At 66.6% G+C, this 55,794-nt stretch carries 57 protein-coding genes and 1 tRNA gene (2 of these 58 running past the window's edge); 24 read left to right on the top strand and 34 right to left on the bottom strand.

Going from position 1 to position 55,794, the window contains the following annotated elements; all coding sequences use genetic code 11:
• Positions 1-242: the 3' end of an aspartate/glutamate racemase family protein gene (locus tag EPO41_RS11160; protein ID WP_296324738.1), read on the top strand. 421 nt of this gene lie to the left of the window's left edge; only the last 242 of its 663 coding nucleotides appear in the window; its start codon lies beyond the left edge, outside the window; its stop codon occupies positions 240-242.
• A 4-nt stretch (positions 243-246) separates the two neighbouring features.
• Here the strand turns inward: EPO41_RS11160 and EPO41_RS11155 are convergent, their stop codons facing one another.
• The 4 genes from EPO41_RS11155 to EPO41_RS11140 are packed head-to-tail and all read right to left on the bottom strand — an operon-like array spanning position 247 to position 4,277.
• Positions 247-870, bottom strand: a complete 624-nt coding sequence (locus EPO41_RS11155) for a flavin reductase family protein (RefSeq protein WP_296324736.1) — start codon at positions 868-870, stop codon at positions 247-249.
• An 11-nt stretch (positions 871-881) separates the two neighbouring features.
• Entirely contained in the window at positions 882-1,832 is a 951-nt protein-coding gene (locus EPO41_RS11150; RefSeq protein ID WP_296324734.1) for an N-carbamoyl-D-amino-acid hydrolase, read from the bottom strand.
• A gap of 13 nt (positions 1,833-1,845) precedes the next feature.
• Complete coding sequence (gene hydA, locus EPO41_RS11145) at positions 1,846-3,315, bottom strand: dihydropyrimidinase (protein WP_296324732.1); 1,470 nt, start codon at positions 3,313-3,315, stop codon at positions 1,846-1,848.
• A gap of 5 nt (positions 3,316-3,320) precedes the next feature.
• Positions 3,321-4,277 (bottom strand): dihydrodipicolinate synthase family protein, encoded by a 957-nt coding sequence (locus tag EPO41_RS11140; protein WP_296324730.1) that lies wholly within the window; start codon positions 4,275-4,277, stop codon positions 3,321-3,323.
• Positions 4,278-4,412: 135 nt separating this feature from the next.
• Here EPO41_RS11140 and EPO41_RS11135 point away from each other — a divergent pair, with 135 nt between their 5' ends.
• The 6 genes from EPO41_RS11135 to EPO41_RS11110 are packed head-to-tail and all read left to right on the top strand — an operon-like array spanning position 4,413 to position 11,442.
• The gene (locus EPO41_RS11135; RefSeq protein ID WP_296324729.1) at positions 4,413-5,351 is read left to right on the top strand and encodes an ABC transporter permease; all 939 of its coding nucleotides are present in this window, start codon (positions 4,413-4,415) and stop codon (positions 5,349-5,351) included.
• Positions 5,348-6,253, top strand: coding sequence for an ABC transporter permease (locus tag EPO41_RS11130; RefSeq protein WP_296324727.1), 906 nt, complete (start codon positions 5,348-5,350; stop codon positions 6,251-6,253). The genes EPO41_RS11135 and EPO41_RS11130 overlap by 4 nt, the downstream gene beginning before the upstream one ends.
• A gap of 25 nt (positions 6,254-6,278) precedes the next feature.
• Positions 6,279-7,853 carry an ABC transporter substrate-binding protein gene (locus EPO41_RS11125; RefSeq protein WP_296324725.1) on the top strand — a complete coding sequence of 525 codons (1,575 nt, stop codon included), beginning with the start codon at positions 6,279-6,281 and terminating at the stop codon, positions 7,851-7,853.
• Positions 7,854-7,887: 34 nt separating this feature from the next.
• Positions 7,888-9,351 (top strand): amidohydrolase family protein, encoded by a 1,464-nt coding sequence (locus EPO41_RS11120; RefSeq protein ID WP_296324723.1) that lies wholly within the window; start codon positions 7,888-7,890, stop codon positions 9,349-9,351.
• A 10-nt stretch (positions 9,352-9,361) separates the two neighbouring features.
• A complete protein-coding gene (locus EPO41_RS11115; protein ID WP_296324722.1) occupies positions 9,362-10,369 on the top strand; it encodes an ABC transporter ATP-binding protein in 1,008 nt (335 codons plus the stop codon).
• Positions 10,366-11,442, top strand: coding sequence for a dipeptide ABC transporter ATP-binding protein (locus EPO41_RS11110; RefSeq protein WP_296324719.1), 1,077 nt, complete (start codon positions 10,366-10,368; stop codon positions 11,440-11,442). Before EPO41_RS11115 ends, EPO41_RS11110 begins: the two co-directional genes overlap by 4 nt.
• A 7-nt stretch (positions 11,443-11,449) precedes the next feature.
• Here EPO41_RS11110 and EPO41_RS11105 read toward each other — a convergent pair whose 3' ends face one another.
• Entirely contained in the window at positions 11,450-12,118 is a 669-nt protein-coding gene (locus EPO41_RS11105; protein ID WP_296324717.1) for a hypothetical protein, read from the bottom strand.
• 85 nt (positions 12,119-12,203) lie between these two features.
• Entirely contained in the window at positions 12,204-13,226 is a 1,023-nt protein-coding gene (locus EPO41_RS11100; protein ID WP_296324715.1) for an NAD(P)/FAD-dependent oxidoreductase, read from the bottom strand.
• A gap of 294 nt (positions 13,227-13,520) precedes the next feature.
• On the opposite strand from EPO41_RS11100, the gene EPO41_RS11095 reads away from it, so the two are divergent.
• On the top strand, positions 13,521-14,240 hold the full coding sequence (locus tag EPO41_RS11095) for an alpha/beta family hydrolase (protein ID WP_296324713.1): 720 nt from the start codon (positions 13,521-13,523) through the stop codon (positions 14,238-14,240).
• 159 nt (positions 14,241-14,399) lie between these two features.
• Here the strand turns inward: EPO41_RS11095 and EPO41_RS11090 are convergent.
• From EPO41_RS11090 to EPO41_RS11020, 15 genes are all read right to left on the bottom strand, one after another.
• Positions 14,400-14,476: transfer RNA gene (locus EPO41_RS11090), tRNA-Met, on the bottom strand.
• Positions 14,477-14,535: 59 nt separating this feature from the next.
• Entirely contained in the window at positions 14,536-15,801 is a 1,266-nt protein-coding gene (locus EPO41_RS11085) for an alkaline phosphatase family protein (protein ID WP_296324712.1), read from the bottom strand.
• 37 nt (positions 15,802-15,838) lie between these two features.
• Positions 15,839-16,837 (bottom strand): tripartite tricarboxylate transporter substrate binding protein, encoded by a 999-nt coding sequence (locus EPO41_RS11080; RefSeq protein ID WP_296324710.1) that lies wholly within the window; start codon positions 16,835-16,837, stop codon positions 15,839-15,841.
• Between the two features lie 43 nt (positions 16,838-16,880).
• Positions 16,881-18,020, bottom strand: coding sequence for a tRNA 2-thiouridine(34) synthase MnmA (gene mnmA / locus EPO41_RS11075; RefSeq protein WP_296324708.1), 1,140 nt, complete (start codon positions 18,018-18,020; stop codon positions 16,881-16,883).
• Positions 18,021-18,065: 45 nt separating this feature from the next.
• A complete protein-coding gene (locus tag EPO41_RS11070) occupies positions 18,066-18,593 on the bottom strand; it encodes a hypothetical protein (RefSeq protein WP_296324707.1) in 528 nt (175 codons plus the stop codon).
• 36 nt (positions 18,594-18,629) lie between these two features.
• Positions 18,630-19,199, bottom strand: a complete 570-nt coding sequence (locus EPO41_RS11065; protein ID WP_296324704.1) for a hypothetical protein — start codon at positions 19,197-19,199, stop codon at positions 18,630-18,632.
• Positions 19,200-19,270: 71 nt separating this feature from the next.
• Entirely contained in the window at positions 19,271-19,477 is a 207-nt protein-coding gene (gene iscX / locus EPO41_RS11060) for a Fe-S cluster assembly protein IscX (protein WP_295136067.1), read from the bottom strand.
• A 9-nt stretch (positions 19,478-19,486) separates the two neighbouring features.
• Positions 19,487-19,822, bottom strand: a complete 336-nt coding sequence (locus tag EPO41_RS11055; RefSeq protein WP_296324700.1) for a ferredoxin family 2Fe-2S iron-sulfur cluster binding protein — start codon at positions 19,820-19,822, stop codon at positions 19,487-19,489.
• An 18-nt stretch (positions 19,823-19,840) separates the two neighbouring features.
• Positions 19,841-21,736: a Fe-S protein assembly chaperone HscA gene (gene hscA, locus EPO41_RS11050; protein WP_296324691.1), complete on the bottom strand. Its 1,896-nt coding sequence runs from the start codon at positions 21,734-21,736 to the stop codon at positions 19,841-19,843.
• Positions 21,733-22,245, bottom strand: a complete 513-nt coding sequence (gene hscB, locus EPO41_RS11045; RefSeq protein WP_296324688.1) for a Fe-S protein assembly co-chaperone HscB — start codon at positions 22,243-22,245, stop codon at positions 21,733-21,735. Before hscB ends, hscA begins: the two co-directional genes overlap by 4 nt.
• Before the next feature lie 9 nt (positions 22,246-22,254).
• The gene (locus tag EPO41_RS11040; RefSeq protein WP_296324686.1) at positions 22,255-22,656 is read right to left on the bottom strand and encodes an iron-sulfur cluster assembly accessory protein; all 402 of its coding nucleotides are present in this window, start codon (positions 22,654-22,656) and stop codon (positions 22,255-22,257) included.
• A gap of 20 nt (positions 22,657-22,676) precedes the next feature.
• On the bottom strand, positions 22,677-23,078 hold the full coding sequence (iscU, locus tag EPO41_RS11035) for a Fe-S cluster assembly scaffold IscU (RefSeq protein WP_296324683.1): 402 nt from the start codon (positions 23,076-23,078) through the stop codon (positions 22,677-22,679).
• A 36-nt stretch (positions 23,079-23,114) separates the two neighbouring features.
• The gene (locus tag EPO41_RS11030; protein ID WP_296324681.1) at positions 23,115-24,353 is read right to left on the bottom strand and encodes an IscS subfamily cysteine desulfurase; all 1,239 of its coding nucleotides are present in this window, start codon (positions 24,351-24,353) and stop codon (positions 23,115-23,117) included.
• 18 nt (positions 24,354-24,371) lie between these two features.
• Positions 24,372-25,502 (bottom strand): cysteine desulfurase family protein, encoded by a 1,131-nt coding sequence (locus tag EPO41_RS11025; protein ID WP_296324679.1) that lies wholly within the window; start codon positions 25,500-25,502, stop codon positions 24,372-24,374.
• A gap of 13 nt (positions 25,503-25,515) precedes the next feature.
• Positions 25,516-25,992 carry an Rrf2 family transcriptional regulator gene (locus EPO41_RS11020; protein WP_296324675.1) on the bottom strand — a complete coding sequence of 159 codons (477 nt, stop codon included), beginning with the start codon at positions 25,990-25,992 and terminating at the stop codon, positions 25,516-25,518.
• Positions 25,993-26,230: 238 nt separating this feature from the next.
• On the opposite strand from EPO41_RS11020, the gene EPO41_RS11015 reads away from it, so the two are divergent.
• Complete coding sequence (locus EPO41_RS11015) at positions 26,231-26,905, top strand: alpha/beta hydrolase (RefSeq protein WP_068193634.1); 675 nt, start codon at positions 26,231-26,233, stop codon at positions 26,903-26,905.
• Positions 26,906-26,919: 14 nt separating this feature from the next.
• Here EPO41_RS11015 and EPO41_RS11010 read toward each other — a convergent pair whose 3' ends face one another.
• Positions 26,920-28,002 carry an anhydro-N-acetylmuramic acid kinase gene (locus tag EPO41_RS11010; RefSeq protein ID WP_296324673.1) on the bottom strand — a complete coding sequence of 361 codons (1,083 nt, stop codon included), beginning with the start codon at positions 28,000-28,002 and terminating at the stop codon, positions 26,920-26,922.
• A 66-nt stretch (positions 28,003-28,068) separates the two neighbouring features.
• Here EPO41_RS11010 and tyrS point away from each other — a divergent pair, with 66 nt between their 5' ends.
• Complete coding sequence (gene tyrS, locus EPO41_RS11005) at positions 28,069-29,322, top strand: tyrosine--tRNA ligase (protein ID WP_296324669.1); 1,254 nt, start codon at positions 28,069-28,071, stop codon at positions 29,320-29,322.
• A 6-nt stretch (positions 29,323-29,328) separates the two neighbouring features.
• Here the strand turns inward: tyrS and EPO41_RS11000 are convergent, their stop codons facing one another.
• Positions 29,329-32,433 (bottom strand): DUF3971 domain-containing protein, encoded by a 3,105-nt coding sequence (locus tag EPO41_RS11000; protein ID WP_296324667.1) that lies wholly within the window; start codon positions 32,431-32,433, stop codon positions 29,329-29,331.
• Between the two features lie 190 nt (positions 32,434-32,623).
• Here EPO41_RS11000 and EPO41_RS10995 point away from each other — a divergent pair, with 190 nt between their 5' ends.
• Both EPO41_RS10995 and bcp read left to right on the top strand, forming a co-directional pair.
• Complete coding sequence (locus tag EPO41_RS10995; protein WP_296324663.1) at positions 32,624-35,509, top strand: bifunctional [glutamine synthetase] adenylyltransferase/[glutamine synthetase]-adenylyl-L-tyrosine phosphorylase; 2,886 nt, start codon at positions 32,624-32,626, stop codon at positions 35,507-35,509.
• Positions 35,506-35,970, top strand: a complete 465-nt coding sequence (gene bcp, locus EPO41_RS10990) for a thioredoxin-dependent thiol peroxidase (protein ID WP_296324661.1) — start codon at positions 35,506-35,508, stop codon at positions 35,968-35,970. Before EPO41_RS10995 ends, bcp begins: the two co-directional genes overlap by 4 nt.
• Here bcp and EPO41_RS10985 read toward each other — a convergent pair.
• On the bottom strand, positions 35,957-36,850 hold the full coding sequence (locus EPO41_RS10985) for a LysR family transcriptional regulator (protein ID WP_296324658.1): 894 nt from the start codon (positions 36,848-36,850) through the stop codon (positions 35,957-35,959). The two genes, bcp and EPO41_RS10985, sit on opposite strands and share 14 nt — an antisense overlap.
• Before the next feature lie 74 nt (positions 36,851-36,924).
• Between EPO41_RS10985 and EPO41_RS10975 the strand changes: the two genes are divergently transcribed.
• Positions 36,925-37,620: a GNAT family N-acetyltransferase gene (locus EPO41_RS10975; RefSeq protein ID WP_363246964.1), complete on the top strand. Its 696-nt coding sequence runs from the start codon at positions 36,925-36,927 to the stop codon at positions 37,618-37,620.
• A 44-nt stretch (positions 37,621-37,664) separates the two neighbouring features.
• Here the strand turns inward: EPO41_RS10975 and EPO41_RS10970 are convergent, their stop codons facing one another.
• Both EPO41_RS10970 and EPO41_RS10965 read right to left on the bottom strand, forming a co-directional pair.
• Positions 37,665-38,951: a hypothetical protein gene (locus tag EPO41_RS10970; protein WP_296324655.1), complete on the bottom strand. Its 1,287-nt coding sequence runs from the start codon at positions 38,949-38,951 to the stop codon at positions 37,665-37,667.
• 105 nt (positions 38,952-39,056) lie between these two features.
• Positions 39,057-39,899 carry an amidohydrolase family protein gene (locus EPO41_RS10965; protein ID WP_296324652.1) on the bottom strand — a complete coding sequence of 281 codons (843 nt, stop codon included), beginning with the start codon at positions 39,897-39,899 and terminating at the stop codon, positions 39,057-39,059.
• A gap of 165 nt (positions 39,900-40,064) precedes the next feature.
• Between EPO41_RS10965 and EPO41_RS10960 the strand changes: the two genes are divergently transcribed.
• Together EPO41_RS10960 and EPO41_RS10955 are read left to right on the top strand one after the other, a co-directional pair.
• Positions 40,065-40,601 carry a VOC family protein gene (locus EPO41_RS10960; protein ID WP_296324649.1) on the top strand — a complete coding sequence of 179 codons (537 nt, stop codon included), beginning with the start codon at positions 40,065-40,067 and terminating at the stop codon, positions 40,599-40,601.
• Positions 40,598-41,071, top strand: a complete 474-nt coding sequence (locus EPO41_RS10955) for a YbaK/EbsC family protein (protein ID WP_296324646.1) — start codon at positions 40,598-40,600, stop codon at positions 41,069-41,071. Before EPO41_RS10960 ends, EPO41_RS10955 begins: the two co-directional genes overlap by 4 nt.
• A 6-nt stretch (positions 41,072-41,077) precedes the next feature.
• Here EPO41_RS10955 and EPO41_RS10950 read toward each other — a convergent pair whose 3' ends face one another.
• A complete protein-coding gene (locus EPO41_RS10950; protein ID WP_296324644.1) occupies positions 41,078-42,052 on the bottom strand; it encodes an aldo/keto reductase in 975 nt (324 codons plus the stop codon).
• A 100-nt stretch (positions 42,053-42,152) separates the two neighbouring features.
• Here EPO41_RS10950 and EPO41_RS10945 point away from each other — a divergent pair, with 100 nt between their 5' ends.
• Complete coding sequence (locus EPO41_RS10945) at positions 42,153-42,839, top strand: TetR/AcrR family transcriptional regulator (RefSeq protein WP_296324641.1); 687 nt, start codon at positions 42,153-42,155, stop codon at positions 42,837-42,839.
• Positions 42,840-42,936: 97 nt separating this feature from the next.
• Here EPO41_RS10945 and EPO41_RS10940 read toward each other — a convergent pair whose 3' ends face one another.
• Entirely contained in the window at positions 42,937-43,383 is a 447-nt protein-coding gene (locus tag EPO41_RS10940) for a VOC family protein (RefSeq protein WP_296324639.1), read from the bottom strand.
• 156 nt (positions 43,384-43,539) lie between these two features.
• On the opposite strand from EPO41_RS10940, the gene EPO41_RS10935 reads away from it, so the two are divergent.
• The 7 genes from EPO41_RS10935 (at position 43,540) to EPO41_RS10905 (ending at position 51,019) form a co-directional block, all read left to right on the top strand.
• A complete protein-coding gene (locus EPO41_RS10935) occupies positions 43,540-44,784 on the top strand; it encodes an acyl-CoA dehydrogenase family protein (RefSeq protein ID WP_296324637.1) in 1,245 nt (414 codons plus the stop codon).
• 51 nt (positions 44,785-44,835) lie between these two features.
• Entirely contained in the window at positions 44,836-45,972 is a 1,137-nt protein-coding gene (locus tag EPO41_RS10930; protein WP_296324633.1) for an ABC transporter substrate-binding protein, read from the top strand.
• Positions 45,973-46,042: 70 nt separating this feature from the next.
• Positions 46,043-46,930, top strand: a complete 888-nt coding sequence (locus EPO41_RS10925) for a branched-chain amino acid ABC transporter permease (RefSeq protein ID WP_296324630.1) — start codon at positions 46,043-46,045, stop codon at positions 46,928-46,930.
• A gap of 4 nt (positions 46,931-46,934) precedes the next feature.
• Positions 46,935-47,888 carry a branched-chain amino acid ABC transporter permease gene (locus EPO41_RS10920; RefSeq protein ID WP_296324627.1) on the top strand — a complete coding sequence of 318 codons (954 nt, stop codon included), beginning with the start codon at positions 46,935-46,937 and terminating at the stop codon, positions 47,886-47,888.
• Positions 47,881-48,639: an ABC transporter ATP-binding protein gene (locus EPO41_RS10915; RefSeq protein WP_296324624.1), complete on the top strand. Its 759-nt coding sequence runs from the start codon at positions 47,881-47,883 to the stop codon at positions 48,637-48,639. Before EPO41_RS10920 ends, EPO41_RS10915 begins: the two co-directional genes overlap by 8 nt.
• 3 nt (positions 48,640-48,642) lie before the next feature.
• The gene (locus EPO41_RS10910) at positions 48,643-49,359 is read left to right on the top strand and encodes an ABC transporter ATP-binding protein (protein WP_296324620.1); all 717 of its coding nucleotides are present in this window, start codon (positions 48,643-48,645) and stop codon (positions 49,357-49,359) included.
• Between the two features lie 43 nt (positions 49,360-49,402).
• Complete coding sequence (locus EPO41_RS10905; RefSeq protein ID WP_296324618.1) at positions 49,403-51,019, top strand: choline dehydrogenase; 1,617 nt, start codon at positions 49,403-49,405, stop codon at positions 51,017-51,019.
• A gap of 9 nt (positions 51,020-51,028) precedes the next feature.
• Here EPO41_RS10905 and EPO41_RS10900 read toward each other — a convergent pair whose 3' ends face one another.
• The 5 genes from EPO41_RS10900 to EPO41_RS10880 all read right to left on the bottom strand — a co-directional run bounded on the left by EPO41_RS10900 (position 51,029) and on the right by EPO41_RS10880 (position 54,292).
• Complete coding sequence (locus EPO41_RS10900; protein WP_296324616.1) at positions 51,029-51,745, bottom strand: DUF2786 domain-containing protein; 717 nt, start codon at positions 51,743-51,745, stop codon at positions 51,029-51,031.
• Positions 51,742-52,005: a hypothetical protein gene (locus EPO41_RS10895; RefSeq protein WP_296324614.1), complete on the bottom strand. Its 264-nt coding sequence runs from the start codon at positions 52,003-52,005 to the stop codon at positions 51,742-51,744. Before EPO41_RS10895 ends, EPO41_RS10900 begins: the two co-directional genes overlap by 4 nt.
• On the bottom strand, positions 52,005-52,952 hold the full coding sequence (locus EPO41_RS10890) for a hypothetical protein (protein ID WP_296324613.1): 948 nt from the start codon (positions 52,950-52,952) through the stop codon (positions 52,005-52,007). The genes EPO41_RS10895 and EPO41_RS10890 overlap by 1 nt, the downstream gene beginning before the upstream one ends.
• A 71-nt stretch (positions 52,953-53,023) precedes the next feature.
• Positions 53,024-54,019 carry a tripartite tricarboxylate transporter substrate binding protein gene (locus EPO41_RS10885; RefSeq protein WP_296324611.1) on the bottom strand — a complete coding sequence of 332 codons (996 nt, stop codon included), beginning with the start codon at positions 54,017-54,019 and terminating at the stop codon, positions 53,024-53,026.
• 51 nt (positions 54,020-54,070) lie between these two features.
• The gene (locus EPO41_RS10880; protein WP_296324608.1) at positions 54,071-54,292 is read right to left on the bottom strand and encodes a KTSC domain-containing protein; all 222 of its coding nucleotides are present in this window, start codon (positions 54,290-54,292) and stop codon (positions 54,071-54,073) included.
• Positions 54,293-54,357: 65 nt separating this feature from the next.
• On the opposite strand from EPO41_RS10880, the gene EPO41_RS10875 reads away from it, so the two are divergent.
• The gene (locus EPO41_RS10875; protein ID WP_296324605.1) at positions 54,358-55,038 is read left to right on the top strand and encodes a hypothetical protein; all 681 of its coding nucleotides are present in this window, start codon (positions 54,358-54,360) and stop codon (positions 55,036-55,038) included.
• Here EPO41_RS10875 and EPO41_RS10870 read toward each other — a convergent pair.
• Positions 55,022-55,794, bottom strand: the 3' portion of a protein-coding gene (locus EPO41_RS10870) for an MFS transporter (protein ID WP_296324603.1). The gene runs 385 nt beyond the window's last position; the window shows 773 of its 1,158 coding nt (coding positions 386-1,158); the start codon falls outside the window, past its right edge; it ends in the stop codon at positions 55,022-55,024. The two genes, EPO41_RS10875 and EPO41_RS10870, sit on opposite strands and share 17 nt — an antisense overlap.

Raw genomic sequence — 55,794 nt, 5'->3', positions numbered from 1 at the left:
GCGACCGCGCGATCGGCCTGGGCGTCGTCGAACTCGCCGATGAGGCCCGTACCTTCAGCCGCATGGCCGAAGTCGCCGCCGAGCTGCGCGACGAGGACGGCGCCGACGTGCTGGTGATGGGCTGCGCCGGCATGGCGCGCTACCGCGACCGCCTGCAACGCCATGTCGGCCTGCCGGTCGTCGAGCCGAGCCAGGCCGCGGTTTCGATGGCGATCGGTCGCAGCCGGCTCAACTGGTCCTAACCGTCTATTCGGCCGCGGCCTTCACGACAGGCGCTGCCGGGAACTCCATGCGGTCGTTGGTGCGGCAATAGCGGTCGGCGAACATGCGTCCGACCGGCTGATACTTGTCCATGTAGACACGCTTGGCCTTGTCGTCCCACAGCTCGTCGCGGATGTGGAAGCGCAGCCCCTCGCCGATCACGAGCTGGCGGTCGTCCTTCACGTTGATGACCTGCCAGGTCCTGCATTCCATCGCCCACGGCGCATCGGCCAGGCGCGGCGTCTTGATGTCGACCGACGGCGCGAGCTTCAGGCCGAGATAGTCGGGTTCGCCGACGTTCGGCGGAAAGTCGCCGCTCGATTCGTGCATCTTGAGCGCCAGCGGCTCATCGGTCAGATTGACCACGAACTCGCCGGTGCGCTCGATGTTGGTCCAGGTGTCCTTGAGACGCCCGTCCGGCCGCTTGTTGATCGCGAACATGCAGAGCGGCGGGTCTTCAGCGAAGACGTTGAAGAAGCTGAACGGCGCCGCATTGACCACACCGGTCGGCCCGAGCGTCGTCACCCAGGCGATCGGCCGCGGCAGCACGAAGGCCGTCAGGACCTTGTAGCGCTCGTGCGGCGTCAGGTCGTTGGAAGCGTATTGCATTTCTTCGATCCTCAGTTCGACGGTTCGACTTTAACGCCGGTGCGCTCGCTGATCAGCTTGTAGTGCTCCGGGCGGCGGTGCTTGGCGAAGTTGAAGGTGGTATTGCGGATGTATTCGCCGAGGCCGAGGTCGCAATCGTAGGAGATGACCTCGTCGTCCTCGGTCGTGCCCTTGGCGACGATCTCGCCGGTCGGCGCGACGATCACCGAGCCGCCATGCAGCCAGAACCCATCTTCCTTGCCGGCCTTGGCCGTGGCGACGACCCAGATGCCGTTCTGGTAGGCAGCTGCCTGCAGCGAGAGCATGTGGTGGAACACGCGCAGGTACGGCGGCTCGTGCGGCGCATAGACATTGTCGCTCGGCGTGTTGTAACCCAGCACCACCATCTCGGCGCCCTTCAGCGCCATGACGCGGAACGTCTCGGGCCAGCGGCGGTCGTTGCAGATGCACTGGCCGACGATCACCTCGTCCTTGAACATCTTCCAGACGTTGAAGCCGAGATTGCCGACCTCGAAATACTTCTTTTCGAGATGCTGGTACGGCACGGTCGGCCGGTGCTCGTCATGGCCCGGCAGGTGGACCTTGCGGTACTTGCCAATCAGCCTTCCATCGGGTCCCACGAGGATCGACGTGTTGAAGTGATGGGTCGATCCCTCTTCCTCGGTCCGCTCGGCATAACCCAGGTAGAAGCCGATACCCTTCTCGCGCGCCAGCTCGAACAGCGGCAGCGTCTCCGGGCTCGGCATCTGACTCTCGAAGTATTTCTCGACCTCGTTCGGATCCTCCATCCAGTAGCGCGGGAAGAAGGTCGTCAGCGCGAGTTCGGGAAACACGATGAACTTGGAGCCGCGGCTGTCGGCCTCCTTCAGCATCTCGATCATGCGCTTGACCACGCTCGCGCGGCTGTCGGCGAGATGGATCGGACCCAGTTGGGCGGAAGAAACTTTCAGACGGCGGGACACGTGCTTCACTCCTCTAGAACAGCGGCTTCAGCCCGAAGCGTGACATGGCCTGCAGCTCGGGCGTGGACTGGCCGATGGGCTTGGACGAATCAGGCGAGGCGCAGGGCAGGAACCGGCCCGAGCCGCGCTCGGCGTTCAGCTTGCCGTCCTCGACGACCACGCGACCCCGGCTCACGACGGTGATCGGCCAGCCCTTGAGTTGGCGGCCCTCGTAGGGCGTATAGCCGACATTGTCGTGCAGGTCCTTCCAGGTGACCGTCACGTCCTTGTCCGCATCCCAGATGGCGAAGTCGGCATCCGACCCCACGGCGATGGTGCCCTTCTTCGGATAGAGGCCGTAGAGCTTGGCGTGGTTGGCCGAGGTCAGCGCCACGAACTGCTGCAGGGTGATGCGCCCCTTCTGGACGCCTTCCGAGAACAGCATCGGCAGCCGGATCTCGAGGCCCGGGACCCCGTTGGCCATTTCCTTGAAGGTGGTCTTGTCGCCCTTGGGGATCTTGCCGCCGGCATTGAACTGATAGGGCGCGTGGTCGGACGAGAAGGTCTGGAACGTGCCGTCCTTCAGCGCCGCCCAGACGGCTTCCTGTGCCGCCGAATCGCGCGGCGGCGGGCTGCAGCACCACATGGCGCCCTCGACGCCGGGCTTGTCCATGTCGTCGGCGGTCAGCGCGATATACTGCGGGCAGGTCTCGCCGAAGATCTTCAGGCCCCGCTTCTGCGCCTGGCGCAACGTCTCGATCGCCTCGATCTCCGACATGTGCACCAGCAGTAGCGGCGCATCGACCAGCCGCGCCAGCGAGATCGCGCGGTTGGTCGCCTCGGCCTCGGCGATGCGGGCATGGGCGATGGCGTGGAACTTCGGCGCGCCATGGCCCTGGTCGACCAGGTGATGCGCCAGCCACTGGATCATGTCGTGGTTCTCGGCATGCACCATGACCAGCGCGCCGTCGCGCCGCGCCACCGCCAGGATGTCGAGGATCTGGTAGTCGCTGACCTTCATCGCATCGTAGGTCATGTAGATCTTGAACGAGGTGTAGCCATCCTTGATCAGCGCCGGCAGTTCCTGCCCCAGCGCCTGAGGCGTCGGATCGGTCACGATCAGGTGGAAGGCATAATCGATCACCGCCTTCGGCGTCGCCGCCTCGTGATAGTCGTTCACCACCTGCCGCAGCGACATGCCGCGATGCTGGGCGGCAAAGGGAATGACGGTGGTCGTGCCGCCGAAGGCGGCGGAGACGGTGCCCGTATAGAAATCGTCGGCGCACATCACGCCCATGCCCGACTTCTGCTCGATGTGACAGTGGCTGTCGACGCCGCCTGGCAGGACGAACTTGCCGCCGGCATCGATCTCGCGCGTGCCCTGTCCCTTGAGATCGGGGCCGATCTCGACCACCTGCCCGCCGTTGACGGCGATGTCACCCTCGGTCTGCCGCTCGGCCGTGACGATCTTGGCGTTACGGACGATCAAATCATACTCAGCCATTCTTCCTACTCCGCCGCCTTGGCGAGGCGGCCGGTCGCCGCCAGACGCCGCTCGAGGCGCGCAATCATCCCGTCGAGTTCGCTCTTGTCCGCCGCCGTCAGCGAGGAGCCGGGCGCGCGCTGTTTGGGGCTCTTGATGGCGCCACGACGGAACAGGACTTCCTTGCGCAGCGCCAGGCCGATCGCCGGCTGCACCTCGTGGCGCACCAGCGGAAGGTAGATGTCGAACAGGTCCTCTGCCTCTTCCGCCTTGCCCTTGGCGAAGAGCTCGTAGACCTGCACCAGCATCTCGGGCCAGGCGAAACCGGTCATCGCGCCGTCGGCCCCACGGCGCATTTCCTGCGGATAATAAAGACCGCCATTGCCGACCAGGATCGAGACGCGGCGGCGGCCCGGCTTCTTCTCGCCCTCGCGCACCTTTGTCAGCTTGGCGAGCCCCGGCGCGTCCTCATGCTTCAGCATCACGAGTTGCGGGAAGTCGTCGACCAGCCGCTCGAACACACTGACCGGCAGGTAGACGCCGGTGGTCTGCGGGTAGTCCTGATTGACGACCGGAATGTCCGGACCGAGTGCCTGGAAGACCTGCGCATAATAGTTGTAGAGGCCCTCGTCGCCCTTGAGGCCTGAGGGCGGAGCGACCATCACGCCGGAGGCGCCGGCCATCATCGCCTCGTGCGAGAGACGGCGGACGTTCTCCAGTCCGGCATGGCTCACGCCCACGATCACCTGCCGGCCCTGCGCACGTCCGATTACGCGATTGACGACGGAGATGGATTCGTCGGCTGTCAGCTTGTGCGCCTCACCCATCATTCCAAGTAGGGTGAAACCATGTACGCCACAGCCCAAATAAAAGTCGGTCAATGTGTCGACGCTCTGGAGATCGACGGCGCCCTCGTCGGTGAAGGGCGTCGCGGCAATGATGTACACGCCCTTCGCCTGCTCGTTCAGCTTGCCTGATGACATCGTTGACGCTCCTCGGCGCGGTTCTTGCAATGCCCCGTCCTGACGTTGCAGCGATCATGCCACCCACGGTGCGCTTGTCGAGCATCGCGGCGTCGGCCAGTGTTCTTACCCGAAGAGGAACAGGTTTCGAAGTAAATGGCGCGGCATATTGCTCATCGATTGATGATTTCGCTTCCGGTCCTGTTGGGGGTGCTGCTCATCGGTTTTCTGCTGTTGCAGGTCGTGCCCACGGATCCGGCCACCGTCGTCGCGGGTCCGACCGCGACCAAGGCGGAGATCGACGCGATCCGCAACGATCTCGGCCTCAACCAGCCGCTCTGGGTCCAGTTCGGGCGCTATCTCGGCCGCGTCCTCCAGCTCGACCTCGGCCGCTCGATGATCTCCAATCGTGCCGTCGTCGACGAGATCGCGCTCACGCTCTGGCCGACCGTCGAACTGATGCTGGCCTGCCTCGTCTGGGCAGTGCCGCTCGGCATCACGCTGGGCACGCTCGCGGCACGCCGCCGCGGCACGGCCATCGACCGTGCCATCATGGCGCTCTCGGTCATGGGCGTGTCCGTACCGATCTTCTGGGTGGGCCTGCTGCTGATCCAGTATGTCGGCGGGGCGGGCCTGCTTCCCTTCCAGGGGCGCAACGGTCCGATCTGGACGGCCGACGGCTTCATGAGCATCATCCTGCCATCCATAACCCTGGGTGCCGTCTTCGTCGGTCCGGTTGCGCGCATGACGCGCACCTCCCTGCTGGAGACGCTGGGCGCCGATTACGTGCGCACCGCGCGCGCCAAGGGCGCCTCGGACTGGCGCGTCACCATCCGCCATGCGCTGCGCAACGCCATGATCCCGGTGGTGACGCTGGTTGGCTTGCAGATCGGCTTCCTGCTGGGCGGCTCGATCGTTACTGAAACCATGTTTGCATGGCCGGGCGTCGGCCGCATGGCGGTGGGCGCGATCACGTCGAGCGACTTCCCGCTGGCGCAGGGCGCGATCCTGATCCTTGCGGTGGGTTTCATGGCGATCAATCTCTGCGTCGACGTGCTCTACGCCTATCTCGATCCCCGGATCGCCCGCGGATGACCGACGCCGCCCTTCCCCTGCAAAGCCAGGCCGACCAGCGCGCCATCGCCGCGATCCGCCGCAAGAATGCCGTTTGGCGTCGCATCCTGCGCGACCCGCCCGCCGCGATCGCGGCCCTCTTCCTCATCTTGATTGTCGGGGCCGCCCTGCTCGCGCCCTGGATCGCGCCGTTCGATCCCTACGCGTCCAACATGCGGATGCGCCTCTGCCCGATCGGCGGCGCGCGCTGCCCGGATTTCCTGCTGGGCGCCGACAATCAGGGCCGCGACATGCTCAGCCGCATCCTGTTCGGCCTGCGCGCCACCCTGGGAATCGGCATCGTCGCCGTGATGGTCGGCGGCGGCCTCGGTGCGCTGATCGGCTTGAGCGCCGCCTATTTCAGGCGCCTCGATCAGCCGCTGATGCGCCTGGTCGACGTGCTGCTCTCCTTCCCCTCGATCCTGTTCGGCCTCGCCATCGCGGCCGTGATGGGCACCGGTCTTCTGTCTCTGGTCGTTGCGCTCAGCATCGCCTCGGTCCCGTCGATCGCCCGCATCGCCCGCGGGGCCGCGCAATCGATCATGCAGCAGGAATACATGGAGGCCGGCCGCGCGGTGGGCCTCGGCGACGGGGCGCTGATCTGGCGCTATCTCGCGCTCAACTGCTGGCCGACCATCCTGATCTACATGACGCTCCAGCTCGGGCAGGCGATCCTGCTGGGTGCCGCGCTCTCCTTCCTGGGCCTCGGTGCGCAGCCGCCCACCGCGGAGCTGGGCAGCATGGCCGCCGACGGCCGTAAGTTCCTGTCGATCGCACCCCAGGTCTCGACCCTGCCCTGTGCGGCGATCTTCCTCGTGGTTCTCGCGTTCAATGTCCTGGGCGACGCGCTGCGCGACGCCCTCGATCCGAAGTTGAGGCAATAAACTTGATACGACAGGAGGTGTGGGCATGAGAAAACTGACAGTGGCGGCGCTGGCCGCGGTGGCCGTGGCAGGCGTCGCTGCGCCGGCGATGGCGCAGAAGAGCGTGACGATCGTGCGCGAGATCGACACCGATCGCTACGATCCCCACAAGTCGACGGCCCGCTCGGGCGCCGAGGTCATCTACATGATGGGTGACACGATGGTGAACCTCGACTTCGACATGAAGACGTTGAAGCCGGGCCTCGCCAAAAGCTGGACGGTCTCGCCCGACGGCCTCACCTACACGTTCAAGCTGCGCGACGATGTCACCTTCTGCAGCGGCAAGAAGATGACGGCGAAGGACGTGGTCGCCACCTACGAGCGCTGGCTCGATCCCGAGACCAAGGGCCTCGTGAAGTGGCGCATGGGCGACGTCGACAAGATCACGGCGCCCGACGACGTCACGGTGGAGTACAAGCTCAAGAAGCCGTTCTCCGAGCTGCTCTACCAGATGACGCAGTACTTCCACACGATCCTGAACACCGAGCAGACCAAGCAGCTCGGCGCCGATTTCGGCGTGAAGGGCTTCGACGGCACCGGCCCCTACTGCTTCGAGAGCTGGACGCCGCGCGATTCGACGGTGCTGACCAAGCACAAGGGCTACAAGTGGGGCCCGCCGATCTACGACTACACCGAGGCGCAGGTCGACAAGGTGATCTGGAAGGTGGTGCCTGAGGAGAATACCCGTGTCACCGCGCTGCAGGCCGGCCAGGCCGATGCCAGCCAGTACGTGCCCTACTGGTCGATCAAGGAGCTGCAGGCCAACAAGAACCTGTCGGTGACCAAGGCCGAGAACTTCTTCTGGACCTACTTCATCGGCTTCAAGGTCGACAAGGAACTGGTCAACGACGTGCGGGTGCGCCAGGCGATGAACCTCGCGGTCGACCAGAAGGCGATCACCGAGGCCGTGACCTTCGGCTTCGCCGATCCGGCGTCGACGATGCTGATGCCCAACGTCCTCGACTTCAACGGCAAGCTCAACAAGGCAGCCTATGGCGAGAACCTCAAGGAAGCCGAGAAGCTGCTCGACGAGGCCGGCTGGAAGAAGGGCCCGGACGGCTTCCGCTACAAGGACGGCAAGAAGCTGGCGCCGCTGATCTACGGCATCTCGGGTGCCTTCAAGGAGATCGCCGAGGCCGTGCAGGGCGACCTGCGCAAGGTCGGCATCGACCTGCAGATCCAGCTGTTCGACGCGACGGTCGCCTGGGGCAAGCTCGCCACGCAGGAGTTCGACGCCTTCGGCATGAGCTTCCCCTATGTCAGCGCCGGCGACGCGATGAACCTCTACTTCCGGTCGACCAACGCGCCGACCCCGAACCGCATGAACTGGAAGGACAAGGAAACGGACGAGCTGCTCGACAAGGGCTCGACCGCAACCGACGAGGCGACGCGCACGGCCGCCTACCAGGCGGTGCAGCAGAAGGTGCACGATGCCTTCGTCTGGATCCCGCTGTTCCACGAGCCGCTGTTCGTCGTGGCCGGCTCCAAGCTGAAGCCCATCAAGGCGCACGGCAACTACGGGTGCGGCTTCTACAAGGGCCTGGGCATCGCCTACAAATAGCAAGCAGTCAGCAAGCAACCGGAGCGAAGCGCTTATGAAGACGACCAAGATCGCCGGCCTCGACCACGTCGTTGCGTGGGACGAGGCGGAAGGGCGGCACGTCTACCTCGAAAATGCCGATCTCGTGTTCAAGGGCAACGAGATCGCCCATGTCGGACCGGGCTACACGGGCCCGGTCGATACGACCATCGAGGGGAAGGGGATGATGGCCATCCCCGGCCTCGTCAACGTACACAGCCATCCCTTCTCCGAGCCCGCCAACAAGGGCCTCACCGAGGAGTATGGCAGCGACAAGCTCGGCCAGAGCTCGCTCTACGAATACCTGACGGTGTTCGGCCTCAATCCCGAGGATGCCGGTCCCTCCTCCAAGGTCGCGGTCTCGGAGTTGCTGAAGAGCGGCGTGACGACCATCACCGACCTTTCGATGGCACGCCCCGGCTGGGCGGACGACCTGGCCTCGACCGGCATCCGCGCCGTCATCTGCCCGATGATGCGCCAGGGCGTCTGGTACACGAAGAACGGCCACACGGTCGAATATGCCTGGGACGAGAAGGCCGGCGAGAAGGCTTTCGAAGCGTCGATGGCGACGCTCGACGAAGCGGCAAAGCATCCGAGCGGCCGTCTCTCCGGCATGGTCGGTCCAGCTCAGATTGATACTTGCCGCGAAGGCTTCTTCAAGGAGGCCCTGCAGGAAGCCAGGCGTCGCGGCCTGACGATGCAGACCCACGCCTGCCAGGCCGTCGTCGAGTTCCACGAAATGGTTCATCGCCACGGCAAGACGCCCATCGAATGGCTCGACTCGATCGGCGTGCTCGGCCCCGACCTCATCATCGGCCACGGCATCTTCCTCAACGACCATCCGCAGATCCACTACCCGCACGCCAACGACTTCGAGCGGCTGCGCGACTCCGGCGCCTCGGTGGCACACTGCCCGACCGTGTTCGCGCGGCGCGGCATGGTGATGAATTCGATCGGCCGCTACATGGAGGCGGGCATCACGGTCGGCATCGGCACCGATACCTTCCCGCACAACATGCTCGATGAGATCCGGCTGGTCTGTTACCTCGCCCGCGTCTTCACCATGAACTACAAGATGGGCACGACGCGCCATGCCTTCGAGGCGGCCACGATCGGCGGCGCGAAGATGCTGCGCCGGCCCGACCTTGGGCGGCTGGCGCCGGGCTGCAAGGCCGACTTCTCGCTGGTCGACATGAGCCATCCCTACATGCAGCCGGCGCACGAGCCGGTGCGCAGCCTGATCTACTCGGCGAGCGACCGCGCCATCCGTCACGTCTATGTCGACGGCAACCAGGTGGTGAAGGACGGCAAGGTCCTGACGGTCGATGTCGAGGCGGCCACGGCCGGCCTCGTCGAAGGCCAGCGCAAGCGGCTCGAAACGGTCAGCCAGCGCGACTGGGCCGGCCGCACCGCCGACCAGCTCGCGCCTCCCGTCTACGGCACGCGCGATCGCCTGCCGCAGTCGCGGCCAGTGACTTGAGGCGCGCGGCTTGAGCGATACGACGCCCCTCCTCGAAGTGAAAGGCCTGCGCACGGAGTTCCGCTCCGGCGGCAGCTCGTTCCCGGCCGTCGACGGCATCAGCTTCTCGCTTGCACCGGGCGAGACGCTGGGCATCGTGGGCGAATCCGGCTGCGGCAAGTCGGTGACGTCGCTCTCGATCATGCGGCTGGTGCCCAACCCGCCCGGCCGCATCACGGCAGGCGAGATCAAATTGGAAGGTCGCAACCTCCTCGATCTGCCGGAAGGCGACATGCGCGCCGTCCGTGGCGACGACATCGCGATGATCTTCCAGGAGCCGATGACCAGCCTCAACCCGGTTCAGACCGTGGGCGATCAGATCATCGAGGCCGTCCAGCTCCACCGCTCGCTGAGTGCTGCCGACGCCCGCGCCCGCGCGCTCGAGATGCTGCAGCTGGTGAAGATTCCCTCGCCCGAGACCCGGCTCGACGAATATCCGCACCAGCTCTCTGGCGGCATGCGCCAACGCGTCATGATCGCCATGGCGCTCGCCTGCGACCCGAAGCTGCTGATCGCTGACGAGCCGACCACGGCGCTCGACGTCACCATCCAGGCGCAGATCCTCGACCTGTTGCGCGACCTGCGTGAGCGCACCGGTGCCGCCATCATGCTGATCACCCACGATCTCGGCGTGGTGGCCGAACTCGCGCACCGCGTGATCGTCATGTATGCCGGCCGCATCGTCGAGGAAGCGCCGGTCGGCCTGCTGTTCGCCGACCCGCAGCATCCCTATACGCTCGGCCTCCTGGGCTCGATCCCGCGGCTGGGCAGCGACGGCGACGAGCGCCTGACCGCCATCGAGGGCGTGGTGCCCAACCCCTACGCGCTGCCGCCCGGCTGCCGCTTCAGCCCGCGCTGCGCGCTCGCCGACGGGAAATGCCGCGCCGAGCAGCCCGCCCTGCGCGAGATCGCGCCGGGCCATCGCGCCGCCTGCTGGAAGGCCCCGCTCGACCTGGTTCTCGCCGAGGCAGCCGAATGACGACCGAACCCCTCCTCTCCGTCACCGGCCTCGCCAAGCACTTCCCGGTGAAGCGCGGCATCGTCTTCCAGAGCGCGGTCGGCACCGTACGCGCGGTCGACGGCCTCAGCTTCGACGTGGCGCCGGGCGAGACGCTGGCGCTGGTGGGTGAATCGGGCTGCGGCAAGTCGACGACAGGCCGACTCGTACTGCGCCTGATCGAGGCCACCGAGGGCACCATCCGCTTCGCCGGCCGCGACGTGCGCGGCCTCACGCGCAGCGCGCTGCGCGACCTGCGCCGCGACATGCAGATCATCTTCCAGGATCCGTACGCGTCACTGAATCCGCGTCTCACCGTGGGCGAGACGCTGGCCGAGCCGCTGCGCCTGCACGGCCTCGCGTCGGGCGCGGCGCTGCGCAAGCGCATCGACGAGCTGCTCGGCGAGGTCGGACTCTCCGCCTGGCACGCGCTGCGCTATCCGCACGAATTCTCCGGCGGCCAGCGCCAGCGCATCGGCATCGCCCGGGCGCTGGCCTCGCAACCGAAGCTGATCGTCTGCGACGAGCCGGTGTCTGCGCTCGATGTGTCGATCCAGGCGCAGGTTATCAACCTGATGCAGGACCTGAAGCGCAAGTTCGGCCTCTCCTACATCTTCATCGCCCACGACCTCGCCGTGGTACGGCACATCTCCGACCGCGTCGCCGTCATGTATCTCGGCAAGATCGTCGAGCTGGCGCCCAAGCGCAGCCTGTTCGCAAGGCCGCGGCACCCCTACACGCAGGCGCTGCTGTCCGCCGTGCCGGTGCCCGATCCCACCGCCCAGCGCGCCCGCATCCGGCTGGCCGGCGACGTGCCGAGCCCGCTCAACCCGCCCAAGGGCTGCCGCTTCCACACGCGCTGCGCCTACGCCCAGGACCGCTGCCGCCAGGAGGAGCCTGCGTTGCGCCCGCTGCCGGATGGCAGCGGCGTCGAGGGCCAGGTCGTGGCCTGCCACTTCGCCGAAAGCATCGTGCCGCCGGCCCTCGTGCCGGAAAACGATCCGCCCTACGCCCGCCGCCTGGCCGCTCTGCGCAAGCTTTCCGCGGCGGCCTGAAAGCGGCTCATTCCAGCGAAATCACGTCCTCGACCCCTGCGTCCAGGACGAGGTCGTCCGTGGCGCCGAGGAGCCAGAGCGCGGCCACGTCGAGCGTGAGGATGGGACGGTCCCACCACCGCTCGATAAGGTCGCGCAGCGCCCCTGCTTCCACAGGGTCCAGGTGATCCACGAAGTTGAACAGGCCGACGAGGTACAGGTCCGTTTCCGGCCTGCCGAGAGTCCGCTGGATCCGGCGCAGCAGGTTCATGCCGTTCCGACACTCCGGATAGATGCGCAGGTATAGGCGACCGACATTGATGTTGCCGGAGAACAGGCCCCGCACCTCGACGCGCATTCGGCCCAGCTCACTGAGAGCCGCCCTCTCGTCGTCGGAAACGCGATACGGCACATCCTTCGAGAGAGATCCGCAGATCGTTGCATGGAGCCTCTCCCGGCGCTTCGCGAGAAGGTCCCAGGCGATCTTGTGCCCGAAGGGCAAGTGCCTGAGTTCGCGCTCCAATTCCTGATACGCGGCGGACTCCTCCAGCGCATCGGGTGGCACAGGCAGCACGAGCGAGAAGATGCGCTCGTGCCGTCCGCTGCGATAGATCGTACCGGCTCGCGACTGGATGACGTCGGGATGATCCGGCGCCATCAACGGCAGGTGGGCCAGTCGATACGCCTCGTCCAGCATGAGCTTCTCTCCGGGCGCAAACCGCGTCCTGGCTCGGCGGTAGCCGAGCTCTTCATCGGAGCAAACTACGTCCAAGACAGACCAATCAGGCGTCGGGCACGCCCGAGGTCGTCGAATATTCGAAGTGCAGCGGCGCCTCGGGATGGATCAGCGCATAGGCCGAGCGAGCGGCGATCGCCGCCTCCGCGAAGCCCGTCAGGATCAGCTTCAGCTTGCCCGGATAGGTGACGACGTCGCCCACGCCGAAGATGCCGGCCTTGTTCGTGGCGGCCGTCGCGGGATCGACCTCGATCTGGTTGCGCTCGAGCGCCAGCCCCCAGTCGGCGATCGGACCCAGCGACATCGAGAGGCCGAAGAACGGCAGCAGCGCGTCGGCTTCGATGCGCTTCGTTGCCCCTTCGAGGGTGGCGACCGTGACCGCTGTGAGCTGGCCGTCATCGCCTTCCAGACCATGGAGCTGGTACGGCACGACGAGGTCGATCCTGCCCTCCTTCGCAAGCGCCTTCAGTCGCGCCTCGCTGTCGGGCGCTGCGCGGAACCGGTCGCGGCGGTGGATCACCGAGACGCGGCCGGCGATGTCCGCCAGCGAGAGCGCCCAGTCGACCGCCGTGTCGCCGCCGCCCGCGATCACCACCCGCTTGCCGCGGAAGGTCTCGCGCTGTGTGACGTAGTAGAAGACGCTCCTGCCCTCGTAAGCCTCGATGCCCGGCAGCGGCGGACGATTGGGGCCGAAAGCTCCGACGCCCGCGGCGATGATCACCGCCTTGGCCTGCAACACGGAGCCCTTGGACGTCGTCAGCCGCCAGAAGCCGCCGGTCAGCGACTCCAGCGCCTGGACCTGCTCGCCCAGGTGATAGACCGGCCGGAAGGCCGCCGCCTGGGCCTTCAGCCGGACGATCAGCTCGGCCGCCTCGATGCGGGGAAAGCCGGGAATGTCGTAGATCGGCTTCTCCGGATACAGCGCCGTGCACTGACCGCCGGCATCGTCGAGCACGTCGACGACATGGCAGTTGAGGCGGACCATGCCGCACTCGAACACGGCAAAAAGGCCGACCGGCCCCGCCCCTATGATGATGACGTCAGTCTGCTGGGTGTGTCCGTTGGCCATGGTCACAAATTGGCGCAGGTGATGCGCAAATGAAAGGCCCCCGGCCGCACCTCAGAGGCGCAGAACCAGGGCCAGAACTGGTAGTTGGTGGCGGCCTTTGTAGCAAAAGAGGACATCAAGAACCTGGCCGCTCCCACCGGGGAGCCCGGGCATAGCGGCGCAAGGATTTTGCCGCAAGTGGCTCCCACCGCTATGGCGGTTCCAATATTGAGACTCCTGTGCCGGCAAAGGCAAAGGTGGTTCACGCCGCCGTCGTTCGCGCCAGTCTATGAGTTCAGGGGGAGTGTCCGTTTGATGTTTGGTCCTGCCTATTTTCTTTCAGGTGATTCATTTCTCAAAAGATCAGCTGTCGAGGATGCCGCTCGGCGGCGGCTTGCGCCGGTGTTCTCCAAGTGGATTGGCAGAGAGGAGATAAAAGTTCGGAGCGAGGAATCGCCTTCGCGCCTCGATGTATCGGAGCGAGTGGCGCTCTTGGAGAAAATGGCTCCAGCGAATGAGGATGCAGGACAGGAAGTGTTGATTGGGAGATCATCCGGCGGTCGCGTGGCGACTCTGTTTGCCATGCGTCGGCCGGTTAAAGCGGTCATCTGTTTTGCTTACCCGTTCCGACATCCAAATAGTGTGTTGGAGCCGATTCGCTTCAGTCACCTGGCCGAAATCACGGTCCCTACGCTGATCTTCCAGGGGACGCGGGACACTTACGGAGCAATTGAGATCACCGAAAACTACGCTCTTTCGCCAGCTGTAACCGTAGGATTTGTCGACACCGACCACGATTTTGATTTGTCACCATCCCAGTGGGACACGGTTGCTCAGAAAGTAATGAAATTCCTGGAAACCGTTCAGCGACGGTTGCCGGCTAAGGGGGCGCGTTTCGACGAGGCCTTCTACCTGAGGACTCACCCTGATGTGGCCGCGGCGATTGCCGCTGGGGAGTACGTCTCTGGTGAACATCACTTCAAACTGAAGGGACGCAGGAAGGGTCGACGCTTCCGGCTTCTGGCCGACACTTGAAACTCTGGAGTTTGGGTGCGACTCGCCATTTCGCAAAGGCTGCGAAACCGCCACGCAACGCGCATGCTTGGCGTCAAACGCTGAAAAGTTCCCACCGATCGGGGACCTCCCCTCCCACCAACCGATTGTGTAATGTTTTCAATCGGTTGATGAGGGGATTGGTAGCTGGGGGCGGACTTGAACCGCCGACCCCGGCATTATGAGTGCCGTGCTCTAACCAGCTGAGCTACCCAGCCATGGGTGGGCGCTATTAAGCGGCGGGGCGACGTTCTGTCAAGAAATGCAGCGCCGCTGCTCACCCCGTCAGCGGCACGCCGTCCATGTCGTCCACAGGCTCTCCCAGAAAGCCCAGGATGGTGGGGGCGATATCGACGAGGCTCGTCTTGCGACGGGCCTCTCCCTGGCCGACCTCGGGATGGATGAAGGTCAGGAAGGGCCGGGTTTCGCGCGGCCCCAGGCCACCATGGTGACCGCAGCCGATCTCCGGCGTGCCCTCCCCGTCCTCGACCAGCCAACGCGTGCCGGGGACACCATGTTCGTTGCGTTCGTCGTGACGTGCCGTGTCGACGGCAGCCACCAGCGCGTCGCTGGTCAGGCCGGTCGCGGCCAGCGCCTCGCCCGTCAGGATCGACCCCGCCCAGGGCTCCGTGAGCATTGTCGGCAGCAGATATTCGACAGCAGCCCTTGCCTCGCCCATGGCGTAGATCAGCGCCGCGGTGCCTTGCGACGCGACGCCGATGCGGCCTTCCTTCAGCTCGGCCTCCAGGCCGTTTTCAGCCAACCAGTTGCCGATATGGACGGAGCGGCCGATGGTTTCATGGCCGTGGTCCGACCCGACCACGACCAATGTGTCGAACCGGTCCTCATACGCCTCCACGGTCTCGACGACCTGCGCCACCAGCCGGTCGGTGACCTCCAGCGCGTGGATATGCGCGGGCGAGCCCAGCGGGTCGTGGTGCAGGGTGAGATCGGGGTTCGCCAGCCAGAGGATGGCCAGCCTGAAATCGACCGACGGCACGACCTCCTCGCAGAAGCGCCGGGTCATCTCGATGTCGCCGTCGAGATCGTGGCTCACGTCGAGATGGGCGTCGCCGATGAGCGATGTGCCGCCGGGGCCGAACGAACCCGCGCGATGCAGCACCGTGCCGAAATGATCGGGATCGAGGAAATAGGCCGCGCCGGGCGAGACGTTCGAATAGGCGATCTGGCCGCCCGACTTCGCCAGCCGCTCCGCCATCGTGGGAACGCGCAGGGTTCGCCCCGTCACGCGGCGCATCGTCTGCCGGAAGGACGGCGCGCCGACATTGTGCACGGTGATGCGGCCGTCCTCGACCAGCGCCATCTGGTTGCCCTCGAGCCCGTGACGGCCGGGAAAGCAGCCGGTCGCGATCGAGGCGGCCGAGACGCGCGTGACCGAGGGGAAGACCGCGCGATGGTCGCCGGCGCGGCGATGGCCGGCGACCAGCCGCGCCAGGGTCGGCGTACGCGCCTCGCCGATCCATTCGGCGCCGAGGCCGTCGCACACGATCAGGATCGCCCTGCGGCGCCGGGAACCGTTCATGAGACCATGATAGACCATGCCCGGCCCCGGGGAATCGTCATTCCGGCTGAATGCCTGCCTGCGAAACGATCCGGTCGCTCTTTGCGACCTCGTCGAGCACGAACTGGCGGAACTGTTCCGCCGTCGAACCGACCGGCACCGCGCCCTGGTCGCGCAGCGCGCTCTGGACCTCGGCGGCGGCGAGCGCGCCGACCAGGCCGACCCGCAGCCTGTCGACGATCTCCTTCGGGGTGCCCTTCGGCACGGCGACGCCGACCCAAGTGTTGAACTCGTAGCCGGGAAAGCCCAGTTCCGCCATCGTCGGCACGTCGGGCAGCGCCTCAGAGCGGACCGTCGAGGTCACGGCCAGCGCGCGCAGCTTCCCCGAGCGAACCAGCGGCACCGCCGGCGGCACGCTGCTCACGGCCATGTCGATGTGACCGCCCACGGCATCCTGCACCAGCGGGCCCGAGCCTTTGTAGGGAATGTGGAGGAATTTGGCCTTGGCCATGCTCGACAGGAGTTCGGCCGCGAGATGCTGCGGGCTACCGCTGCCGATCGATCCATAGCTGACCGTGTCGGGCTTGGCGCGCGCGGCTTCGATCAGTTCTTGCAGCGATCGCGTCGAGGTCGCTGAAGCGACGAAGACCAGGGGGAAGGTCGCCACCAGGGTCACCGGCTCGAAGTCGGTGCGCGGGTCGTAGGTCATGTTCTTGAACAGGCTGGCGTTGATCGCCATCTCGCTCGCCGCGCCGAACAGGACCGTATAGCCGTCGGCCGGCGCCTTCGCGACGCTGGCAGCACCGATCATGCCGGTGGCTCCGGGCTTGTTCTCGATGACCACGGTTTGGCCGAGCACATCCGACAGACGCGCCGCCATCGCACGCCCGGTGATGTCGGTGCCGCCGCCCGGCGGATAGGGAATGATCAACTTGACCGGCTTGGCGGGATAGGTGTCCGCGCGCACCGCGGACGGCGCCGCCGCCGAAAAGGCCAGGAGGAGTGCCGCGAGGGAATCGCGACGCGAGAAGGGACGCTGGGTGAATTCGCTCGTCATGCCCGGCCTTATCCGGGCAACAGGTGACGCGGCGGTTACAGGATCATGTCGGGCGCCGGATGAAACCGCCGCCCAGCACGCGACTGCCTGTCGCGGCATCGTAGACCACGCAGGCCTGTCCCGGCGAGACGCCGACTTCCGGCTCGGCGAAGCGCACGAAGGCCCCCTCATCCGTCAGCTCGATCTCCGCAGGACGCAAGGACTGGCTGGAGCGCACGCGGACCTGCACCGGCAGATGTCCCACGTGAGGAGCATCCAGCCAGTTCACGTCATACAGCGTGATCTCGTCCCGGCCGAGCGCCGACCTAGGGCCCACGACCACACGGCGCGTCGCGGGCTCCAGCCGCACGACATAGAGGGGATCATTATCGGTTCCGTCACGCCCGCCCAGCGCCAGGCCGCGACGCTGGCCGACCGTGTAGCATACGATGCCCTCGTGGCGGCCGACCACGTTGCCGGCCATGTCGACGACCTCGCCCGGCTCGACGGCCTCGGGCCGCAGCTTCTGGACAACCGATGCATAGTTGCCATTGGGCACGAAGCAGATGTCCTGGCTGTCGGGCTTGTCCGCGACCGCCAGGTCGAAGCGACCGGCCAGTGCACGCGTCTCGCTCTTGGGAAGATCGCCCAGGGGGAAGCGCAGGAAATCGAGTTGCTCGCGCGTCGTGCCGAACAGGAAGTAGCTCTGGTCGCGCGCCGGGTCGGCACCGCGGTGCAGCTCCGGCCCCGCCTCGCCCATCACGCGGCGGACGTAGTGGCCGGTCGCCAGCGCCTCGGCACCGAGCTCGCGTGCCGTCTTCAGCAGATCGCGGAACTTGACGGTCCGATTGCAGGCGATGCACGGCACCGGCGTCTCGCCGCGCGCATAGGCATCGGCGAAGGAGTCCATCACCTCGGCGCGGAAACGGCTCTCATAGTCGAGCACGTAGTGCGGGATCGACAGGCGTTCAGCGACCTGCCGCGCGTCCTGGATGTCCTGGCCGGCGCAGCAGGCGCCTGCCTTCCCCACCGCGACGCCGTGGTCATAGAGCTGCAGGGTGACGCCCACCACGTCATAGCCCTGCTCCTTCAGGAGCGCTGCTGTCACCGACGAATCCACGCCGCCCGACATGGCGACCACCACGCGGGTATCCGCGGGCGCCTTATCGATACCGAGGGAATTGAGGGAGGACGGGCGGGACATGGCGGGGCCTATATAGGCCTCGTCCCCCACCCCCGCCAGCCGCGGCTAATCGCGACGGTAGCCGCTGTCGCGGACGACCTTGGCCACGCCGTTGCGGTCGTAGACGATGGCGACACGGTCGCCCATCTGGATGTCGCCGTCGTCGGGCTGGGCGACCGTCACGCGCTGGCCGTCGTCCCGCTGGACCGTGACTTCGATGCCGCGCCGGGGCGCGTTCTGGTCGATCGCTGTGCCCGCAATGCCGCCCGCCACGGCACCGAGCAGGCCGCCGACCACGGCGCCGCCCGCGGAATTGGTGATCGCGCCACCGGCCACGGCACCGCCGACCGCGCCCAGGCCGCCGCCGATCAGCGTGCCGTCGCTCATCCCCGAGCCGCGGCTTCCACGCACCTGCACCTCGCGGATCGAGACCACCCGGCCCTGCTCGCCGCGGTAACTGGCGCCTTGCGAGGAGGTGTTGACCACGCCGGGCTGTACCGCACCGCTGCTGCCGTTGCAGGCGCTCAGTCCCATTGCGAGCACGGCTGGAACGAGAAGACCGACGCGCCAATTGCCGAACATCTGAAGGGACACCTTTCGCACTCTTCAATCAAAACAAACGTGAGGAATTCAATCCAGGTTGCGCGACGTATCCCGCACCACCCGCGCAACGCCGCGACCATCCTGCACGATCTGTACGCGGTCGCCCAACTGGACGTCCCCGTCATCGCGCTGCGCCACGGTGATGCTCTGCCCATCGTCCCGCTGCACCGTGACCTCGATGCCGCGGCCGCCGCTGCGTTGTCCGTCAGCGATGGTGCCGGCAATCGCGCCGCCCACGGTGCCGAGCAGAAGGCCAACGAGACCGCCACCCACCGTCTGGCTGGTGATCGCGCCGATCGTGGCGCCGACACCGCCGCCGATGATGCCGCCCATCAGGGCCCCGTTGCCGCTGCCGGAACCGCCGCTGCCGGCCAGCCCTACCTCGCGGATAGAGACCACCCGACCGGGACCGCCGACCGGCGTGGCGTAGGCGACCTGCGTCGGCGCGCCCGGCGGCGGAGCCGCGCCCGCCGGTCCGCCATAGACCGGCGCCGTCGAACTCACGATTCCGGGCTGGACGGCGTTGGACGCACAAGCGCCCAGTCCCGCTGCCAGCACCAGCGGCAGCAGCAGAGGACGCACTCTCGTCGCGATCATGGGGACCCCTCCCGGATCATCGTGTGTCGCCCATATTTCCGGCCAAATTGCGGCGCCTGGCAAGCGCCGACCTAGTCGCGCTCGTCGATCCAGGCGGCCTGGATCGCCTCGAGGATCTTCTCGTTCGAGCGCGCGGCATCGTCCGCGAAATCAGGCAGTTCCATCACCCAGCGATGCAGGTCGGTGAAGCGCAGGTTGACGTTGTCGACGTCGGGATGGCGCTCCTCGAGCTCGATCGCGATGTCCTGCACATCGGTCCAGCGCAGCTTGCGGGCCATCGGCCTCTCCTACTTGTCGACCATCATGTTGCGGGTCGCCGCCGGCAGCTTGACCACCAGCCCGTCGAGAGCCTCGGTCATGCGAATCTGGCAGCCCAGGCGGGATGTGTGCGTGAGACCGAACGCAAGGTCGAGCATGTCTTCCTCGTCGTCGCTGGCGGGCGCGAGCTTCTCGAACCAGACGCTCTCGACCACGACATGGCAGGTCGAACAGGCGAGCGAGCCCTCGCAGGCGCCCTCGATGTCGACGTGGTTCCGGTGCGCGATCTCGAGCACCGAAAGACCCAGCGGTGCATCGACTTCCTTGCGCGTCCCGTCCCGCAGGACAAACGTCATCTTCGGCATCTCTCGTTCTCGCTCCGCCTACTCGCCGACCCGGTTTTCCAGCTCGCCCATGGACATGCCCGACAGCGCCTCCCGGATGCCGCGGTCCATGCGCCGCTCCGCGAAGGGCTTGGACAGCGCCTCGAGCGCCTCGGCCGCCGCATTGATCTCGTCCCGGCTTTCGCCTTCCATCGCCGTTTCCAGCCGCGCCCGCGCCTCGTCGATCGCCGCGCGCTCCTCTTCCGACAGCAGTTTGCCATCCTTCGCGAGGGCTGCCTCCAGCGCCAGAATGCCACGCCGGGCCTCGACCCTCGCCTCGGTCAGCAGGCGCAGGTTCATGTCGACCTCGGCATTGTCCATGCCGTCGTAGAGCATGTCGGCCATGTCCTCGTGGCTGAGGCCATAGGACGGCTTCACCTCGACGCGCTGGGCAACGCCGGTCGTGCGCTCCTCCGCCGAAACGGTGAGCAGCCCGTCGGCATCGACCGCGAAGCTCACGCGGATGCGGGCCGCACCGGCCGTCATCGGCGGAATGCCCGAAAGCTCGAAGCGGGCCAGGCTGCGGCAGTCGGCGACCATCTCGCGTTCGCCCTGCACGACATGGATCGCCATGGCGCTCTGGCCGTCCTGGTAGGTCGTGAAATCCTGCGCGAGCTGCGCCGGGATCGGCGTGTTGCGCGGCACGATCTTCTCGACGATGCCGCCCATCGTTTCCAGGCCGAGCGACAGCGGGGTCACGTCGAGCAGCAGCGTGTCGCCGCCGCCGGTCAAGGCCTCGGCCTGCAGGGCGGCGCCCAGCGCCACGACCTCGTCGGGATCGATGTCGGTGAGCGGCGGCTTGCCGATCATTTCAGCGACCTTCTTGCGCACCAGCGGCACGCGCGTCGAGCCGCCGACCAGCACCACACCCTCGATATCGGTCGCCTTCATGCCGGCATCGGCCAGCACGTTGCGCGAGATGTCGAGCGTGCGCGCGACGTAGGCGCCGACCATCGCCTCGAACTCGTCGCGCGTCAGCGTGTGGAAGGACGGGACGCCGGCGATCTCGAGACGGCCCGAGGTCAGGTCGCGGTCGGAAAGCTGTTCCTTCATGTGGCGGGCCAGCGCCAGCGCGGCCTTCACCGCCGTTTCGTCGACCTCGTCGGCGAGACCATCGCGGGTGCGCTCACCCAGCATGCGCTCTGCAATAGCACGATCGAAATCGTCACCTCCCAGCGCCGTATCGCCGCCGGTGGCCAGCACCTGGAACACGCCCTTCTCGAGCCGCAGCAGCGAGAAGTCGAAGGTGCCGCCGCCCAGGTCGTAGACCGCGTAGAGGCCCTCGGAGCCCTTGTCGAGGCCGTAGGCCAGCGCGGCCGCCGTCGGCTCGTTGACCAGCCGCAGCACTTCCAGACCGGCCACGCGGGCGGCATCGCGGGTCGCGGTGCGCGCGGCATCGTCGAAATAGGCCGGCACGGTGATGACGGCGCGCTCGACAGGCTTTTCCAGGGCCGCCTCGGCGCGGGCGCGAAGCGCCTTCAGGATCTCGGCGGAAATTTCGACCGGCGAGCGCGCCCTGCCGCCAATGCGCAGCTTAACCATGTCGGTCTCGCCGGTGCCCGGCTCGACCTCATAGGGCAGCACGCCGGCCACGGCATGAAGGTCGGCGGCGCCTCGTCCCATCAGGCGCTTGATCGAGGCCACGACGTTGCGCGGCTCGCTGGCGATGACGGCGCGCGCATCGTCGCCCACCAGTACGCCGCCCGCCTCGGGATAGGCCACCACAGACGGCACCAGCGCCCTGCCCGTCTCGTCGTGCAACGCCGCCGGTGTCCCGTCGCGCGCTATGGCAACCACGGAGTTGGTCGTGCCGAGATCGATGCCGACCGCCAGCGAGCCCTCGCCGGCATGCGGCAGCGGCGTTTCGCCCGGTTCGTGGATCTCCAGCAAGGTCATGCAGTCGACCGTTCGATATTCATGCGTCGTGCCCGCGCCTCTTCGGCGAATTTGTCGAGATAGCGCAAGCGAAGGAGCGCCTTTCTGATGGCGGCCCTGTCGTTTGCCAAGAACAAACTGGCGAGGCCCGCCAGCGCCTTCTGGACGTCCTGCCGGGCTTCGGCAGCCAACTTGTCGACCGCTTCCGGCGTGCCGGCGTCCTGCAGCGCCTCACGCGCTTCCATGGCTTCCATCAGCAGGTCCGGGTCGTCGATCGTCTTGCCGTCACCCGGCAGTTCCACGCCGGCCCGCTCGGCCATGTAGAAGGCGCGGCTCAGTGGATCCTTCAGCGTGCGATACGCTTCATTGACGGACGCTGCCTCGCCTGAGGCACGTGCCCGCTCCGCGGGAGGCTTGGAGACGAACCGGTCGGGATGCCACTGACGCTGGAGCGCGAAATAGGCCCGGTCGAGCGTCGCGGCGTCGAGGTCGAGCGCCGCCGGCAGTCCCAGCCGCGCGAAATGATCCATGACCGGTCTTCAGACGTGGAAGGATTCGCCGCAGCCGCAGCGGCCCTTCTCGTTCGGGTTCCGGAACACGAAGCCCGCCTTCAGCTTCTCTTCCTCGTAGTCCATCTCGGTGCCGATCAGGAACAGCGAGGCCTTCGGATCGACCAGCAGCTTGATGCCCTCGGCCTCGATGACCTCGTCCATCGGCTCCTGCTTGTCGGCGAACTCCAGCGTATAGCTCAAGCCCGAGCAGCCTTTGGTACGCACGCCGATCCGGACGCCCGCCGTCGGCTTGCCGCGACCGTCGATCAGCGCCTTCACACGCTCGGCCGCGAGCGGCGTCACCGTCATGAGCTTCGGACGGGGGCGGCGCGGCCGCGGCGCAGCCGGGGCAGCCGCGGCGGGCTTTGGGGTCTCGGTGGTCGTGGTCATACGCGTGTGCTCCGGAATGGCTACTCGGCCGCGTCGGCCTTCTTGGTCGCCTTGGCGCGATAGTCGGCAATCGCCGCCTTGATCGCGTCCTCGGCGAGGACCGAGCAGTGGATCTTCACCGGCGGAAGCGCCAGATGCTTGGCGATGTCGGTGTTCTTGATCGTCTCGGCCTCGTCGATCGTCTTGCCTTTCACCCACTCGGTGACGAGCGAGCTGGAGGCGATCGCCGAGCCACAGCCGAAGGTCTTGAACTTGGCATCCTCGATCAGCCCGTCGGCGCCGACCTTGATCTGCAGCTTCATCACGTCGCCGCAGGCCGGCGCGCCCACCAGGCCGGTGCCGACATCCTCGGCCGCCTTGTCGAACGATCCGATGTTGCGCGGGTTCTCGTAGTGATCGATCAGCTTTTCGCTGTAAGCCATGACACTCTCCTCAATTCTCGAGCGGCAGCCGAAGGGTTAGTGGGCAGCCCACTCGATGGATTTGATATCGATGCCTTCCTGGGCCATCTCCCAGAGCGGGCTCATCTCGCGCAGCTTGTTGACGTGGCGCACCAGCTCATCAACGGCGGTATCGACCTCGTGCTCCGTCGTGAAGCGGCCGAGACCGATGCGCAGCGAGGTGTGCGCCATGTCCTCCTCGACGCCCAGAGCACGCAGCACGTAACTGGGCTCCAGCGAGGCCGAGGTGCAGGCCGAACCGGACGAAACCGCCAGGTTCTTGATGCCCATCATCAGCGACTCGCCTTCGACATACGCGAAGCTGATGTTGAGGTTGCCGGGGATACGGTGCTCGAGGTCGCCATTGACGACGATATCCGTGAGCTTCGCCTGCAACCCCTTCAGCATGCGCTCCTGCAGCTTCTTCAGCCGCTTGGCCTCGGCGTCCATCTCCTTCATGCAGATCTCGGCCGCCTCGCCCAGACCGACGCAGAGCGGCGTCGGCAGGGTCCCGGAGCGGAAGCCGCGCTCCTGGCCGCCGCCGACGATCATCGGCACCAGGCGCACCCTCGGCTTGCGCCGGACATAGAGCGCGCCGATGCCCTTGGGCCCGTAGATCTTGTGGCCTGAGATGCTCATCAGGTCGACGTTCAGTGCCTCGACATCGAGCGGGATCTTGCCCGCAGCCTGGGCCGCGTCGGTGTGGAAGAAGACCTTCTTTTCGCGGCAGATCCTGCCGATTTCGGCCAGCGGCTGGATGACGCCGATCTCGTTGTTCACGGCCATGACCGAGACCAACACCGTCTTGTCGGTGATCGCCGCGCGCAGCACGTCGAGATCGAGCAGGCCGTCCTTGCGGACCGGCAGATAGGTGACTTCGAAACCCTGCTGCTCGAGGTGGCGGCAGGTGTCGAGCACGCATTTGTGCTCGGTCACCGTTGTGATGATGTGGTTCTTCCGGTCCTTGTAGAACTCGGCCACGCCGCGGATGGCGAGGTTGTTCGATTCGGTGGCGCCGGAAGTGAAGATCACTTCCTTCTCGTCGGCACCGATCAGCTTCGCGACCTGGGCGCGCGCCTTCTCGGTGCCCTCTTCCGCTTCCCAGCCATAGGCGTGGCTGCGCGAGCCCGAATTGCCGAACTTGTGAGTGAAGTAAGGCATCATGGCTTCGAGGACCCGCGGGTCCATCGGCGTCGTCGCCTGATAGTCGAGATAGATCGGCTGGTCGTTGCGCCGGATTTGGGTAATGGCTGTCATGCTAACCCCTTGATACTCCTACGCTGCCCTGGCCCTGGAGTCGGTGTGGGAAATATCCGACTGACTTACTCGGATATATAGGCTCTGCCATGCGGCGATCAAGCGCTCGATGTCGGCCGCCTGCGTATTCCAACCCAGGCTGATTCGGGTCGCACAGGCGGCTTCCGCTGCCGGAACGCCCATCGCCTCGAGGACCGGCGACCGCTGGACCTTTCCGGAGGAACAGGCCGCACCGGCACTAATGCAGACACCGGCAAGATCGAGCGCCATCACCTGAGTTTCTGCCGGCACGCCGGGCATGGAAATGCAGGTCGTATTGCCAACTCTCGGCACTTTTACACCGTAAACCTTGGCATTCGCCGCAATCTGGACAAGGGAAAATTCGATCCGATCACGGAGTGCCGCCACGTCGAGACCTGTAGCGGCCTCACCGGCAGCGGCGCCGAAGCCGGCAATGCCCGGCACATTCTCGGTGCCCGCACGACGATTGGATTCCTGCCCTCCGCCGCGACGATCGGGCTGAAGCGGCGCGCCGTTGCGCACAATCAACGCCCCGGCGCCCGTCGGGCCGCCCAGCTTGTGGGCGGAAAGGCTGAGATAGTCGACACCGAGGCTCCGGAAGTCGACCGGCACCTTCCCCACTCCCTGGACGGCATCGCAATGCACCAGCGCGCCGGCCGCGCGCGCCAGGCGCACAACTTCGGCGATCGGCTGCAGTACGCCGGTTTCGTTATTGGCCAGCATCACCGACACCAGCGCCGGCTCGGCCGACGCCGCGAGCGCGCGTTCCAGAGCCGCGAGGTCGAGAACGCCGTCGCCGTCGACCCGAAGGAGTTCCGCCTGCGGGACGGCACGGCGAACGCTGTCATGCTCGATCGCCGACACCAACACCCGCCGGCGTCCGGCACCCGCCAGGGCCAGGTTGTTGGCTTCGGTGCCGCCGGACGTGAAAATCGTCCCGGTGATACTGGCGCCCACAAGGGACGCCACCTCTCGGCGCGCCTTGTCGACGATCGCCCGCGCCTTGCGGCCAGCGCCATGGACCGACGAGGGATTGCCGCCTGCCCGCAGCGCTTCGACCACGGCATCGAACGCCGCCGGCCTCAGGGGGCTGGTGGCGTTATGGTCCAGGTAAGCGAGAGCGGACATCGGACTTTTCGGACTAGCTGGCGGCGGCCATCGAGGATTCGGTGTTCGCCGCGGCCGGCGCCTCGATGAACCGGGGCGCGAGCTTGCGCTCCAGCACGTCGAGCAGGGTCACCGAACTCAGGAACAGGTGGATCTGGTTGCCCAGTTCTTCCCACAGATCGTGCGTCAGGCACTTGCTGCGATCCGCCCGGCACCCGGTCGCCCCCATCTCGGTGCAGCGCGTGGCGCTGATCGGCTCGTCCACCGCCAGGATGATTTCCGACACTCTCGTGTCCGCCGAGCCCCTCGCCAGGCGATAGCCGCCGCCGGGACCGCGGACGCTCTTGACGAGACCGGCGCGCCGCAAACGGGCGAAAAGCTGCTCGAGATATGACAGGGAGATTTCCTGACGGGTGGCGATATCCGACAGGCTGACCGGCTTCGCCTGCGCGTGCCGGGCCAGATCAACCATCGCCATGACGGCGTAACGTCCCTTGGTGCTGAGCTTCACAGCATCCTCCTCACGGCCAGAATCGGCCGGTCTTCCCTATGGAAACGCCTAAAGTTCTTGTAAACCAAGGCGTTGCTACGATATGCCAGCGCCCCAGACAGGGGTTCTGGGAAAAACCAACTGCGTCGCTCGGATTTAATTAATCCCAGCGAGTTGGTCAAGTATCGAGAATCCCCATGTACCAGTGCCAAATCGGTTACGACCGGAGGGTCGATCAGGGTGAAAAACCGGAGTCTCGATGCCTGACGTGATGTTCACCGGCCCCGAAGGCCGCCTCGAGGGGCGCTACCACCAGAGCAAGGAAGAACGCGCGCCGATCGCGCTGATCCTGCATCCGCACCCGCAGTATGGCGGGACGATGAACCACAAGGTTGTCTTCTCCCTGTTCCATGTCTTCGTGAATCGTGGCTTCTCCGTGCTGCGCTTCAATACGCGCGGCGTCGGTCGCAGCCAGGGACGTTTCGACAACGGCATGGGGGAACTCTCCGATGCCGCCGCGGCGCTCGACTGGCTGCAGGGCATGAACGCCGACGCCAAGTCGTGCTGGATCGCCGGCTACTCGTTTGGCGCCTGGATCGGCATGCAGCTTCTGATGCGCCGGCCCGAGATCGACTGCTTCGTGTCAGTGGCACCGCCGGCCAACTCCTACGACTTCGCCTTCCTCGCGCCCTGCCCGTCTTCCGGCCTGATCGTCGGCGCGGAAAAGGACGAGGTCGTACCGCAAGCCGATATCCAGAAGCTGGTGGCGCGCCTGTCGCTGCAGAAGGGCATCACGGTCGAGTCGCGCACCATCAAGGGCGCCAACCACTTCTTCCATGACTCGCTCGACAAGCTCGCGGTCGATGTCGACAAGTACGTCGCCAAGAGCCTGCTCAATCCGCCGGGTCGCGCGACGAGCAACAAGGAGCCCTGATCAGGGCCTCTTGATCAAGGTTGGCTGAGCCGGCCGCCCGTCATCGGACGCGGCGCGCCGGTGGTCCCGGGAAACGTCAGCGGCAAGCCGCGCAGGGAACGCACCGCCAGGAAGGCGAAGGCCTGCGCTTCCAGCGCATCGCCGTCCCATCCCAGGTCCTCCGCCGTCAGCACCTTGCCGCGCGTCTCCTCGGCGATGGCACGCAGCAGCGTCGGATTGCGCGCACCACCGCCGCAGATCACCCATTGCGAAACCGGCGCCGGAAAATGCTTCGCCGCGAGCGCAATGGCCCGCGCGGTGCCACGCGTCAGCGTGGCCGCGCCGTCGGCAACGCTCAGGCCTTCCGCCCAGGCGTCGTTGAAGTCGCCGCGGTCGAGCGACTTGGGCGGCACCTTCGCGAAGTAGCGATGCTCGGCGAAGCGTTCCACTCTTCCGCGATCGACCTTGCCCGCCGCCGCCAGCGCGCCGTCCTTGTCGTAGCGTTGCCCGGCCCGGCGCGCGCACCAGTCGTCGATCGGCCCGTTGCCCGGGCCGGTGTCGAAGGCCAGCAGCGCCCCATCGGCGCCGATCCAGGTGACGTTGCCGACGCCGCCGATGTTCACGACGGCGAGCGGTCGCGTCAGGTCGGCCGCGAGCGCCGCGTGATAGACAGGGACCAGTGGCGCCCCCTGCCCGCCCGCCGCCACGTCGGCCGTGCGCAGATCGTTCACGACCCGCACGCCCAGCGCCCGCGCGAGCGCGGCACCGTCGCCGATCTGCCAGGTGAAGTGACGGTCGGGCTGGTGCGTGATGGTCTGGCCGTGGAAGCCCACGAGATCGAGCGTGTCGGGCGCGATACCCGCCTTGCCGGCCCATGCCCGCACGGCCGCCACGTGCATTTCGGTGACGACCTGTTCGGCCGTTCGCGTCGCCTCCGTCTCCGCCGTGGCGCCGAACGCCGCACGGATGATGCGACGGGCCTCGTCCGGATAGGGCACGGTCAGGGTCGGCCCGAACGCCGCCACGCGCTCGCCGTCGGTCTCGATCAGCGCCACGTCGACGCCGTCGACCGAGGTGCCGCTCATCAGCCCGAGGGCCCGCAGGAAAGATGAAGCCATGGGGGGAATGTGTTACACCCCCGGCGCCTTCAGGGACAATCAGCCAAGCAACGGACCGAGCGGAAGATGTCGGGTTTCAAGTCGGATTTCATGCGCATCGTGCACGAGCGCGGCATGGTGCATCAGTGCAGCGATACGGCCCGCCTCGACGAGCTGCTGTCGACCGGCGTCCGCACCGCCTATATCGGCTTCGACTGTACCGCCGATTCGCTGCATGTCGGCCACCTGTTGCAGATCATGCTGCTGCGCTGGTGGCAGAAGAGCGGCCACAAGCCGATCGCGCTGATGGGCGGCGGCACGACCAAGGTCGGCGATCCGTCGGGCCGCGACGAGACGCGCCAGCTCCTCACCACGGCGCAGATCGACGCCAACATGGCGAGCATCAAGAGAAGCTTCGCCAACTACCTCACTTTCGGCGAGGGCGCGACTGACGCGGTGATGGCCAACAACGCCGAGTGGCTCGATGGCCTCCTCTACATCCCGCTGCTGCGCGACGTGGGCCGGCATTTCTCGGTCAACCGCATGCTCACCATGGACTCCGTGAAGCTGCGCCTCGAGCGTGACCAGCCGCTGTCGTTCCTCGAATTCAACTACATGATCCTGCAATCCTACGATTTCGTGGAGCTGAACAAGCGTCACGACTGCATCGTGCAGATGGGCGGTTCGGACCAGTGGGGCAACATCGTCATGGGCGCCGATCTCGGCCGCCGCATGCAGGGCGCCGAACTCTTCGCGCTGACCTCTCCGCTGCTCGCAACCGCCTCCGGCGCGAAGATGGGCAAGACGGCCGCCGGCGCGGTCTGGCTCAATCCGGAACGCCTGTCGCCGTATGAGTTCTGGCAGTACTGGCGCAACACCGAGGACGACGATGTCGGCCGCTTCCTGAAACTCTTCACCGACCTGCCGCTGTCCGAGGTGGCGCGCCTCGAGGCGCTGCAGGGCCAGGAGATCAACGAAGCCAAGAAGATCCTGGCCACGGAGGTCACCACCCTCGCCCACGGCAGGCAGGCCGCCGAGAGCGCGGCCGAGACGGCCCGGCGCACTTTCGAGGAAGGCACCAAGGCCGACACGCTGCCCACGGTGGAACTGCCACTGGCCAAGCTCAAGAGCGGCATCGCGGCGTTCGAACTGATGCACGAAGCCGGCCTCGCCGACAGCCGGAACGAGGCGCGCAAGCTGATCAAGGGCGGCGGCGGGCGCCTGAACGACAAGCCGATCGCCAGCGACACGGTGGTCGTCGGCGAAGGCGATCTCGATTCGGAAGGAACGCTGAAGCTCTCGGCGGGCCGCAAGCGCCACGTGCTGGTGCGCGCCGTCTAGCCTTGGTCAGGGCGCGCGCTGCCCGTCCGACGATCCGGCTGGCGGCGGGGCGGCGGGGGCACCGCCTGTGCTGGCGGGCGGGCTGAACAGATCGCGTAGGGCACCCGGCGCCATCGCCGACATCATGTTCACGTCGGTCTTGAGGTCGTCGAACGGACCATGCAGCTGGTAGGAGACTGCGAACATGCCGCCGTCCTTGCCGCCGGTCAGCAGCGGCCCGAGAAGCGGTACGTTCGACAGCATATTGTTCAGCGCGAAGGCCGGCACGACGATGCCGTTGAGCCGCGCCGTATCGTTGCCCAGGTCGATGACACCCTGAGTGGTCAGCCCGATGGATTGGCCGCTCGTCCGCCCGTTACGGACCTGGATCAGATCTCCCGTCTTGACCAGGTTGGCGCTCAGGCTGTCGAACTGCTGCAGCGCATTCCCGGCGCTGTTCAAGCCATCAATTGCGGAATTCAGCGTGCCGATGTCGCGACGCGCGGTCACGCGCTGTAGCCGGAAGGGCCCCATCTTCAGCGTGCCTTCGAGCGGCGGGTCGGCCCAGGTATCGTTGAACTTCCCTTCGATGTGCAGGTAGCCGCCGACCAGCCCGTCGATCCAGCCGGCTTCGCTGAGCAGCTGGCCGAAGTCGGCGACATAGAAGAACAGCGTGCGGCCCTGGGCGGCCGGCGTCACGCGAAAGGTCGAGCCCTTGCCGCCGCCCATCGTGAGGTCGGCTGAGGCGACCCGGTCACCAATGAGTTCGAGGCGGCCGTTGAGGTAGCCCAGGGACCCTCGCTTCACGACGACGTTCTGCAGTTGAATTTGAGCCTTGGTGCTGGTGCGCGAGACCGAGGCCGCACCCTTCGGCTCGCGCGCCGCGACCTCGTTGCGGGCATGCAGCATGTCGCGCACGCGCTGCAGCTCCAGCGACTGTCCCTTGACCGCAATGTCGACGCCGCCCGGATGCCGCCGCCAGTCGACGGCAACGTCGGTCTGGCCGAGCTTGATCTGCGGCACGTTGATCTGTTGCACGCTGCCGTCGGTTCCGAAGCGCACCTGGCCCTTGGTCTGCAGACCGCCGCCGCGGGCATCGAAGTCCGCTGTCGTGATCTTTCCGCCGGCGGCGAGCTTCAACGTCATGGTGGCGAGCGCGTCCGTGCCGGCCTCCTTGCTCCAGGCGAGCGGCACCACCGACAGCTTCGCGGCCTTCATGTCGAACCGGCCGCCGACCTCGCCGGTCCCGTTGGTCGCTACCTGATAGTGCAGGGTCGTGCCGATGGGCCCGACGACATAGGGTTCGATCGAGGGGAATCCGGCCTTCTCGACGAGACCCGCTGGCACCGTCCCCTTCACATCGTAGCGCCGGCGAAACGGAGCCTTTGCCGCGAACATCTCGCGCCAGGTGACGTCAATGCCATTGCCGTCGAGTTTGCCCTGCCCCACGACGCTGAGTTCGGAGCTGCCGTACTTCACGCGTGCCGTCGCCTCGGTAAGATCGACGTCTCCCAATACGTCCTTCAGCGAGAAGGCCGTGAGCTGCGCGTCGGCGGCGACGTCGATCTCGGCGACGGTCAGCGCATCGATCAGCGGGAAGCCCAGCGATACGTCGACCGCCACCTGGCCGCCCAGCCGGCGATAGTCGTAGAGCGTCTCCTTGGGCAGGCCGAGCCGCGGTCGCGCCAGGAATCGCATGACATCCTGCGCCGAGCCGGTGATCGGCAGGCGGATCGCCGCCATCTGCGGCGCCGGCTTGTCGAGCCCCGTCAGGTCGATCGTGCCGTCGGTCACCTTGAGGTTGACCGCGCCGCCGCGCGCGATGTCGAAGTGCAGGCTTCCGTTCTCGTAGCGGGCCTTCCCGGACACATCCAGCATCTCGGGCATGTGCGGCATGTACCGGACGGTCAGGCCGCCATAGTCGAGAAAGGCTGCCATGCGGTCCACCTTGATGTCCGCAATACGGTCGACCGGCGCGCTCGCTGCGAACTCGGCCGCAACGTCGACGGTTCCGGCGGTCACATTCGCAATTGCCCATCTGCGGCCGCCTTCCGCGAACTCGAGGGGCCAATAGTCCGCCAGCTTGTCGGCCGGGATCCGACGGATCTCGGCGCGACCGGCGAAATGGCGCGTATCGGAGACGCGGTGACCGGCGCCGGTGACGACCACCCTGGCCGCGCCGAAATCGAAGTCGACGCGCTCGATCCGGGACGTGTGCTCGACATTGTCGATGCTGAACCGCGCGTCCATCGAGCGCACCCGGTGCGCCACCGGCAGGATGCCCGGCAGGGTCACGCTGCCATTGGCGCCGGTGATGTCGACCACCACGGTCTTGACCTCACCCGTGCCGGTCCCCTCGATCTGCAGGCGTCCCGACAGGGCAAGGTCGACACCGCGCAGAATGGCGAGATCGGGAGAAAGATCGGCAAATATCCAGGGCTTGAACCCCGAAACCCTGGCCTCCAGCGAGATCCGGCTGCGGTCGCGGGTGTAGACACCGGCCAGCGAGAGGTCGACGGGGTCGCCGTGGCCGGCGAATCGCGCGTTGGCCGTAATGGACACGCCGGCGGTGTCGCGCCGCAGCTTTGCGCTGGCATCCGGTGCATTCCAGCTCAGCCCAGTCTTCAGATCCCGGATGGTGACGTCGGCCCGCTCGATCAGCACGGAATCGAGCTGACCGATCAGTGACTGGTAGTTGGGCTCCGCCAGCAGCTGATCGACCAGGATCGATATCGCCTCTCCCTGCGCGCCGCCCTCCCGCGACGTGAATATTCTCTGGAAGGCTCCGCCCTCGCGGGCGACGTCGGCCTCGATGACGGGGCGTATGATCGTGATCGAAGTCGGCAGGAGCATGCCCTGGACCACCGAACGAGGTTCGAACGTCAGAGCCGCTTCGGGCGCGGTGGCGATGACCTGCCCCTGGCCGTTCGTGAATCGAAGGCCCGTAAACGCCAGCCTGATCGGCCGGCTTATGCCACTCCACTCGAAGGATATGCGGTCGAAGTCCGGATGGATGTCATTGCCCGGTGCGTCGATCAGCCGGGCGATACGCGGCTTCAAGAAGTCGAGATCGATCGGACCGTCCATCAGCCGCAGCGCCGCAACGACCACCAGCGCGGTCGCGGCAAGCACCAGACCGACCGAAACGCGTAGGATTACCCGGCAGGTCCGCTTGACCAAACTCGACTCTTCCGTTCCTTGACGATGGCGGTGCGCTTGGGCAAGCGTTCCGCTTCGCATGAGAATTTACCCGTCGACACATTGAATGTCTTGGCTTTCGACTGCTCGCCTTCCTCATCCGCACGACCGGGAGCGGCAAGCCGTGGCATGGACACGCTGGGACGAGCGCGCCGCGCGGCCAGACGATCCTGCGGCCATCGCGCTGCTCGACGCCCTGTTCGGCAACAGCCCCTACCTGACGGAGACCGCGCTACAAAGCCCGGATTTTATGACCGATCTATGGCGCCGTGGTCCGGACGCCACGGCGGCCGACCTGTTGGCCGAACTCGCCGCCGTGCGACGCGAAGCCTCCACCGGCGCCGCGCCGGCCGACATTGCCTCCCGGCTCCGCCGCCTGAAGCGCCGCGTGGCGCTCGCCGTCGCCGTCGCTGATATCGCGGGCACCTGGCCGCTCGAACGCATCACGGGCCATCTCAGCGACTTCGCCTCGGGCTGCCTGCGCGCGCTCACCGATTCGGTCCTCCTCCAGCTCGAGCGCGACGGTCAGCTCTCCCTCGGCGGAGAGCCCGACGCGGCGGCCTTCACCGTGCTGGGCATGGGCAAGCTCGGCGCCGGCGAACTCAACTATTCGAGCGATATCGACCTCATCCTGCTCTACGACCGCGATGCGCCCGCAGTGACTGGAAACGACCAATTGTCGCGCCACTTCGTGCGTGCCGCGCGACTCCTGGTGCAGCTCATGTCGGAGACATCGGCCGACGGCTACATCTTCCGCACCGACCTCCGGCTGCGGCCCGATCCCGGCTCGACGCCGCTCGCCATGTCGGTGCAGGCGGCCGAACTCTACTACGAGAGCGTTGGCCAGAACTGGGAACGCGCCGCCATGATCAAGGCGCATCCCGTGGCCGGCAATGAAGCCGTGGGGGCGGCCTTCCTCGGCGACATGACGCCGTACATCTGGCGCAAGCATCTCGATTTCGCGGCCATCCACGACATCCATTCGATCAAGCGGCAGATCGATGCCCATCGTGGCGGCGGCACGGTGAAAGTCATGGGGCACAACGTGAAGCTCGGCCGCGGCGGGATCCGCGAGATCGAATTCTTCGCCCAAACCCAGCAGCTCATCTTCGGCGGTCGCAACCCCTCCCTCAGGCTGCGCGCGACCTGCCCCACCCTGCGGGCGCTCGCCGCCGCCGGCCACATCACGGTCAAGGCGGCGGACGAGCTCATCGAGGCCTACGGCTTCCTGCGCCGCATCGAGCATCGCCTGCAGATGATCGACGACCGGCAGACCCATTCGATACCGGCCGACGAAGCGGGCGTCGCCGCCGTCGCGACCTTCCTGGGCTATGACACGTCGATGGCGTTCCAGGAGGCGCTGCTGGCGACGTTGCGCCTGGTCGAAAGCCACTATGCCAACCTCTTCGAGGAGGCGCCGAGCCTTGCGGGTCCCGGCGGCAACCTGGTCTTCACGGGAACCGACGACGACCCGGGCACCTTGGAGACCCTGAAGTCGCTCGGTTTCCGCGATCCCTCGGCCGCCGCCGGCATCGTTCGCCGCTGGCACCACGGCCGCTACCGTTCGACGGCGACGGCGCGCGCCCGCGAACTGCTCACCGAACTGATGCCCGGCCTGCTGAAGGAGCTGGGCGGGACGGCCGCGCCCGACCAGGCGCTGCTGAACTTCGACCTGTTCCTCGCCAACCTGCCCGCCGGGGTGCAGCTTTTCTCGCTGTTCAAGGCCAACCCCGCCCTGCTCGAGCTCCTGGCGACGATCATGGGCAGCGCGCCGGGCCTCGCGGCCCACCTCGCGCGCCGCACTCTGCTGCTCGACTCGGTGCTTTCGCCCGACTTCTATCGTCCCCTTCCACCGGTCGAGGATATGAAGGCGGACCTTTCCGCGACGCTCGCCCGCGTCGACCACGAGCAGGACATCCTCGACCTGGCGCGGCGCTGGGCCAACGACCGCCGCTTCCAGGTGGGCGTCCAGCAGCTCAAGCGCATCGTGACGCCGGCCGAGGCGGGCCTCGCCTATTCGGATATCGCCGCCGCCACTATCTCCGCCTTGTGCGATCGCGTCGAACGGCGCTTCGCCGAGACACACGGCGGCTTCCAGGGTCAACGACTGGCGGTGCTGGGTCTCGGCAAGCTGGGCAGCCGTGAGATGTCGGCAACCTCGGACCTCGACCTGATCTTCGTCTACGACATCCCGGCCGGCATGGAGGCGTCGGACGGCCCCAAGCCGCTGTCGCCGATCCACTACTACACGCGCCTCAGCCAGAAGATGGTGACGGCGCTGACCGCCCACACCAACGAGGGCGCGCTCTACGAGGTCGACATGCGGCTCCGTCCGTCCGGTCGCTCGGGTCCGCTCGCCAACTCGCTGGAAGGGTTCGAGACCTATCATGCGCAGTCGTCCTGGACGTGGGAGCACATGGCGCTGACGCGCATGCGGGTGATCCACGGCCCGACGGCCCTGGTCGATCGCCTGATCGCCATCGTGCGGGACACGCTTTGCCGTACCCGCGACCCGGAGGCGCTGGTCCGCGATGTCGCCGATATGCGCGACCGCATCGCCCAGCATGCGCCGCCCAAGAGCCCTTGGGATTTCAAGCACCTGCCGGGCGGCCTGTTCGACATCGACTTCGTGGCGCAGTACCTCGCGCTCCGCCACGCCTGCGCCCATCCCGACATCCTCGACCCGCATCCGGCGGAGATGCTGCGCCGCATGGCGACGGCCGGGCTGATCGACCAGGCGGATGCCGACAGGCTACGCGCCACGCGGACGCTGCTGTCGGACGTCCAGAGCCTGCTGCGCCTCACCCTGAATGGCGACGAGGCCGCGTTCGACGAGGCCAGGGCACCGGAAGGCCAGCAGCGCCTGATCGCCGCCACTGAAGGGGCGAGCAATCTCGCCGACCTGCGCACGCGGATCGAAGCCGAATCGAAGACCGTGCGTGCTATATACGAACGGATCGTGGAGGCGCCGGCCCTGGCTGCCGGCTGGCAACCGAGGAGCAGGAAATGAGCGTCGTCGAAGGCAAGAAGGCCCCGGATTTCACCGCAGCCACCGATGGCGGCGGCAAGCTCAAACTGTCGGATCTGCGCGGCAAGCCGGTGGTTCTGTACTTCTACCCCAAGGACGACACGCCTGGCTGCACGACGGAGGCCTGCGGCTTCCGCGACGGGGCGGCGGCCTTCAAGAAGCTGAAGGCGCAGGTGGTCGGCGTTTCCAAGGACAGCGTCGCCCGCCACGACAAGTTCAAGGCCAAATATGAGCTCAACTTCCCCCTCGTGTCGGACGAGGATGGCAAGGTCTGCGAGAAATATGGGACCTGGATCGAGAAGAGCCTCTACGGCCGCAAATACATGGGCATCGACCGTGCCACGTTCCTGATCGACAGCGAAGGCGTGGTGCGCAGGATCTGGCGCAAGGTCAAGGTCGCCGGACACGTCGACGAGGTCCAGGAAGCGCTCAAGGCGCTTTAGCCAGCCCCCGCAAGGCGCGGATCGTTTCGCGCAGGCCGAGGTGCAGGACCTTGTCACGGCGGATCACGATCGCGAGCTTGCGGTAGAGGCGCGGTGACAGCGGCCGCACCACTAGGTTTGTGCGGTCGCCCGCCTCGCGCACGGCGACCGCCGGCAGGATGGCGCAGCCCAACCCTGCCTCCACCAGCCGCTTGATCGCCTCGACGCTGCCCAGCGCCATCTTGGGCTTGAGCTCAACACCACCCCGGAAGAACCATTGATCGGCCACCAGCCGTGTGTGCCCGCCGGGCTCGAACATGATCACCGGCAGGCGCGCCATCACCGCCGGTCTGATCCGACGCGGCAGTTTCACGCCATCGCGCGCAGTCACCGCCACGAACTCGTCGTCGAGCAAGGGCGTCACATCAAGGCCCCGGCCGCCCGCCGGCAGCGTCACCAGGCCGATGTCTAGCGCATTGTCCAGGACGCCCTTCACGATGTCCGGCGTGTTGCCGGTGGCGATGGTGATCTCCAGCTCCGGCAGGCGCCGGCGCAGCGCGCGCAGAAGCGGCGGCAGTCGGAAGATCGCCGCCGTGGCGCCGGTGCCGAGACGTACCCGCCCGACCTCGCCGCTCCCGAAGCGTGCCAGCGCTTCGAGCAGTGACGCCACGGCGGCGTCGATCCGGGCGGCATGGTCCAGTAATTCGCTCCCGGCCGCCGTCGGCGTCGCCCGCCGCCCCACCCGCTCCAGCAAGCGCACGCCCAGCCGCTTCTCCAGCTGCCCGATCTGCTGACTGATCGCCGGCTGGGTCAGGTTGAGGTGGGACGCCGCCGCCGAGAAGGATCCCAGCCGCACGACTTCGGTGAAGGCGTTGACGTGATCGAGATTGAGGCCGCGCATCCCAAATTTTCTCTTATGGTTTTCATAAGATAACGAGATTTCCCTTATGGTTCCAGCGCTCGCAGATTGCGCCCATGTCGCATCGCAACGGGTTGGGAGCCATCGTCATGGAGATCGGTCGCTATATCGGCGCCTCCCCTTGCTCGCGAATCCGCCAGCGCGAGGCACTGCGCAACCTGGACGATCGGCTGTTGTCCGACATCGGCCTGTCGCGCGAGCAGGTTCTATCGGGAGGAACGATGATGAGGACGGCCGTCGATGTTCGCGACGCCCGCGAAGGCGACATGCGCTTCGTGCAGGAGATCTACGCCCACCACGTGCTGCACGGGCTGGCGAGCTTCGAAGAGGAAGCACCCACCGTCGCCGAGATGATCGGCCGCCGCGACGCCGTGCTGAAGCTCGGCCTGCCCTACCTCGTAGCCGAGATGGATGGGCGCATCGTGGGCTACAGCTATGCCTCGCTCTACCGCCCGCGCCCGGCCTATCGGCACACGATCGAGGACTCTGTCTATGTCCGCGACGGGCTTGCGGGAAACGGCATCGGCCGCGAGCTGCTCTCGACTCTCATCAGGCGCTGCGAAAGCGGTCCGTGGCGACAGATGCTGGCCGTCATCGGCGACAGCGCAAATGCCGGTTCGGTCGGCCTGCACGGCAGCCAGGGGTTCCGCCAGATCGGCAAGCTCGACGCCGTCGGCTTCAAGTTCGGCCGCTGGGTCGATTCGATCCTGATGCAGCGGCCGCTCGGCAAGGGCGACCTGGCCCTTCCCTGACGTGAATGGCAGCCGTCGTTCACCTGAACTGACGGGCCAATCGGCTACTTTCCAGCCGGCGCTGCGGGTGTCGGTGTCTGCACGATCACACACACACGAACAGTACGATCTCCCGACAGGCGCTTGTCTCCCAGGCCAAGGGCGGAACTGACATTCGTTGGCCCGGCATTCAGTGTCATGATCGCCGAGAGGCCGGCGAGATCCGGATGCTTCGGGTTCGTGGCAAGCTCCGCTTTCAGGCGCGCTTCCACGCCCTGCGCGCGGAGTTGAGCAAGTGCCAAGTTGGAATCGTAAAGGCCTCTGGTTTTCGCCGTGAGAGGGGTCTTGTCGGCGGATCCGATCAGGACCAGGCCGATGACTTCCTTGCCTTTTCTGACTGCTCCGATTTTCCGGACCAGGTCCTCGACTGTCTGGGTATCGTTCGTCTTTTCCAGTTCGGCAGGCTCCCCGGAGACGAAGGGTCCGACCTGAAGTGCCCGATTATCCAGTTCACAGTGGAACTCGACCTTGGAATTCGCCCCGGCATGAACGAGTTCCACTTTTTCCTGCGTTACATTTATCTCAATCGACAGTTCGATAGGAGATTTTGCCTCGATCTTCGGTTCGAATTTGCCGCCCTTATTCTGATCTACCGGCCGACGGCGAAACTCTGGAACTTCCAGATGGACGTGCTCAATCTTGAGCAGGCTTCCTCCTTTGAACAGGTTAAGGCCCGCCGGGACGGCAACCATCGAGGTCGTTGCTGTGGCAACTGCCACGGCAGCCAATCGGAAAGCTGGCGAACTCGCTCTCGCCACGATGTACAGGCATGCAAGAAAGAAGCCCGAAGCGACGACCAACCACCCCCAGCCCAGCCAGGCAAAAGCGCCAATATCTGGAGAAACCCTAACGACATCGCTCGCCCCTGGAATAACTGCGGCTGATGGCAACAACATCCGCATGAACTCGGCTTGCTGACTTTGAATCGACCGTACGAGTTCTTCCAGAACTGGCGCCGTCACTACAACGTTATTGGAGGGCTCAGTCGGGGGGACGCCCCACCATCCGAGAAAGGTGGGAAGAAGCGTCCCGACAAATACAACGACCAAGGTCGCGATCGAAAAGACTCGCTCGACCCGGCGCGCCTCGTCCATCCTTTTCAACTGCATCTGAGAGTTGATCAACAATGCAGCGATACTGAGATCCTGCCTGCTGCGCCGCTCCGCGAATCGCTGACCCTGCTTTTTTTGTGGCAGATCAGTCGGCTTTCTGAGGGAACGCCAAAGCCTCGCGAGAAACCTTCTACTTGAGACAAGCGCCTCGTATGCGAACCTTTTGTATAGTTCGAACATGGAAATTCTCCCCCGAGTTGTGGCAAAAATACCGCACGCCCAGGGAGAATTTCCAGCCTATTTCCTAAACGCCAAGGGGAGGCTGTTTCCAGCCCCTTATGCCTCCTACTTCCTGGCCGGCGACCAGCCGTAGATCTTCTGCAGCGAGCCGCCCATCAGGATTTCGCGATCGCTGTCGGACAGGCGGTCGGTCACGCGGAAGGCATCGACACCCTCCTTGTAGGTGAGCAGCGCCACGGCGCGGGTCCAGTCGGTGCCCCACATGCAGCGGTCCAGACTGAAGGCGTCGAAGATGCGGCCCAGCGGATCCCAGATGTCCTTGAAGGGGAACTTTTCGTGGCTGAGCGTGCAGGCGCCGGTGATCTTCACGACGACGTTCGGGTGCTTCGCCAGGTCCAGCAGCAGCGGCAGCTCGTGCCAAGGCTGCTTCGGCGCCGGTGGCGCCATCGGCTGCTCGAGACCGAGATGGTCGATCACCAACGTGGTGTTCGGGTTGCGCTTGGCGAGTTCCGAAACCTGCGGCAGGCGGCCCCGCGCCATCAGGTTTACCGGCAGGTCGTGCCTGGCCGCGGCGGCGAGCACGCGGTTGATGCCGGGATCGGCCGCGTCGGTCGAGATCTCCGGCGTGAACATGATCCGGATGGCGACCGTGCCGTCCATCGCCGCCCAGTCGGCGATCGTGCCCTCGACCTTCGGATCGTTGGCATTGACCGGCTTGATGACGCCAAACCGGCCGGGATGCGCCTTCTGCACGCCGACGGCATAGCTCTCGTCCCAGCGGTACATCGTGTAGACCGAGACCAGGAGCGCGCCGTCGACGCCGACCGAGTCCATCGCCTTGATCATGTCCTCGGCGGTGACTTCGGGCGGCCCTGCCAGCACTGCAGTCCACGGTCGGCCCGGATGATTGCGCTCGTAGCAGTGAACCTGGGCGTCGATGGTCGGCATGCGCTTCTCCCGTGGTGAGTTGGCGGACGGTACCGCCGTCCCTGCATTTGTCATGGAAATTCGGGCGCATCGCCCACCATGCGATACGATTCCCACATGGCGGTACCAGCTGGCTCTCCGATAGATTCCCGGGCGTTAGTCCCTCTTCCCCCGAAGGATGTTGCAATGGCCATCAAAGGCAAGCAGTCGATCGGACAGATCGGCATCACCCTCATCGTTCAGGACGTGGCCGCCGCGGCTGACTTCTATCGCGACGTGATCGGCGCAGAGGAGATCCGGCGCAGCTTTTCTCACAACCATGGCGAACCTGCCGGCCCGGAGGCGCTGGGCGCCGAGCTTTCACTCGCGGGCGCTCGCCTGAATGTGGCGAAAGAGAATCCGCGCTGGCGCGAAGCGCCCCGGCCCGACTGGCCGCGGTCGCCGACGTCGGCCGGCGCTTCCTCGGGATTCCTGATCGTCTATGTCGACGACGTTGACGCCGTGTTCGCACGCGCGGTGGCAGCCGGTGCGACCTCGCTGGCGAAGGACCAGGGCCCTCAGGAAACCTACTGGGGAGACAAGGCCGTCCGGATCATCGATCCCTTCGGGCATGGCTGGGTCATCCAGAGCCGGCTCGAAGATGTCGAAGAAGCCGATCTGGCCGCGCGTTTCGAAGCCCAGCGCGCCCGCATCCGCGCCAGCCGGACGGCACAGCCGGCATGACCGTCGAAGCGGTCCGCGCGTTTCTGTCGGCGCACGCGCCTGATCTCGAGATCGTGGAGCTCGACGGCAGCACCGCGACGGTCGAATTGGCCGCCAAGGGCCATGGCGTCGCGCCGGCGCAGATCGCCAAGACGCTGTCGCTGCGCATCAAGGATCGCACGATGCTGATCGTCGCTTCGGGCGATGCGCGCCTCAACAATCGCAAGATCAAGGACGTCCTGGGCGGCAAGCCGCGCATGCTCGGCGCCGACGAGGTCGTGTCCCTCACGGGCCATCCGGTGGGCGGCGTGTGTCCCTTCGGCCTCGCAACGCCGCTCCCGGTCTATTGCGACGTCTCGCTCAAAGCATTCGACGAGGTCGTCCCCGCCGCCGGCTCGATCAACTCGGCGGTGCGCATCGCGCCCGAACGCATGGCAGACCTCGTGAACGCCGAATGGATCGACGTCTGCGACCGACCGGAACCCGGGTGAGCCGGCTCAGGCCTTCGCGACCTTCTGCTCTTCCAGCCGGTCGGTGGCCGGCGGCGGCGTGCGCGAGAGGTCGGCGATCTCGGCGCGCAGCTCCGGCGTCATGTCGACCTTTACCGAGGCGAGCGAGTCCTTGAGCTGGTCGAGATTGCGCGCGCCGATGATGGGCGCGGTGATCGCGGGATGGGCGCCCACCCACGCGATGGCGGTACTGACGGGGTGCAGGCCCTTCTGCCTGCACAGCGCCACATACTTCTCGGCGGTTTCGAAGGCCCATTCCTCGCCGTAGCGCGCCTCGTACATCTTGTTGGTCTTCAGACGTCCCGTGGCCTGGCCGAAATACTTGCCCGACAGGAGGCCGGCCGCCGCCGGGCTGTAGGGAATGACGCCGATGCCGTTGGCCGCCGCCATCGGCAGCAGCTCGACCTCGGCCTGGCGCTTCACCAGATTGTACATGGGCTGGATGACCTGCAGCCGCGCCCAGTTGTTGCGCTCCTGGATGTCGACCGCACGCTGGGTCTGCCACGCCGACCAGTTGCTGACCGCGGGATAGATCACCTTGCCCGAGCGCACGAGGTCCTCGAGGCCGCGCATCATCTCGTCGATCGGCGTCACCGGGTCGAAGCGATGGAGGAACAGGACGTCGATGCGGTCGGTCTGCAGGCGGCGCAGGCTCGCCTCGACGGCCTGCACGACATGCCGCCGGTTGGCGCCTCCCGCATTCACGTCGGGGCCCGTCTTGTTGAAGCACTTGGTGGTGATCACCAGCTCATCGCGGTGATCCTTCGACAGCCGGCCCAGGATCTCCTCGGACCTGCCCTTGTTGTATTCGTTGGCCGTGTCGAAGAAATTGATGCCGGCGTCGCGCACCGCCTTGTACATCGAAGCCGACGTGGCCTCGTCGGCATCGCCGCCGAACGACATGGTGCCAAAGCAGAGTTGCGAGACGTGGATGCCGGTACGGCCGAGGAGCTTGGTTTTCATGGTCGCTTTCTAGCATGCGGCGACACGACTCCGCAGCCGCGATGGAAAACCATCCCGCTTGCCCTTATGAGAAGCCCGACGATGTCGAGCAGGGTGTGTCGTGGCGAGAAAGACAATCGCGAAGAAGCCGAAGCCCGCCGCGCCGCGGCGCCGCAAGGCCAACCGTCCCAACCTGACCGAACGCATCCTCGACGTCGCCGAGGAACTGTTCGGGCGGGTCGGCTATGGCGGCGCGACCACCCGGGCCATCGCCAGCCGCGCGCGCGTGAATGTCGGGCAACTCCATTATTATTTCGAGTCCAAGCGCGCGATCTTCGAGGCCGTGGTGGCCCGGCACGGCCGGGAGGTCACCGAGCGGCGGCGCCAGCTTCTGCTGGAAGCCCAGGCCCGCTACCCGCGCGGCATCGTCCCGCTCGAGGTGCTGGTCGATGCGCTGGTCCGTCCGCTGCTGATGGCCGAACCGCGGGCCGGCGGACGCCGGACCTCGATGCAGATGCATGCGCGCCTGTTCACCGATCCCGACGACACCGCCAGCATGGTACGCGCCGACATCTACGACGAGACCAATGCGCTCTATGTCGACGCCATCCGGCGTGCCCTGCCCAAGATCCCGGCGAAGACCCTCTACTGGCGCTACTACTTCATGATGGGCGCCTACGTCTGGACCCTGCTCCAGCCCGGCCGCCTCGAAGCGATCTCCCACGGGCGCTGCGATCCCGCCGACATGGAAGCCGCCATCCGCGAGATCGTGCCCTTCGTCTGCGCGGGCCTCGCCGCGCCTGTTTGAGTTAGCTGCCTCAATGGAGCGCGCCACTCCAGTGGCGCTCAAGCTTCGTAGACAAACAACACATGAGCGCCACTGGAGTGGCGCGCTCCAATGATCGCTAGGCTGGCTTCACGCGGCTCCTCAGGCGGCAGCGGCATTTGTCGAACTGGTGGAGTTCCACCATGTTGCCGCACGGATCGTTGAGGAAAAGCTGCTCGGCATCGGGGCCTGTCGCGCCCTTCAGCGACCAGTAGTCGGCGCCCAGCCGGTCGAGCTCGGCCTTGGTCTCGGCGATGTTCTCGACGGCCAGCGCGACATGCGGCGAGGTTGGATCCTTGCCCGGCCCCTGCGCGAAGCGCGACGGCAAGTCGCCGCCGATCAGGTGGATCTGCCCGACGTCGCCGATGTTGATCCACATGCCGGGAATGCCCGGGATCTCCGGCCGTCCCGCGTCGTGCTCCAGGCCGAGCACGCCGGTGTAGAAGTTCTTGAGGTCCTCGATCGTCTTGTCGCCGGCGTCGATGCGCACGCCGTGATGATGAATCTCCAGCACCTTGATGGCCATCTCTGCTCCTCCCGAGAGCTGTTCCGTTGGCGCGAAGTATCGTGATCGGCCGTCGTGTGGTCAATCGACCAACAAATTAGGTCACTTGACCTGATCGCGCGACGCAAGCATCGTCACGCCAAGAAAAAGCGGCAAATCGCCGGGAGGAAAATCGATATGCGGACCAAGCGGGCCGCCGACTGGACACGGTCGGCGACGTTGCCCAGCACGCCGGCCTCGTTCACCGGCGTCACCTACGCCGAGATGCTCGACCGCGCGCGTGCACTCGTGCCGGCGATCGGTGCCCGCGCCGAGGCCTGCGAGAGGCTGCGACGCCTGCCCGACGAGACCGAGCGCGACCTGCACCGCACCGGCCTGTTCCGCATGGTCCAGCCGGCGCAGGTCGGCGGCGCCGATCTCGATGTCGGCATTCTGGTGGACACCTGCGCGGTGATCGCACGTGTCTGCCCGTCGACCGCCTGGAACCTCGGCAACCTCGCCAGCCATCACTGGATGCTGGGCTACTTCCATCCTGAAGCGCAGGACGAGTTGTGGAACGGCTCGCCAGACGTGCTGATCGCCACCTCGCTGATCTTCCCGGCCGGGCGCGGCCGCAAGGTCGAGGGCGGCTACGAGGTCTCGGGACGCTGGCCGCTCTCCTCCGGCGTCGACAACTCCGACTGGAACATGCTGGGCTTCATGCTGCGCGAGCGCGACGACGGCCCGCCCGTCGACCAACGCTTTGCCCTGGTCCATCGCTCGCAGTACGAGATCATCGACACCTGGCACGCGGTCGGCCTCTCGGGCACCGGCTCGAAGGACGTGGAGATCAGGAACCTCTTCGTGCCGGACGTGCGCACGATCTCGGCCCGGACGATGAACGGCAAGCCGCACGCCGGTTCAGTCGTCAACCCGTCGCCCCTGTTCCGCCTGCCCATGCTGGCGCTCGGCCCCTATGTCCTATCGGGCGTGATGCTGGGCTGCGCGCAAGGCGCCTACGAGGCGGTGGTAGGCGCCGCACGCACGCGCAACGCGACGACGACAGGACAACCGTTCGGCGCGAGCCAGCCCGTGCAGATCAAGGTCGCCGAGGCGAGCGTGCGCATCGATACGGCCGAAGCGATGATGCGCCGCGCCTGCGAGCACGCGATGGCAGTCGCGCGGACGGGCGCCGACGCCGCCCACGAAGACAAGCTGCGCTACCGGCGCGACGCTTTCTTTTCGGCCCGGCTCTGTCTCGAAGCCGTCGACATCCTGATGGGCATCGCCGGATCGAGCGGGCTCTATCTCGGCGGTCCGATGCAGCGCCTGTTCCGCGATGCGCACGCAGCCAATGCGCATGTCATGTTCTCGACCGACGTCCAGGGTGCATTGTTCGGACAACATGAGCTCGGCGTGACAGGGCCGCCGCCGCTGCTCTGAGTCGCAGCGACGGCCATAATGAAGTTCAACGAGTGGGAGGAAAGAAAAAAAATGTCGGTGTCATCGTTTATTGCAAAGTTGGCCGGCGCGACGGCGCTGGTCGGCCTGTCGGCCTTCGGCGTCCAGGCGCAGACCTCGGGCGAGCCGGTCAAGATCGGCGCCATCGTTTCCGCCACCGGCGCCGGCGCCGGCCTCGGCGTGCCGGAGCGCAACGGCCTGCTGCTGGCGGAGAAGGACATCAATGCCAAGGGCGGCATCAAGGGTCGGCCGATCAAGATCATCGTCGAGGACGACGCGTCCAACCCCGACACCGCGCTCAGCAAGGCCAATGACCTGATCTTCGGCCAGAAGGTCCAGGCGCTGCTCGGCCCGTCGCTGACGGCCAGCACCGTGGCGGTCGGCGGCGTGACGCACGCCAACAAGATCCCGCAGATCGCCTTCACCGGCATCGGCCCGGCGGTCGAGCGCGAGCGCAAGTGCCTGGCCCACGTGCTGCCGCCGCAGCGGCTCAACGCCACCGCCCTGCTCGAATACGCCAAGAACATCAAGGCGGCCAAGATCGGCGTGCTGCATGACGCCGGCTACGGCAACGTCGTCATGGCCGAGTTGAAGCCGCTCGCCGACAAGTATGGCGTGAAGCTGGTCGCGGTCGAGAAGTTCGAGATCGGCGCCACCGACACCACGACGCAGGCGGCCAAGGTCAAGGCGGCGCAGCCCGACGCGGTGTTCATCATCGCCACCTCGGCCACGCCGTTCCGCAACGTCAAGCAGATCCAGATCGCGCAGCCAGTGATCGCCGCCATCGGCTCCTCGTCCTACGAGTATGTCAACGCGATGGGACCGGCGGCCGACAATATCGTGATCCCCGAATTCGTGGTCGGCGAGGATCCGCTGCCACACCAGAAGGCGTTCGTCGAACTCTACAGGCAGACCTACAATTCGACGCCGAAGAACTACGAGGCGGCGGCCTGGGATGCCGCCCACATCATCGCCGCCGCGCTCAACAAGGCCGGCGCCGACGCCACGGGCGAGAAGCTCTGCGAGGCGATGAAGGCCCCCTACACCGGCGTCCTCGCCAACTACGACTTTTCGGCCGACGACATGACCGGCATTCCGATCTCGAGCTTCGTCTTCTCGAAGCTGGTCGGCGGCAAGTACACGCGCACGCCGTTCCGCGTCGCGCAGTAGCGCTCATCGGCGGCGCAGGTCTCCTCGCGGGGCCTGCGCCGCGCCTTCTTTCGCGCGGAAACATTCCTTCATGACACTCAGCCTGGTCCTTCAGGCGCTCTTCGCGGGCGTGACGAACGGCATCGTCTATGCGCTCGTCGGCATGGGCCTGTCCGCCATCTTCAAGGGCAGCCGCGTGATCAACGCCATGCAGGGCGAATTCGCCGTCATCGGCGCCATGACCACCGTGCTGCTGCTCACCAAGGCGGGCTGGCCCTATGCCGCCGCCATCGCCGGCGGCGCTGTCGCGGGCGCCCTGGTCGGCGCCTTCATCGAGGTCGCCTTCGTGCGCTACATGGCGAAGAAGAGTGCGAGCGAGGACAGCTTCCTGCTGCTGACCATCGGCCTCGCCCTCTCCCTCTCGGCCAGCATCCTGTATTTCGTCGGCCGCGACGGGCACCTGCTGCCGCCGCTCGGCGGCGAGGGCGTGCTGATCGTGATGGATGCCGTCATCCAGTTCCATGCGCTGTGGCTGATCGCCATCGGCATCGGCGCCACGCTGGCGCTGCGTGCCTTCTATCACCGCACCACGATCGGCCTGTCCATGATGGCGGCCTCGATCGACGCGGACGGCGCCGCCACGACCGGCATCAACGTCGCGCGCATGCGCACCTTCACCTTCGTGCTGGGCGGCCTGCTGGGCGCGCTCGGCGGCATCCTGGTGACGCCGCTGATCGGCGTCGACTACCAGCTTGGGCTCAACCTCACCCTCAAGGGCTTCGCCGCCGCCGTGCTGGGCGGGCTCACCAACCCGCTGGGCGCCGCCGTGGGCGGGCTCACCCTGGGTCTGGTCGAGTCCCTCGCGATCATCGGCATTTCGTCGAGCTACAAGGACGTCGTCGCCTTCTCCGTGCTCATCGTCATCATGATCCTGATGCCGCAGGGCATCCTCGGCCGCGCCGGCCGGCGGGGAGGCTGAGCGCATGAATTCGCGCACCCTCCTCTGGCTGGTCCCCTGCCTGATCGTCTGGGCCGTCCTGCCCTTCGTCGTGCCGCGCTACATGGCCGACCTGCTGGTGTTCACGGGCATCTACACGGTGGCCGGCCTCGGCATCGGCCTGCTGCTGGGCCATTGCGGCATCGTCAACCTGGCGCAGGCGACCTTCTACGGTCTCGGCGCCTATGCCAGCGCCTACTGCACGGTGATGATGGGTCTGCCCAGCATCGTCGGCTTCATCGCCGGCGCGGCGATCAGCATGGCGCTGGCCTATGTCATCGGCCGGCCCATCCTGCGTCTCACCGGCTACTTCCTGGCGCTGGGCACGCTGGCGCTCAGCGCCATCGCCAGTGCGCTGTTCTTCGAATGGGACTGGCTGACCGGCGGTACCCTGGGCATCGGCGGCATCCCCAAGCTCGACCTGTTCGGCTTCCTGCTCGACCGGCCCTCCCGATACTACTTCTTCGTCTGGATCGTGGCCTTCGCCTGCATGGCGGTGGCGCACAACCTGGTCGACAGCCGCACGGGCCTGATGCTGCGGTCCATGCGCGATTCCAGCACTGCCGCCGCCGCCCTCTCGATCGACCTCCAGACGCTCCGCACCAAGGTGTTCGTCGTCTGTGCCCTGTTCGGCAGCCTGGCCGGCAGCCTGTTCGCCCACCATGCCTCCTTCGTCAGCACGCAGAGCTTCACCGTCGACCGCTCGATCAGCTTCCTGCTGATCCCGGTGATCGGCGGCGCGACCTCGATCCCCGGCATCGTGGTCGGGGCGCTGTTCGTCACCTTCCTGCCCGAGCTGCTGAGCAAGCTGGGCGACATCCACCAGATCCTGTTCGGCCTGGCGCTCGTGGCCGTCGTCGTCCTCATGCCGGACGGGCTGGTCGGCGCGTTCGGCAGGCTGCGGACCCGGCTCGCCAGGCGGGGCAACAGCAATGGCTGAACCTCTCCTCTCCCTGAAAGAGGTCGGTCATTCGTTCGGCGGCCTCTCCGTGCTGCGTTCCGTTACCTTGGACGTGCCCGAGGGCGGCATCATCGGTCTCATCGGGCCGAACGGCTCGGGCAAGACCACGCTGTTCAACATCGTGACCGGCTACATCCGCCCGCTGGCCGGCACGATCACCTATCGCGGCGCCGTGCTGGGCCGCGACACGATCCAGCAGCGCGGCCTGCAGGGCCTCGTACGCACCTTCCAGACTCCGCAGGTCTTCGAGCAGATGACGGTGCTGGAGAACGTCATGGTCGGCTGCACCAAGCTGACGCGCACCAGCATGCTGCAGGACCTGCTGCGCACGCCCGCCGCGCGCGGCCAGATGCGCGAGATCCGCGAACGCGCGGAAGCCGCCTGCGAGCGCTTCAGCCTGACGGCGTTGCGCGACCTGCCGGCGGCCAGCCTCACCGCCGGCCAGCGCCGCATCCTCGAGATCGCCCGCGCCGTCGTCGGCGAGCCGCGCCTGCTGCTGCTCGACGAGCCCTCGTCCGGTCTCAACGTCCAGGAGATCGACGATCTGCGCGACTGGATCGTGCGGCTGAACGAGGAAGGCATCACCATCCTGCTGGTGTCGCACGACATGGGCCTGATGACCGTGGCCCCCACCGTGCACACGCTCTATTTCGGCGAGATCATCGCCAGCGGCGACATGGCTGCCATCCAGCGCGACCCGCGGGTCCGCGAAGTCTATCTCGGGGTCTGAGCCGTGCTGGAAGTGACCTCCCTCTCCGCCGGCTACGGCGCCCTCACCGTCCTGCGCGACGTCTCGCTCAAGGTCGGCGACGGCGAGGCCGTCGCCCTGGTCGGCGCCAACGGCGCGGGCAAGACCACCCTGGTCCGCGCCGTCTGCGGCCTGCTGCGTGCCCGCGGCGGTCGCATCGTGAAGAACGGTGCCGACATCACCGCAACGCCGGCGCATGACCTGGCCCAGCACGGACTCGCCGTGGTGCTGGAAAACCGCCGCCTGTTCGGCGAGCTGTCGGTGCGCGAAAACCTGATTCTGGCCGAAACGGTCGGCCGCAAGGCGCGCGGTGCCCACATGCGCTTCTCGTGGGACGAGGTGACGGCGCTCTTCCCCGTGGTGAAGGAGCGCATGGCCTCGCCTGTGGAACTGCTGAGCGGCGGCCAGCAGCAGATGGTGGCGATCGCCCGCGCCCTGCTGCTGCAGCCCGACCTGCTGATCATGGATGAGCCCTCGACCGGCCTTGCGCCCAAGGTCGTGAAGGACATCCTGCTGGTCATCAAGGCGCTGCGGGAGCGCGGCATGGGCCTGCTGCTGATCGAGCAGAATGTCGGCATCGCCTCGGAGATCACCGACCGCGCCTACGTCATGTCGGTCGGCAGCATCGTCCACGAGATCGGCCCGGGCGAATGGCAATCGTTCCTCACCGACGAACGCTTGGTGAAGGCCTATCTCGGCTGACAGGGTCGCGCTAGGCTCCCGCAAAACAACCGGGGGAAACGGCGTGCAGGACGAAGCTTCCTACGATTTCATCGTGACCGGCGCGGGCTCGGCCGGCTGCGCCGTTGCCGGACGGTTGAGCGAGGAAGGCCGCTTCTCGGTTCTCCTGCTCGAGGCCGGCCCGCGCGACACCTATCCCTGGATCCACGTGCCGCTCGGCTATCACAAGACCTTCAACAATCCGAAGGTCAACTGGATGTTCGACAGCGAACCCGAGTCAGAGCTGAACAACCGCGTCATGTATCAGCCGCGCGGCAAGGTCCTGGGCGGCACCAGCTCGATCAACGGCATGGTCTACATGCGCGGCAATGCCGCCGACTACGACGAATGGCGCCAGCGCGGCTGCGAGGGCTGGGACTATCAATCCGTCCTGCCCTACTTCAAGCGCGCCGAGGACCAGGAGCGCGGTGCCGACGAATTCCACGGTACCGGCGGTCCGCTCAAGGTGCAGGACCACCGCTGGCAGCCGACCCTGGCGCGGGCGATGCACGACGCCGCCGTGCAGGCCGGTATCCCCGCCAATCCGGACTTCAACGGCGCGACACAGGACGGCGTCGGCTTCTACCAGACCACCATCAACCGGGCGCGCCGCTGGTCCTCCGCCCGCGCCTATCTCGGCGCGGCCAAGGGAAGGCGCAACCTGACCGTCGCCACCTTCGCCCACGCGACCAAGGTGCTGATCGAGAACGGCCGCGCCACCGGCATCGAATACCGCACGCCCAACGGGATCGTCCGCGCCCGCGCGAAACGAGAGGTCATCGTGTCGGGCGGCGTCTATGGGTCGCCGCAGCTTCTGATGCTCTCGGGCCTCGGTCCGGCCGATCACCTGAAGCAGCACGGCATCGAGGTCGTGCGCGACATGCCGGGCGTCGGCAGCCACCTGCACGACCATTTCAACACCTACATCGCCTATCGCTGCAGCCAGCCCGTGACGATGAACGACCTGACGCTCAGCCTGCCGCGCCGGCTGATGGCCGCCGCGCAATATGCGTTCGGCCGCACCGGACCGCTGGCCAGCATGGGCCTGTTCGTCGGGGCACTCGTGCGCAGCGACAAGCGGCTGGAGCGGCCCGACCTGCAGATCAACATGTTCGCCTGGGCGATCAAGGACCGGAACAAGAATGGCATCGTGCCTCAACCCTTCTCGGCCTTCGGCCTCAGCCCCGTGCATCTGACGCCCTCGGGCCGCGGTACGGTGCGGCTGAAGTCCGCCGATCCGCTCGCCGCGCCGGAGATCCGGTTCAACTTCCTGAAGAACGCCGCGGACTTCGACGCCCTGCTGCACGGCATGCGGATCTGCCGCGAGATCGCCAGCCAGCCCGCGCTGAAGCCCTTCATCGTGGAAGAAATCCTGCCCGGCGCCGGCGTCACAAGCGACGCCGACCTCAAGGCCGACATCCGCGCCCGCGGCGTCTCGAACCTCCATCCGGTCGGGACCTGCCGCATGGGCCGCGAGGTCGATGCCGTGGTCGACCCGCAGCTCCGGGTGCACGGCCTTGCGGGGCTGCGCGTCGCCGACGCCTCGATCATGCCGTCCATCGTGGCCGGCAACACCAATGCGCCTGCCATCATGATCGGCGAGAAGTGCGCCGACATGGTCCGCACTGCCGCGACGGCCTGAACGGCGGCGCTACCGGCGGCGAATGCCGGGATTGAGCGCGACCGACTCTCCGGCCGCACCGCCGGCATCGTAGGCATCGGGCGAGATCATGCGCCCCGGCCCGGCCTCGACAGTGCGCAGTTTCAGGCCGAGCTTCTCCAGCTCGGCATCGACGACGGCAGCCTTCAGCACGACCAGCCCGCGGCCGCTGCTCCGGATCACGCCGTCGCGCTCCGCCTTCATCGCCACCAGCCGGTCGGCGATGGACGCACACATGCCCAGCGCGAACGACGCATTCGCGAGATGCCGGTCCTGGTGCCGGAAGCGCTTGTACTCGGCCGAGACCTTGTAGCGGCCGAGTTCGGCCCGGACCGCGCCGTCGATCAGCTCGGTCAGGTAGTGCGCCACCTCGACATCGGCCGGCAAGCCGAAGAAGACGTAGCGCGCCTCGCCAGCCGCGTTCTTCTCGCGCCAGACGCGGCAGTCGCAGAGCGCCGCGATGGCGCCGATGCATTCGTCGATCGGGATGCGCTTTTTCAGGCGGGTCTCGAAGACACGCTCCTCGCACTGCGTCTCGCGAATCTCGATGTCGGTGAGCGACAGCTCGTAGCGGTCGAGCAGCTCCGCGACCTTGGCCGCCGCCGCCAGGGCCTCGCCCTCGGTGCAGCCATTGTCGATCGTCTTGGCGCGCAACGCCTGGATGCGGCCGCGGAGCTTGTCGAAGGCCGAAGCGTCCGGCGTCGTCACGGGCGCGGTGCGGGCGGCGGCAAGCGCTTCCGGCGGAAATGAAGGTAGAGCGCAAACCCGACGCCGATCGCCAGACCGGGCAGCGCCGAGGCGATGGCGAGCGACGCGATGCCCATCTCGCAGCCCCCTGAATCGCCCGGCGTGCCGCAACGGGAGTCCAGACTGTACGCGAGCGCGAGCGCCACGATCCCCACGACAATGGGCGTCAGAATGAAGCCCAACAGGCCGAAGCCCAGGATTTTCAGGGTGAGCCCGAGCATCAGCCGGCCGCCCGTCGTGCCGCTTCCTCGAAGCGCTGGCGGCGCATCTCAACGCGCGGATCGTCCATCTCGGGGCCAGTAAGGTCTGGCACCCAGCCGTCGCGCCCGGGCACGTAGGCGCGATTGGTCTGCAGCGGGTTGCGGTTGACCAGGGGCCGCGCGTGCATCGGATGACGCAGGCTGCGCACCTCGTGCTCGATCTCGAACAGCGCCTTGCCGGTGGCCGGATCGGCGATGTGCTGGAAACGGTACTGGTGCTGGTTGCTCTCCTCGGTCAGCAGGCCGCGCTCGACCAGCCCACGATAGGGTCCGGAGAAGTTCGCGACATAGACCTGGATGTGATGCCCATCATAGGCCTCGGCGGCGGCATCGCTCTCGCGGAAGATCAGCTCCTGGCCGATCCCGACGGAAACATGCGCCGCGGTTCCCTCGACGCGCGCTCCGGTCGCGAAGACATCGCGATAGAAGCCGGCGATCCCCTCGGCCGCGCCGCGCGGCACGTCGAATTCGACGTAGGCCATGCCCAGCGCCATGCCCTCGAAGCGCGACGACGGGGCGTGACACAGGATCCGGTTGCCCCAGGGACAGGTCGTCTCGACATGGTCGTCGTGCTCGACGAAGGCAAAGCGCGTATCACCCAGCATGCCCTTCACCCGGTCGAGCCGCTGGAGCAGCGCCTCCCGGTCGGGGATCACGAGCCCGATCCGCCCGCGCAGGCGCTGGGCGCGCGCCATCGTCGGCAGGTGGAACTGGCTGCGTCCGACATTGACCCACATATTGTCGATGCTGGTCATCATGTAGGGATCGCGCGTGAGGCCGAGCCCGCTCATGTAGAAGACCGTCGCCAGCCCCTGGTCGGCGATCCCGAGATTGACATGCTCCAGCGCCACGATGTTGCCGAGGTCCTCGGCGCTGCGGTCGTACTGTCTGGCACCCGGCTTGGTCATGACCTGCCCTCCTCAACCGCTCCCAATATAGGGGCCGGCGGGCATGCCCGACAGACCGCCATTCGCCGATCTCAGACCTTGATATCCGCTTTCCTGACGATCTCGCCGAACGACACGCGTTCGCGCTCGATCGTCGCCTGAAAGGTCTTCGTATCCTGGAAACTCGAATAGTTGCCGCTGGCGACCAGTTTCTCGTTGAGCCCGGGATCCTTCACCGCCTCGCCGATCGCCGCGGACATCCTGTCGATGGCGGCCTGCGGCGTGCCCCTGGCCGCCAGGATACCGTACCAGGCATCGCCACCGATCTTGCCCAGCCCCTGCTCCTTCAGGGTCGGCACGTCGGGCTTGCCGGGCCAGCGCTTCTCGCCCAGCACCGCGAAGCACTTCAGCCGCCCGGCGGCGATGTGCGGCAGCGTGGTCGGATCGAACTGGACCTGGATCTGGCCGGAGAGGAGGTCGTTGGTTGCCGGCGCGCTGCCCTTATAGGGCACATGGACCATCTTCACGCCGGCCTCGATGTTGAATATCTCGCCGTAGAGCTGGGTGATGGTGGCGAGGCCGGCCGAGCCGAAATTGACCTTGCCCGGATTGGCCTTGGCGTAGGCGATGAACTCCTGGAGGTTGTTGGCCGGTAGCTGCGGATTGATGCCCATGCCGACCCATGAGGTCGCGGTGCGCGCCACCGCCACGAGGTCCTTCGAGGTATCGTAAGGTAGCGGCTGCAGGTGCTCGGTGATGCAGACCATCGCCGTGGTCGTCGTCAGGAAGGTGTAGCCGTCAGCCGGCGCGCTCTTGATGACATGCTCGGCGCCGATCGCGCCGCTGGCCCCGGCCTTGTTATCGAACAGGATGCTCTGTCCCAGCAGTGCACCGGCACGCTCCAGCACGATGCGGGTCGTGACGTCGGAGGGGCCGCCCGGCGGATAAGGAATGACGATCCGGATCTGCTTGTTGGGCCAGTCGTTCTGCGCCGACACGATGGCCGGCGCCGCGACGAGGCCCGCAGCCGCGCCGCCGAGAAAAAGACGCCGTCCGACCTTCGCCGGATTCTTCCTGCGGTTGTCCATGGTCGTTTGCCCTCCCAGGCACTTGTTTTGCCGGGAAGGCTACACCAAACGTCAGGAAAGGCCAGACGGCGGCTCGACGCCGTTGCGCTCGAAGGTGAAATGGTCGCGAATGTGGCGGTTGAAGAACTCACCTTTCGAGAACGCCGCTTTCATCGCATCGTAGGTCTCTTCCGGGACGCCGAGATAGGTGTAGCGGCGGCGTGACTGGAAGACGATGTCGAGCGCCCGCCGCCGGCGGTCGTAACGGTAGGAGCGGATGACGGTCGAGGGCATGAGTGGATAACGCCTCGAGCGCTCGGGGGATGCCGAGCTCGGCGGACAATGGGGGAGAGAGCAGCATGACACTGGAGTCCGAAGGCCGCCTGCCGAACGTCTCACCCACCGGCCCGCTGCGCCCCGACTTCCCGGTCTGGGGCCTGTTCGGGCGCGCGCTGCTATATGTCATCGGCCAGCTCCTGATCATCCCGGCGCCCTGGACCGTCACGGGCTTCTACCGGTTCCTCTGCGAGCACGTGTCCCTGCCCGATGGAAGGCGCCTGCGCTTCGCGGGCGAGCCCGCCGACATCTGGTACATCCTGATCGGGCTCGCCCTGCTGGGATGGCTGCACAATGTCCGCCATGCCGGCGTGAGCGGCGCGGTGACGTTGGCAACCATCCTGCTCACCGTCCCTCTCTTGCGCTGGTTCTGCGCCAACGTGCGTACCGAAGACGGGCAGCTCAAGCTATCGTTCGACGGCGACGCGCTGGCCTATCTGGGCTGGAACATCCTGCTCATCGTCTCCGTCCTCACCGTCATCGGCTGGGCCTGGGTCCTCAAGGCGATCATGCAGTGGATTTGCCGCAACACCAGCGGCACCGTCCGCTTCGCCTTCAACGCGACGGGACTTTCGATCCTAGGCCACGCACTCCTGCTGGTCCTGTTGTGCGCCCTCATCATCCCGATCCCGTGGGCGATGCGCTGGTACGCCAACTGGTTCGCCAGCCAGTTCTCCGTGGTCGTGCCTAACGCTGCCGGCTGACCTGCCGCCACAGCCCGAACAGGCCGACACCGAGCGCCAGGGCCGCGCCGATCAGGAAGCCGGTGGCGTAGCCGCCCGTCAGCGACAGGGCGGCGCTGAACAGCAGCGGCAGGACCAGTGCGCCGGCGTCGCCGAAGGCCAGGACCGCGCCCGTGGTGGCGCCGATCCGCCCGACCGGCGACAGACGCGCCACCTCGGCCAGCAGCACGCCATGCCAGCTCACGCCGGTCACGCTCAGCGCCGTGGCGATTGCGGCCGCGGCCCAGGTCGGCCAGTCGGGATCGATCGAAGCCGTGAGGACGGCGGCGCCCGCCATGCCGATGCCGAGGAACGCCAGCAGGGTCGCCGGCGGCACGAAGCGTGAGGCGAGCCAGCCCCAACCAATGCGCGCCGGCACCGCCACGACGATGGCGATGGCGAAGACCTGTCCGGCCCGCTCGAGGTCGTAGCCGAGGCCGCGCACCAGATAGAGCACGAAGAAGCCGGTGAAGAGCGACTGGAGGCCGACGAAGCTGAACATCGCGACACACAGGATGCGCAGCGCCGGGTCGCGCAGGACACTCACGACATTGGCGCGAATGTCCGCGGGCGACAGCGGCTGGGCAGGATTGCGGTCGACGTCGAAGCCGGCGCGCAGCGGCTGCAGCGCCAGCACGATGAGGAAGGAGATCAGGGCGATGACCAGCAGCGCCGCCCGCCAGCCGGCTTCGACGACCAGCGCTGGCGCCACGACGCCTGCGAGCATCAGTCCGACCG

Source organism: Reyranella sp., from assembly GCF_004297265.1.
Lineage (GTDB): Bacteria > Pseudomonadota > Alphaproteobacteria > Reyranellales > Reyranellaceae > Reyranella.
This window is presented reverse-complemented; position numbering and strand designations above follow the sequence as displayed.

Coding starts and splice junctions, on each gene's coding strand:
- hscB (WP_296324688.1), bottom strand. CDS start 22,245: ATGGATCATTTCGCGCGGCTGGGACTGCCGGCGGCGCTCGACCTCGAC.
- EPO41_RS10915 (WP_296324624.1), top strand. CDS start 47,881: ATGGCTGAACCTCTCCTCTCCCTGAAAGAGGTCGGTCATTCGTTCGGC.
- EPO41_RS10970 (WP_296324655.1), bottom strand. CDS start 38,951: ATGTTCGAACTATACAAAAGGTTCGCATACGAGGCGCTTGTCTCAAGT.
- EPO41_RS10950 (WP_296324644.1), bottom strand. CDS start 42,052: ATGAAAACCAAGCTCCTCGGCCGTACCGGCATCCACGTCTCGCAACTC.
- EPO41_RS11015 (WP_068193634.1), top strand. CDS start 26,231: ATGCCTGACGTGATGTTCACCGGCCCCGAAGGCCGCCTCGAGGGGCGC.
- EPO41_RS11100 (WP_296324715.1), bottom strand. CDS start 13,226: ATGGCCAACGGACACACCCAGCAGACTGACGTCATCATCATAGGGGCG.
- EPO41_RS11140 (WP_296324730.1), bottom strand. CDS start 4,277: ATGTCATCAGGCAAGCTGAACGAGCAGGCGAAGGGCGTGTACATCATT.
- iscX (WP_295136067.1), bottom strand. CDS start 19,477: ATGGCCCGCAAGCTGCGCTGGACCGATGTGCAGGACATCGCGATCGAG.
- EPO41_RS11155 (WP_296324736.1), bottom strand. CDS start 870: ATGCAATACGCTTCCAACGACCTGACGCCGCACGAGCGCTACAAGGTC.
- EPO41_RS11125 (WP_296324725.1), top strand. CDS start 6,279: ATGAGAAAACTGACAGTGGCGGCGCTGGCCGCGGTGGCCGTGGCAGGC.
- EPO41_RS10940 (WP_296324639.1), bottom strand. CDS start 43,383: ATGGCCATCAAGGTGCTGGAGATTCATCATCACGGCGTGCGCATCGAC.
- EPO41_RS11120 (WP_296324723.1), top strand. CDS start 7,888: ATGAAGACGACCAAGATCGCCGGCCTCGACCACGTCGTTGCGTGGGAC.
- EPO41_RS11095 (WP_296324713.1), top strand. CDS start 13,521: ATGTTTGGTCCTGCCTATTTTCTTTCAGGTGATTCATTTCTCAAAAGA.
- EPO41_RS10935 (WP_296324637.1), top strand. CDS start 43,540: ATGCGGACCAAGCGGGCCGCCGACTGGACACGGTCGGCGACGTTGCCC.
- EPO41_RS10930 (WP_296324633.1), top strand. CDS start 44,836: ATGTCGGTGTCATCGTTTATTGCAAAGTTGGCCGGCGCGACGGCGCTG.
- hydA (WP_296324732.1), bottom strand. CDS start 3,315: ATGGCTGAGTATGATTTGATCGTCCGTAACGCCAAGATCGTCACGGCC.
- hscA (WP_296324691.1), bottom strand. CDS start 21,736: ATGACCTTGCTGGAGATCCACGAACCGGGCGAAACGCCGCTGCCGCAT.
- EPO41_RS10920 (WP_296324627.1), top strand. CDS start 46,935: ATGAATTCGCGCACCCTCCTCTGGCTGGTCCCCTGCCTGATCGTCTGG.
- EPO41_RS11105 (WP_296324717.1), bottom strand. CDS start 12,118: ATGCTGGACGAGGCGTATCGACTGGCCCACCTGCCGTTGATGGCGCCG.
- EPO41_RS10890 (WP_296324613.1), bottom strand. CDS start 52,952: ATGACCAAGCCGGGTGCCAGACAGTACGACCGCAGCGCCGAGGACCTC.
- EPO41_RS10895 (WP_296324614.1), bottom strand. CDS start 52,005: ATGCTCGGGCTCACCCTGAAAATCCTGGGCTTCGGCCTGTTGGGCTTC.
- EPO41_RS11085 (WP_296324712.1), bottom strand. CDS start 15,801: ATGAACGGTTCCCGGCGCCGCAGGGCGATCCTGATCGTGTGCGACGGC.
- EPO41_RS10985 (WP_296324658.1), bottom strand. CDS start 36,850: ATGCGCGGCCTCAATCTCGATCACGTCAACGCCTTCACCGAAGTCGTG.
- tyrS (WP_296324669.1), top strand. CDS start 28,069: ATGTCGGGTTTCAAGTCGGATTTCATGCGCATCGTGCACGAGCGCGGC.
- EPO41_RS11030 (WP_296324681.1), bottom strand. CDS start 24,353: ATGACAGCCATTACCCAAATCCGGCGCAACGACCAGCCGATCTATCTC.
- EPO41_RS11040 (WP_296324686.1), bottom strand. CDS start 22,656: ATGACCACGACCACCGAGACCCCAAAGCCCGCCGCGGCTGCCCCGGCT.
- EPO41_RS11055 (WP_296324700.1), bottom strand. CDS start 19,822: ATGCCGAAGATGACGTTTGTCCTGCGGGACGGGACGCGCAAGGAAGTC.
- EPO41_RS10965 (WP_296324652.1), bottom strand. CDS start 39,899: ATGCCGACCATCGACGCCCAGGTTCACTGCTACGAGCGCAATCATCCG.
- EPO41_RS11130 (WP_296324727.1), top strand. CDS start 5,348: ATGACCGACGCCGCCCTTCCCCTGCAAAGCCAGGCCGACCAGCGCGCC.
- EPO41_RS10960 (WP_296324649.1), top strand. CDS start 40,065: ATGGCCATCAAAGGCAAGCAGTCGATCGGACAGATCGGCATCACCCTC.
- EPO41_RS10955 (WP_296324646.1), top strand. CDS start 40,598: ATGACCGTCGAAGCGGTCCGCGCGTTTCTGTCGGCGCACGCGCCTGAT.
- bcp (WP_296324661.1), top strand. CDS start 35,506: ATGAGCGTCGTCGAAGGCAAGAAGGCCCCGGATTTCACCGCAGCCACC.
- EPO41_RS10925 (WP_296324630.1), top strand. CDS start 46,043: ATGACACTCAGCCTGGTCCTTCAGGCGCTCTTCGCGGGCGTGACGAAC.
- EPO41_RS11135 (WP_296324729.1), top strand. CDS start 4,413: ATGGCGCGGCATATTGCTCATCGATTGATGATTTCGCTTCCGGTCCTG.
- EPO41_RS11110 (WP_296324719.1), top strand. CDS start 10,366: ATGACGACCGAACCCCTCCTCTCCGTCACCGGCCTCGCCAAGCACTTC.
- iscU (WP_296324683.1), bottom strand. CDS start 23,078: ATGGCTTACAGCGAAAAGCTGATCGATCACTACGAGAACCCGCGCAAC.
- EPO41_RS11010 (WP_296324673.1), bottom strand. CDS start 28,002: ATGGCTTCATCTTTCCTGCGGGCCCTCGGGCTGATGAGCGGCACCTCG.
- EPO41_RS10880 (WP_296324608.1), bottom strand. CDS start 54,292: ATGCCCTCGACCGTCATCCGCTCCTACCGTTACGACCGCCGGCGGCGG.
- EPO41_RS10875 (WP_296324605.1), top strand. CDS start 54,358: ATGACACTGGAGTCCGAAGGCCGCCTGCCGAACGTCTCACCCACCGGC.
- EPO41_RS11025 (WP_296324679.1), bottom strand. CDS start 25,502: ATGTCCGCTCTCGCTTACCTGGACCATAACGCCACCAGCCCCCTGAGG.
- EPO41_RS10975 (WP_363246964.1), top strand. CDS start 36,925: ATGTCGCATCGCAACGGGTTGGGAGCCATCGTCATGGAGATCGGTCGC.
- EPO41_RS11080 (WP_296324710.1), bottom strand. CDS start 16,837: ATGACGAGCGAATTCACCCAGCGTCCCTTCTCGCGTCGCGATTCCCTC.
- mnmA (WP_296324708.1), bottom strand. CDS start 18,020: ATGTCCCGCCCGTCCTCCCTCAATTCCCTCGGTATCGATAAGGCGCCC.
- EPO41_RS10885 (WP_296324611.1), bottom strand. CDS start 54,019: ATGGACAACCGCAGGAAGAATCCGGCGAAGGTCGGACGGCGTCTTTTT.
- EPO41_RS11065 (WP_296324704.1), bottom strand. CDS start 19,199: ATGATCGCGACGAGAGTGCGTCCTCTGCTGCTGCCGCTGGTGCTGGCA.